Annotated in this window: 45 protein-coding genes, 2 rRNA genes and 2 riboswitches (1 of these 49 running past the window's edge); of the genes, 16 read left to right on the top strand and 31 right to left on the bottom strand. The window is 65.1% G+C overall.

What is annotated here, in order from left to right; translation table 11 throughout:
• Window positions 1-210, top strand: the 3' portion of a protein-coding gene (locus LV475_RS03720; RefSeq protein WP_250105781.1) for a hypothetical protein. Its footprint begins 159 nt before the window's first position; the window shows 210 of its 369 coding nt (coding positions 160-369); the start codon falls outside the window, past its left edge; the stop codon is at window positions 208-210.
• Window positions 211-473: 263 nt separating this feature from the next.
• Window positions 474-797, top strand: a complete 324-nt coding sequence (locus tag LV475_RS03715; protein ID WP_136867895.1) for a hypothetical protein — start codon at window positions 474-476, stop codon at window positions 795-797.
• Between the two features lie 80 nt (window positions 798-877).
• Here the strand turns inward: LV475_RS03715 and LV475_RS03710 are convergent, their stop codons facing one another.
• The 6 genes from LV475_RS03710 to LV475_RS03685 all read right to left on the bottom strand — a co-directional run bounded on the left by LV475_RS03710 (window position 878) and on the right by LV475_RS03685 (window position 10,637).
• A complete protein-coding gene (locus LV475_RS03710) occupies window positions 878-2,128 on the bottom strand; it encodes a multidrug effflux MFS transporter (protein WP_136867896.1) in 1,251 nt (416 codons plus the stop codon).
• Between the two features lie 10 nt (window positions 2,129-2,138).
• Window positions 2,139-2,747: an anthranilate synthase component II gene (locus LV475_RS03705; protein ID WP_136867897.1), complete on the bottom strand. Its 609-nt coding sequence runs from the start codon at window positions 2,745-2,747 to the stop codon at window positions 2,139-2,141.
• Window positions 2,748-3,150: 403 nt separating this feature from the next.
• Window positions 3,151-4,017, bottom strand: a complete 867-nt coding sequence (locus tag LV475_RS03700; protein WP_136867898.1) for a hypothetical protein — start codon at window positions 4,015-4,017, stop codon at window positions 3,151-3,153.
• Window positions 4,018-4,426: 409 nt separating this feature from the next.
• Window positions 4,427-8,254 (bottom strand): anti-phage defense-associated sirtuin Dsr1, encoded by a 3,828-nt coding sequence (gene dsr1, locus LV475_RS03695; RefSeq protein ID WP_250105780.1) that lies wholly within the window; start codon window positions 8,252-8,254, stop codon window positions 4,427-4,429.
• A 595-nt stretch (window positions 8,255-8,849) separates the two neighbouring features.
• Window positions 8,850-9,593 (bottom strand): ferredoxin--NADP reductase, encoded by a 744-nt coding sequence (locus LV475_RS03690; protein ID WP_136867731.1) that lies wholly within the window; start codon window positions 9,591-9,593, stop codon window positions 8,850-8,852.
• A 90-nt stretch (window positions 9,594-9,683) separates the two neighbouring features.
• Complete coding sequence (locus LV475_RS03685) at window positions 9,684-10,637, bottom strand: DMT family transporter (RefSeq protein WP_136867730.1); 954 nt, start codon at window positions 10,635-10,637, stop codon at window positions 9,684-9,686.
• A gap of 233 nt (window positions 10,638-10,870) precedes the next feature.
• Between LV475_RS03685 and LV475_RS03680 the strand changes: the two genes are divergently transcribed.
• A complete protein-coding gene (locus tag LV475_RS03680) occupies window positions 10,871-11,035 on the top strand; it encodes a DUF1328 domain-containing protein (protein ID WP_136867729.1) in 165 nt (54 codons plus the stop codon).
• Window positions 11,036-11,111: 76 nt separating this feature from the next.
• Here LV475_RS03680 and thiC read toward each other — a convergent pair whose 3' ends face one another.
• On the bottom strand, window positions 11,112-13,001 hold the full coding sequence (gene thiC, locus LV475_RS03675) for a phosphomethylpyrimidine synthase ThiC (protein ID WP_136867728.1): 1,890 nt from the start codon (window positions 12,999-13,001) through the stop codon (window positions 11,112-11,114).
• A 69-nt stretch (window positions 13,002-13,070) separates the two neighbouring features.
• Window positions 13,071-13,181: riboswitch (TPP riboswitch) on the bottom strand.
• A gap of 206 nt (window positions 13,182-13,387) precedes the next feature.
• Between thiC and LV475_RS03670 the strand changes: the two genes are divergently transcribed.
• Together LV475_RS03670 and LV475_RS03665 are read left to right on the top strand one after the other, a co-directional pair.
• The gene (locus tag LV475_RS03670; RefSeq protein ID WP_156575034.1) at window positions 13,388-14,047 is read left to right on the top strand and encodes a protein-L-isoaspartate O-methyltransferase family protein; all 660 of its coding nucleotides are present in this window, start codon (window positions 13,388-13,390) and stop codon (window positions 14,045-14,047) included.
• A 227-nt stretch (window positions 14,048-14,274) separates the two neighbouring features.
• Window positions 14,275-15,807 carry a TolC family outer membrane protein gene (locus LV475_RS03665; RefSeq protein ID WP_250105779.1) on the top strand — a complete coding sequence of 511 codons (1,533 nt, stop codon included), beginning with the start codon at window positions 14,275-14,277 and terminating at the stop codon, window positions 15,805-15,807.
• 37 nt (window positions 15,808-15,844) lie between these two features.
• Here the strand turns inward: LV475_RS03665 and LV475_RS03660 are convergent, their stop codons facing one another.
• Window positions 15,845-17,077: a 3-deoxy-D-manno-octulosonic acid transferase gene (locus LV475_RS03660; protein ID WP_250105778.1), complete on the bottom strand. Its 1,233-nt coding sequence runs from the start codon at window positions 17,075-17,077 to the stop codon at window positions 15,845-15,847.
• 115 nt (window positions 17,078-17,192) lie between these two features.
• On the opposite strand from LV475_RS03660, the gene LV475_RS03655 reads away from it, so the two are divergent.
• A complete protein-coding gene (locus LV475_RS03655) occupies window positions 17,193-18,083 on the top strand; it encodes a lysophospholipid acyltransferase family protein (RefSeq protein ID WP_169303661.1) in 891 nt (296 codons plus the stop codon).
• A gap of 10 nt (window positions 18,084-18,093) precedes the next feature.
• Here the strand turns inward: LV475_RS03655 and LV475_RS03650 are convergent, their stop codons facing one another.
• The 3 genes from LV475_RS03650 to LV475_RS03640 are packed head-to-tail and all read right to left on the bottom strand — an operon-like array spanning window position 18,094 to window position 20,799.
• On the bottom strand, window positions 18,094-18,798 hold the full coding sequence (locus LV475_RS03650) for a hypothetical protein (RefSeq protein WP_231505768.1): 705 nt from the start codon (window positions 18,796-18,798) through the stop codon (window positions 18,094-18,096).
• 44 nt (window positions 18,799-18,842) lie between these two features.
• The gene (locus LV475_RS03645) at window positions 18,843-19,679 is read right to left on the bottom strand and encodes a hypothetical protein (protein WP_136867722.1); all 837 of its coding nucleotides are present in this window, start codon (window positions 19,677-19,679) and stop codon (window positions 18,843-18,845) included.
• Window positions 19,680-19,683: 4 nt separating this feature from the next.
• The gene (locus LV475_RS03640) at window positions 19,684-20,799 is read right to left on the bottom strand and encodes a glycosyltransferase family 4 protein (protein ID WP_250105851.1); all 1,116 of its coding nucleotides are present in this window, start codon (window positions 20,797-20,799) and stop codon (window positions 19,684-19,686) included.
• Window positions 20,800-20,932: 133 nt separating this feature from the next.
• Between LV475_RS03640 and LV475_RS03635 the strand changes: the two genes are divergently transcribed.
• The gene (locus LV475_RS03635; RefSeq protein WP_250105777.1) at window positions 20,933-21,919 is read left to right on the top strand and encodes a mitochondrial fission ELM1 family protein; all 987 of its coding nucleotides are present in this window, start codon (window positions 20,933-20,935) and stop codon (window positions 21,917-21,919) included.
• A 21-nt stretch (window positions 21,920-21,940) separates the two neighbouring features.
• Here LV475_RS03635 and LV475_RS03630 read toward each other — a convergent pair whose 3' ends face one another.
• From LV475_RS03630 to argS, 5 genes are all read right to left on the bottom strand, one after another.
• Entirely contained in the window at window positions 21,941-22,153 is a 213-nt protein-coding gene (locus LV475_RS03630; RefSeq protein ID WP_136867720.1) for a zinc-finger domain-containing protein, read from the bottom strand.
• Complete coding sequence (locus tag LV475_RS03625; protein ID WP_250105776.1) at window positions 22,150-23,085, bottom strand: branched-chain amino acid transaminase; 936 nt, start codon at window positions 23,083-23,085, stop codon at window positions 22,150-22,152. The genes LV475_RS03630 and LV475_RS03625 overlap by 4 nt, the downstream gene beginning before the upstream one ends.
• Before the next feature lie 119 nt (window positions 23,086-23,204).
• A complete protein-coding gene (locus LV475_RS03620) occupies window positions 23,205-24,953 on the bottom strand; it encodes a GGDEF domain-containing protein (RefSeq protein ID WP_250105775.1) in 1,749 nt (582 codons plus the stop codon).
• A 192-nt stretch (window positions 24,954-25,145) separates the two neighbouring features.
• Window positions 25,146-25,724 carry an SPOR domain-containing protein gene (locus tag LV475_RS03615; RefSeq protein WP_136867717.1) on the bottom strand — a complete coding sequence of 193 codons (579 nt, stop codon included), beginning with the start codon at window positions 25,722-25,724 and terminating at the stop codon, window positions 25,146-25,148.
• A gap of 8 nt (window positions 25,725-25,732) precedes the next feature.
• Window positions 25,733-27,496: an arginine--tRNA ligase gene (argS, locus tag LV475_RS03610; protein WP_250105774.1), complete on the bottom strand. Its 1,764-nt coding sequence runs from the start codon at window positions 27,494-27,496 to the stop codon at window positions 25,733-25,735.
• A 180-nt stretch (window positions 27,497-27,676) separates the two neighbouring features.
• Here argS and folE point away from each other — a divergent pair, with 180 nt between their 5' ends.
• On the top strand, window positions 27,677-28,288 hold the full coding sequence (folE, locus tag LV475_RS03605) for a GTP cyclohydrolase I FolE (RefSeq protein WP_136867715.1): 612 nt from the start codon (window positions 27,677-27,679) through the stop codon (window positions 28,286-28,288).
• Window positions 28,289-28,292: 4 nt separating this feature from the next.
• The gene (locus LV475_RS03600) at window positions 28,293-29,027 is read left to right on the top strand and encodes an SDR family oxidoreductase (protein WP_136867714.1); all 735 of its coding nucleotides are present in this window, start codon (window positions 28,293-28,295) and stop codon (window positions 29,025-29,027) included.
• Between the two features lie 166 nt (window positions 29,028-29,193).
• Here LV475_RS03600 and LV475_RS03595 read toward each other — a convergent pair whose 3' ends face one another.
• The 9 genes from LV475_RS03595 to LV475_RS03555 form a co-directional block, all read right to left on the bottom strand.
• The gene (locus tag LV475_RS03595; protein WP_136867713.1) at window positions 29,194-29,982 is read right to left on the bottom strand and encodes an ABC transporter permease; all 789 of its coding nucleotides are present in this window, start codon (window positions 29,980-29,982) and stop codon (window positions 29,194-29,196) included.
• Between the two features lie 13 nt (window positions 29,983-29,995).
• Entirely contained in the window at window positions 29,996-30,949 is a 954-nt protein-coding gene (locus tag LV475_RS03590) for an ATP-binding cassette domain-containing protein (protein ID WP_247709534.1), read from the bottom strand.
• 146 nt (window positions 30,950-31,095) lie between these two features.
• On the bottom strand, window positions 31,096-33,342 hold the full coding sequence (locus LV475_RS03585; protein WP_169303660.1) for a PAS domain-containing protein: 2,247 nt from the start codon (window positions 33,340-33,342) through the stop codon (window positions 31,096-31,098).
• Window positions 33,343-33,483: 141 nt separating this feature from the next.
• The gene (fba, locus tag LV475_RS03580) at window positions 33,484-34,548 is read right to left on the bottom strand and encodes a class II fructose-bisphosphate aldolase (protein ID WP_136867816.1); all 1,065 of its coding nucleotides are present in this window, start codon (window positions 34,546-34,548) and stop codon (window positions 33,484-33,486) included.
• A 146-nt stretch (window positions 34,549-34,694) separates the two neighbouring features.
• Window positions 34,695-36,164 carry a pyruvate kinase gene (gene pyk / locus LV475_RS03575; RefSeq protein ID WP_136867831.1) on the bottom strand — a complete coding sequence of 490 codons (1,470 nt, stop codon included), beginning with the start codon at window positions 36,162-36,164 and terminating at the stop codon, window positions 34,695-34,697.
• 8 nt (window positions 36,165-36,172) lie between these two features.
• A complete protein-coding gene (locus LV475_RS03570) occupies window positions 36,173-37,357 on the bottom strand; it encodes a phosphoglycerate kinase (RefSeq protein ID WP_136867817.1) in 1,185 nt (394 codons plus the stop codon).
• 141 nt (window positions 37,358-37,498) lie between these two features.
• On the bottom strand, window positions 37,499-38,497 hold the full coding sequence (gene gap / locus LV475_RS03565; protein ID WP_125199671.1) for a type I glyceraldehyde-3-phosphate dehydrogenase: 999 nt from the start codon (window positions 38,495-38,497) through the stop codon (window positions 37,499-37,501).
• Window positions 38,498-38,590: 93 nt separating this feature from the next.
• A complete protein-coding gene (gene tkt, locus LV475_RS03560) occupies window positions 38,591-40,579 on the bottom strand; it encodes a transketolase (protein ID WP_250105773.1) in 1,989 nt (662 codons plus the stop codon).
• A 201-nt stretch (window positions 40,580-40,780) separates the two neighbouring features.
• A complete protein-coding gene (locus tag LV475_RS03555; RefSeq protein ID WP_250105772.1) occupies window positions 40,781-41,335 on the bottom strand; it encodes a thioredoxin family protein in 555 nt (184 codons plus the stop codon).
• A gap of 332 nt (window positions 41,336-41,667) precedes the next feature.
• On the opposite strand from LV475_RS03555, the gene LV475_RS03550 reads away from it, so the two are divergent.
• The 7 genes from LV475_RS03550 (at window position 41,668) to LV475_RS03520 (ending at window position 49,599) form a co-directional block, all read left to right on the top strand.
• Window positions 41,668-42,540 carry a phosphate/phosphite/phosphonate ABC transporter substrate-binding protein gene (locus LV475_RS03550; protein WP_250105771.1) on the top strand — a complete coding sequence of 291 codons (873 nt, stop codon included), beginning with the start codon at window positions 41,668-41,670 and terminating at the stop codon, window positions 42,538-42,540.
• Window positions 42,541-42,688: 148 nt separating this feature from the next.
• Complete coding sequence (metK, locus tag LV475_RS03545; protein WP_250105770.1) at window positions 42,689-43,861, top strand: methionine adenosyltransferase; 1,173 nt, start codon at window positions 42,689-42,691, stop codon at window positions 43,859-43,861.
• Between the two features lie 68 nt (window positions 43,862-43,929).
• Window positions 43,930-44,034: riboswitch (S-adenosyl-L-homocysteine riboswitch) on the top strand.
• Window positions 44,035-44,141: 107 nt separating this feature from the next.
• The gene (gene ahcY, locus LV475_RS03540) at window positions 44,142-45,566 is read left to right on the top strand and encodes an adenosylhomocysteinase (RefSeq protein WP_136867823.1); all 1,425 of its coding nucleotides are present in this window, start codon (window positions 44,142-44,144) and stop codon (window positions 45,564-45,566) included.
• A 65-nt stretch (window positions 45,567-45,631) separates the two neighbouring features.
• The gene (gene metF, locus LV475_RS03535) at window positions 45,632-46,474 is read left to right on the top strand and encodes a methylenetetrahydrofolate reductase [NAD(P)H] (RefSeq protein ID WP_136867824.1); all 843 of its coding nucleotides are present in this window, start codon (window positions 45,632-45,634) and stop codon (window positions 46,472-46,474) included.
• 37 nt (window positions 46,475-46,511) lie between these two features.
• Window positions 46,512-47,501, top strand: coding sequence for a 3-dehydroquinate synthase II domain-containing protein (locus LV475_RS03530; protein WP_136867825.1), 990 nt, complete (start codon window positions 46,512-46,514; stop codon window positions 47,499-47,501).
• Between the two features lie 18 nt (window positions 47,502-47,519).
• A complete protein-coding gene (locus tag LV475_RS03525; RefSeq protein ID WP_136867826.1) occupies window positions 47,520-48,860 on the top strand; it encodes an adenosylmethionine--8-amino-7-oxononanoate transaminase in 1,341 nt (446 codons plus the stop codon).
• A gap of 4 nt (window positions 48,861-48,864) precedes the next feature.
• Window positions 48,865-49,599, top strand: coding sequence for a 16S rRNA (uracil(1498)-N(3))-methyltransferase (locus LV475_RS03520; protein ID WP_136867827.1), 735 nt, complete (start codon window positions 48,865-48,867; stop codon window positions 49,597-49,599).
• A 19-nt stretch (window positions 49,600-49,618) separates the two neighbouring features.
• Here LV475_RS03520 and LV475_RS03515 read toward each other — a convergent pair whose 3' ends face one another.
• The 6 genes from LV475_RS03515 to LV475_RS03490 form a co-directional block, all read right to left on the bottom strand.
• A complete protein-coding gene (locus LV475_RS03515; RefSeq protein WP_247709538.1) occupies window positions 49,619-51,307 on the bottom strand; it encodes an NAD+ synthase in 1,689 nt (562 codons plus the stop codon).
• Window positions 51,304-52,206, bottom strand: coding sequence for a succinate--CoA ligase subunit alpha (sucD, locus tag LV475_RS03510; protein ID WP_136867828.1), 903 nt, complete (start codon window positions 52,204-52,206; stop codon window positions 51,304-51,306). The genes LV475_RS03515 and sucD overlap by 4 nt, the downstream gene beginning before the upstream one ends.
• Entirely contained in the window at window positions 52,203-53,390 is a 1,188-nt protein-coding gene (gene sucC / locus LV475_RS03505; protein ID WP_136867829.1) for an ADP-forming succinate--CoA ligase subunit beta, read from the bottom strand. The genes sucD and sucC overlap by 4 nt, the downstream gene beginning before the upstream one ends.
• 165 nt (window positions 53,391-53,555) lie before the next feature.
• Complete coding sequence (locus tag LV475_RS03500) at window positions 53,556-53,825, bottom strand: ComEA family DNA-binding protein (RefSeq protein WP_136867830.1); 270 nt, start codon at window positions 53,823-53,825, stop codon at window positions 53,556-53,558.
• Between the two features lie 525 nt (window positions 53,826-54,350).
• Window positions 54,351-54,466: ribosomal RNA gene (gene rrf, locus LV475_RS03495) — 5S ribosomal RNA — on the bottom strand.
• A 93-nt stretch (window positions 54,467-54,559) separates the two neighbouring features.
• Window positions 54,560-57,438: ribosomal RNA gene (locus LV475_RS03490) — 23S ribosomal RNA — on the bottom strand.
• Window positions 57,439-57,671 lie beyond the last annotated feature (233 nt).

Raw genomic sequence — 57,671 nt, 5'->3', positions numbered from 1 at the left:
GTCCAAGGCGGCGCGCAAGGTGGCGGCGCTGGTGTCGGTGCCGAGGGCGGCGTCCAAGGCGGCGCGCAAGCCGGCGACCAGGAAGGCACGCAAGGCAGTGTCGGGGGCGGTGCCCGGGGGGGCGCTGGGGGTGGCGCTGACGGCACAGCCCCGCCACCGACTGCCGGCGACGAGGACGACGAAGAGGAGAACGGCGGCATCGGCATGTAACCCACCGCCCGGAGGCGGCACGCTCGCCCCCAAAGCAAGGACAAAACGCCCGGCCGGTCGCCGGGCGTTTTTGTTTGCGGCGACGTAGAGGAAGCCGAGGAACATGGCGCCACCCGTCGAGCCCTCGGCCTGCCCCTCCCTCAACAGAACGACGTGTCAGGAACTCTCACTACGCTCGACGGCCAAATCACGACTGGGCGATGCATTCGCCCGTTGATCGGCAACACGTCGATCATCCCGTTAATGCAAAGGGAGGACGTCTTATGAAATTCGAAGCGAAAACGATTGCGACCCTTGTGAGTAGCACGGCACTGGCGATGGCCATCGGCATGGGATCCGCGCACGCCGAAGGCACCGACATGCAATCTCACGAATCAGGGGACGGCCCGACCATGCCCGAACACCCCGAAGGCAAGGGTGCAGCGCCCAGCACTGGCATGGGCGGGGCGCTTCGGGACGAAGACGTGCAAGGTCACGACACCTCAAAGCCTGCCGGGGTTGACGGGGAACAATCTGATCAGCCTGAGGACAAGGGCGATGGAAGCATGGGCCACGATGACGCGGGAACGAATGGCGGGGGCATGTAACCCGCACCGAGCTGAGTCAGGCCACCTCGCCTGACGGTCGCTTGAGAATGCCCGGCCTCCTCGCCGGGCGTTTTTTTACATCACGCCTTGGCATCGGCCGAACGCCACCAGAGCAGCCACAACCCCAGCGCGGTGGCATACAGGCAGGCCATTCCGACTGCCAGGGCGACCAGCGAATCCGCCAACCACGCCACCATCACCCCGGACACCAACCCGGCGAAGGCCATCTGCGTCGCCCCTTGCAACGCCGAGGCCAGGCCGCGCTGGGCGGGCCAGTAGTCCAGCGCGGTGATGTTGAGCGCCGGCATGGTGGTCGCCATGCCCATCACGTAGAGCGTGATCGGCGTGACCGTCAGCCAGACGCCGTGGGTCACGTCCGGCGGCTGCGCCCAGGCCTGGATCAGGTTGTAGATCACGGCCAACCCGGTCAACGCAAGACCGAGCGCCATGGTGGCGGTCATGCTCAATCGCCCGGCGAGCCAACGGGTCAGCCGGCTACCCAGGATCAGCCCGGCGACCAGCGGCACGAAGAATTTCCAGAAATCGGTCTCGGACTGGCCGAGATGATCGATCAGGATCACCGGGGCGGCGGCGACGTACAGGAACATGCCGCCGAACAGCAGCGCGAACACCACGATCAGCTGCATGTAGCGTGGATGGGACAGCGCCCGGGCATAGCTCTTGAAGACAAAGCGCGCGGCGAACGACTGGCGCGCCTCGGGGGCGACGGTTTCCGGCAGCAGCCGCCAGATCGCGATCACCAGCAATAGCGAGAACCCCAGCAGAAACCAGAACACCGAGCGCCAGCCGAACCATTCGTGCAACCAGCCGCCGATAATGGGCGCGGCGGCCGGGGCGGCGGCAAAAATCAGCATCACGTTGGCCATCACCCGCTGGGCGTCGGCACCGGCGAACAGGTCGCGCACCAGTGCCCGGCCGATCACCACGCCCGCCCCGGCCGCCAGTCCCTGCCCGATCCGGGCGGCGATCAACTGGCCGATGCTCTGCGAGAGCGCGGCGAAGATGGTCATCAGCGCATAGGCCAGCAGGGCGAGCAGGATCACACGCTTGCGGCCGAAGCTGTCGGACGCCGGCCCGTAGAACAGCATCATCGAACCGAAGCCGAGCAGGTAGAGCGATAGGGTCTGCTGGATGGCCGCCTGCCCCACGCCGAACTCGCCGGCAATGGCGTGGAAGGACGGCAGGTAGGCATCGACGGTGAACGGCGCGAGCATCAACAGCCCGGCGATCACCAGGATCAGGACGACGGCGCGACGCCCGCTCGGGGCGTCACCGGCATCACGGGATGGGTCTTCGCCCGACGCGTTCACGCCGGACCGATCACGCCGGCACCGCGTCGCGCATACCGGAGTGGTAGCGCAGGAAGCTCTTGAGTTGCTGGTGACCGTGCTGGGTGAGGATAGACTCGGGGTGGAACTGCACGCCCTCAATCGCGTACTCGCGGTGACGGAACCCCATCACCTCGTCGACCGAACCGTCCTCGTTCTGTGTCCAGGCGGTGACCTCGAGCACCTCGGGGATGCTGTCGCGGGCGACCACCAGCGAGTGGTAGCGCGTCGCCTCGAAGGGGTTGGGCAGGCCTTCGAAGACGCCCTCGCCCGTGTGGTAGACCGGCGAGACCTTCCCGTGCATCACCTCGCGGGCCCGCACCACCTTGCCGCCGAACACCTGGCCGATCGCCTGGTGCCCGAGGCAGACCCCCAGAATGGGCAGCTTGCCGGCGAAGTGACGGATCACCTCGAGCGAGATGCCGGCCTGGTCGGGATCGCAGGGCCCCGGGGAGACCACGATGTGGGTCGGTCCGCGCGCCTCGATCTCCTCGATGGTGACCTGGTCGTTGCGCGCCACCCAGACCTCTTCACCCAGCTCGCCCAGGTACTGGACCAGGTTGTAGGTAAACGAATCGTAGTTGTCGAGCATCAGGACCACTTTGGCGCATCCTATTGATTTATAAGGGTTTTTAAAGCAAGCAATTTTCGTGCCTTAGAAGTTTATGAGTCCCGTTGGTCAAAAAAATTGCTCGCAAGCCGTTCATACGGGCGTTTAGCGCGTGACTCACAGTCCAATAGTACATCGGAACACCAATGTCCCGCACACCTGCACGAACCACACGACTCCCGACTGTTCGCCGGGAGGGACGACGCATCATGACAATGTAAAAACAACGTCTTGATCGTCCCAAGCAACGGCTTCGAGGGGCATTGCGGACAACCGGAACGCTCACGTAAACTTTGGACTAAAGCCCCCGGCAGTAAGCCTCACTTCATGAATCCAAGTGAAGCCGAACCCTGGGGCTTTTTATCGTGAGGCGAAGCGCGCGGGCGCAGCGGCGTCACACCAACGATCGTATTCTCTGCTCGCCAAGCTCAATGAGCTCATCGATAGACAGCGGGGAGCCAGCTTGCCTGACGCGCCGACTTTCCTCCCCAGCCTCCTCAAGCAGCTCTATCAGCAACGCTGCAATATCCTTAGCTTTAGAAGCGCCCCACCAACCAACCAGAGCGGCACGCAGCTCCCTCTCAGGATCGCCTCTACTCGAAACAGAGAACAGGAGCCGGACCAAAATTCGCAACCTTTCATCGAAGCTGGCGAACAACAGCCGGTCTGGCGCATCCCCGGCACCATTCACCCTCTGAACCATGTCACTGAGGTGCGTCAGATCCCAGGCTGCGTTACGAACGCCATCGATCGCCTTGTCCCTGTTAGGCGAGTGAAGTTGCTTGAAAAGCCCTTTTCGGGGCGGGGAGCGTGGGGCGAAGTAAATCGAGGCGAGCAAAGCCGCTGGTCCAGCGATCATGAAATCATCGCGCATCCAAGTCAGCAAAGCGCGCATGCGCTCCAAATTTGAGGCATCTGACAGCTCAAGCTCAGCAATCTTCAGCGCTGCAATGTAGTTCCGTCGCCAGCGGCGCAGAGGAAAGGCTAGATCGTGAGAACTAGGGGAGCTACTCAGCTCCACCGCATCAAGCGCATCCCTGTCTCCAAAAACAAGATCCAGCCATTGGTAGGGATTTGCGTTATCCGCTTCTCGGAATCTAGCCAGCTCGGCGTTGGCAGCGGCGTTGCCTTGATTGTGTGCAAGCTCATGAAACGCGATCGATGGCTCGATCTGAATATCCAAGAAGTGACAAAAGGCCTTTATTCCCGCGACCTTCCTCAGCATAGGGCCCATTGGCTGACCTGCCGCGATCTGGGCCATCCGAGACACGATATTCCTATCGGGGAGGAGAATGGTCTGCACGCCCTCCATCACATGCTGATATATGAAGGCGTCAGGACAGCAAAGCCCAGAAGCAGGCGGAAAATAGCCCGGAACGAACACCCTTTCCGCCTCTAACATTGCCCCGAGAGCGCTCAGCTCCCTGTAGGGGAAGCCTGGTGGCAGCTCGATGGCTCGTTCTTCATGGCCCAGCTGAAACTCATCCGGGCCAAAAACGAGAACAACACGATTTGGGCTACTAGGTCGTGCAAACACACCGCACACTCAAAGCTCTAACGCCTGGCATAGCTTCCACTCAACCGCTGCCGCCAAAGCCTATTAAGGTCAAACCTAAGCGAGAGCCCCGCCGTTGACTGCACTGATTCACCTTGCATGCACCCTCTGCGCTCTAAAGACCATGCTGCCGTGCGTATTCATACAAACGCCTAAACCGATGATCCTCTCGCAAGCTTGGACTGGCCCCTTCGATGGCGATCAAACACGCCCCAAGCTTCCGGGCTCCCCAAGGCTGATCAACAATGATCCTGTCGAGAAATGACAGAGCGGCCTCTGGAAACCGAGAGGCCAAACCCGACTTCTCCAAGTCCCGCACCACGAACTCAGGATGCTCAACCCGACTGAGCCAGGAATCCACCTCGGCCCTTGCTGCCGGGAATTCTCCAGACGAAGCCACGCAAAGTCGCGAAAACGACTCGGCTATGTTGCTCGAGGCCAACTCTCGGGATTTCGGCCAAACCTTCTGAAGGAAAGGCAAAACTCTATTTCGCCAGTATTCTTCGCTCTGGTCACCTGCTCCAACGAGCGCTTGCGCCAACGCTTTCGCGACATCCTCCAACCCCTCTTGAGGCAAGCATCCAATGGCGTCCCGCAACTCCTTGTCGGAGTAGCCCTCCACCGAACCCAAAGCAACATAAGTAAGAAACGTTGCAAACTGCCTCTTATGCTCACCCAATTCCTCAAAGTGAGTGGCGGTCAGCAATAGCTGCTCCTTAAACTCGATGACAAGGGGGAGGTATAACCGCGGTGACCAAAGAAAACCTTCCCATGCCGCCCTTGCTTCAGCGACGTCATGGCCCCAATCGAAGAGGGGCAACAGGGAAGACCTAGTCCAATCACGATCTACTCGGTACAGAGCGATCAAACGTGAAGCTAAAAGAACCCGCCCATGACGATATCTATCCACACGATCATCACAGACCTGGCTAAACATCGCCCTTAGCTCATCAGGCAGCCCGTCGCCGTCTTTGGGGCTTCTCCTGAACCAGTAGGCCAGCAAAGCCTGAACCACATGGCCAATAGGATGGTTGATCGCATCCATGACAGGGGAGCTAGACATCTCACCATCAATGCGAATACCACTATCTGCGTCGAGGGGAAGGTCCAGTATTCGCTGACCCACGCCAATCAAGGTTTGCTCATGTCTCTCGGTTGACTCCGCAGCCACCTTGATCCAATTAGTGATGCTGCGAGCATTCTCCTGCAATACGAAGTCAGGCATTGTCAACACGAACGGGGCGGCATAACGCCACGATCTTTTTACCTGAACCGGACCGCTGCTCCACGCCTGGAAGGCCTCACGCCAGCGAACTAGTGGCCAAACATCTTCTTCGGCCAAATCGCACAGCGCCAAGAAGCTGCGGCAAAAATGCTTGCGGCATTTCCTCCACCAATCATCCTCATGAAGCGGATGATCGGTTTGCGGCTTTTCCTTCAGCCAAGCAGCAAGCTCGTCCCGATTTCGCGGGGCGATATCGACAACACGGTTTGCATCGAAATCTGGGTCACCGGTTCCGCTCATCCAATGAAGAAATTCTTCTCTTTGATGCGGTGACATCTGCAATTCAGGATATTCGTCCTGCAAACAGGACAAGCGGACAGCAGACTCCTCACCTAGCCTCGCGCCACCCTCCTGTAGCTTGGCCAGACGCAACCAGACCGCGCGATCCACTAAAGCCTGCCAGTCTCCAGAATTTAGGTCCGGCGAATACATCCGTCTTGGTGGGCCACCAAGTATCAAACGTTCAAGCCTAAGCTGAACGTCAGGGGCCAAATCCGCACCTTGGAGCACAAGGAGCCGCATGGTTTCCCTATGCGTGTGGGGGGACCAAAACCACCACGCACCATCGGACGCTAGCCAATCGACCCAGTTCTCTAGGGGAGCACCCTCTCCACCTTGACTCAGTGCGAACAAAGCCAAGCGCTTAAACACAGGGTAAGGCAAGTCGAACCAACCTTGAGCGACAGCTTTGGCCCGCCCAGGTGACGCCTTACAAGCAGACAACCACGCATCGCGAAGCAGCTCGATCAAAACCACCCAGTCGCGGAAACGGCGATTTTGCCAATGAGGGGCTATGGACGGCATGTCCAAAACCGAGCTATCTGAGTCCTCGTCAGCGCCACCTAACTCGCGCTGCAGGTCCAGGGCATCGCGTAGAAGTTGTTGAAAATCTTCCAGGAGCAAGGGCAGGACGGATCCCCAAGCTCCACTCTCTGGCTGAAGCAGATCAGACGCCACGTGATCTGCTGCCAAGCTCAACTCCCAGTTCACCAAATGCGTGAGCTCAACATCCTCGCCGCCATCTTCGTCACGCCCCCCTAACCGAAAAGGCTTCCGCAACTTCACTTTTGGTTCGAGAAGTCGACGAAGCTCCAACCTGAGTGAGGCTGCAAGCCCCTCGCGCTCCAATCGCTCGTTCCATGTAAAAAGATCAAAATTGTGTCGCGGAGATTTCACTCTCCCTCCAAGAAACAACCGCCACAATGCCTGCATTCCTGGCCTTGGGATGGCCTTCGGCGCTCCTGTTCGGATCGCCTCCAACTCGGAGGTTTTTTTATCCCTTTCCAAGCGAGCAAGCTGATTGAGCCTCTCTTCTATTAGCCACAAAAGTCGCTCGTGCACTTGTCCGCCTCGACGAGCCAACCAAAGAATCAGCTCCGGCTCATCAAGGTAACGAGTCAACCAGCGGGCCATATGAAACATGACCGCATCCCATTGGGCGCCATCGTCACCAGCTGAAACTAGAGCCATCCAAGTAGACTTTTGGTATGGCGTGGGGCGAGAAACCAAACTAAAACTGAGCCTTTCGTCCTTCTCGGGAGCGGGAGAGACACCAAAGTGGCGTAGATCGTCATGCCGGTAACAGTCAGAAGAAAACACTGTTAGCCAGTCAAATGGTGGGACCGGATCGAAGTCCGCGAAACGCTTTGCCGGCAGGCCTGACTTATCGGATATTGCCCACAACATCCGACCTACAAAATTGTCCTGATGCGAGCTTGACGAGGGGTGGGTCAGAGCCAGATCCGTCACGATGCGCTCTTTGCCAAAAGTGCCATCCCGGTATGTATCGGCCCACGCCCTCAGCGTGTCGTGCAATGCGGAGTGATCTGTACTCCCAGTTGGCAGTTCATAAAGTACGGGAACGACACCTTTTGCCACCCACTCGTTCGCCGCATCATCCGTACCCTCTGGCTCACTAGCTCCAAACGCGTAAGCCTGTGGGGTGGCCTCCCCTAACATACGGTCGGCAGCTAACGCGTCCATCATGTAGCGCAGCACCGGGTCATCAATGCTGTAACCAACGAAACAAACAACGTAGTTGCGGAACAACTCGCTTACGAAGCGAGCGGCCCACCTCTCTGTCAAATAGGCCAGCCCAAAATCACCGCTCGTGAGCACTAACTTGTGCAGCGCTGTCTCACTCTCTTCGTCCGGCAACCGGCCATGCAGATAAACCACACCATCCCAACGGCTATTTTTGGGAATGGGAAGCATCGGGGCCATATATTTATCGAACGCGCCCACCTCCTCGCCAGCGTGCTCGAAAAGGCGATCAAAATTTGTAGTGACAAGCCGAAGGGCCCCATCGCGAGAGCGCCCCAGACGCAACAGCGCCGCGTGAGTATCAAGCGCCCCATCGCGATCCAGATCGGGCTGAAGAATCTTTGCTAGCGCCTTACGCAGATCAAGACGCTGCCCCGGAAGGCGCCTTTCCAACTGATCGAGCACTACATCGTATTGATGATGCTCAAATGGTTTCTGTTCGGCCGGCTCTAGTGTGGTGCCCAAGCGTTCATAGAGACCATCAACCAACCCCTGAAAGCCTGGCAGGCCTGCGGGGTAAGAGACACCAGCTCCACAAAAGAACACCACACGACCTTCTTCGTGGGCTTCGAGAAGCAAGTCCGGTACATCTGGCCCATTTGGAACAAACTGCATTGGAGTGACGAGTGCTGGGGAGGGAAAGGGAATGCCTTGCAGAAGGCCGCATTACTAGGCCTGTTGGACCGAAGACACAGCGTCGCCCTACACAAGCCCCGAGTCAATGCACACGGAGTGAAGCGCCCCCAGCAATCACAGATCTGCGTGACCAAATTGAAGAACTCAAATTGGCCCTTTCACGGCAGCTATACGGAAAGTTTGATACCCGAACTTCTCAGCTCTCTGAAAGCACGCCGCAACGCGGCCTGCAGCGAAGGTGTGAGTCAGAAACGGCGCTCAGCCGCTTAACTCACAGCCTGACTCACAATCTGACTCACAATGGGATTGGATTGCCACGAACACGCATAGACATGCACGGACACTGTTATAAGCTAAACAACTGAATTGTTACGCTTTTTGAACACCAGTGAACACGCTTGGACGCAATGATTGATGATCGAGCATCAGCACCATGGCGGTTGCGACTCCGTGATCTGCGTGGCCGACGCATCGGGCGGCCGGGCAAGCCTGGCTTGCGTGTGCATCGATGGCTGGGACGGGCCAGTATAGCCGAGCGGGCCAGAGAAGCGCGCCCAGCGGCCGTCACCTTGACTCAGTGGTATTTCTCGACCGTGATGTGGCCCGGTTCACGACGGCGATGGCGACGCAGACCGCGTTCCTTGAGCACCTGCTGGACCGCCTCGATCATGTCCGAGTTCCCGCAGAGCATGACGTGGGCGTCCTCCGCGCGCAGCTCGAGTCCCACCCGTTTCTCGATCTCGCCGGACGCCAGGCCCGCCGGTATCCGCTCGTGCAGGGCGCCCGGGTGGTCCTCGCGGGTGACCACGGGCACGAACGCGAATCGATCCCCGTGGCGCGACTGCAACTGCCGGATGGTCTCGCCGTAAGCGAGATCCGAGGCGCGACGCACCGAATGGCACAGCACTACCCGCTCGGCACGCGCCCAGGGGGCGTCGGTCTTGAGGATCGACAGGAATGGACCCAGCGCGGTCCCGGTGGCGAACAGCCACAGATACCGGTGCTCGGGCGTGCGCTCCATGGTCATCGTGCCGGTGACCGTGGTGTTGACGAACAGGGTGTCGCCGGGGACCAGGCGGGCCAGCCTGGGTGACAGCGGCCCCTCGGGCACGACGTTGAAATAGATCTCGTGAGGCGTCTCGGTGGGCGCATTGACCAGCGAGTAGGGACGCGCGACGCGTTCGCCGTCGATATCGAGCCCCACCCGGACGAACTGTCCCGCCTTGAATGCCGGTAACGGCGCGTCAAAACGCAGGGAATAGAGTCCATCGTTCCAGCGGACGGTCTCGGCGACCGTCACCTCAAGCCATTCGCCCATCGGTTACCTCGTCTGGATTGGTGATGCCGGTTGCCTCCAGCATGACTTGGTGATGCCTGCTGTTTCCAGCATGACATGGTCGGCAAGCACTCAGCCCCCCGCGCGTCGACGGGCCCGTTGCCGCGCCCGCCGCTGATAGAGCGTGATGATCAACAGCGCCGACAGGATCAGGCCGATACCGAGCTGCTTGACCGGTCCCGGCGTCTCGCCCAGCACCAGCCAGGCACTCAATACGCCGATGCCGGGCACCAGCAGCGCCCCGAAACCGGCGATCCAGGTCGGCAGGTGGTGCAGGGAGTAGACCCAGAGCAACCAGCCGATCGCGCCGGCCAGCACGACGTTATAGAACAGGGCCCAGAGAAAATTCGGCGTCGGGTCGACGGCGAAGGGCTCGGCCCAGAGCGCGATCGCCAGCAGCAACAGCCCGCCGTAGAGCATCTGCCAGGCCGTCAGGCTCAGCAGGTCGGGCTGGTAGCGGTGGTAGTAGCGCTTTTGCCAGATCGCGCCCAGCGCCCAGCCAAACCCCGAGGCGAAGGCCAGCAGCACCGCCGCCGGCATCAGGCCCGCCTCCCAGGGCGAGATCAGCAGCACCAGTCCCGGCAGGGCCAGGCCGATCGCGAGCAACTGCACCCGCGTGATCCGTTCGTCGAGGGCGAAATGCGCCATCAGGGTCAGCCACAGCGGCATCATGAAGACGATCACCGCGGTCTCGCCCGCCCCGCCACCGGACTGGAGCGCCCACATCATGAAACCGACGAAGCCGGCGGTCTGGAACAGGCCGATCGGCAAGGCATAGAACAGCGGCGGCGGGCGCAGTCGCTTGCCGGCGAGCGGCAGGATCGCGATCAGCAGCAGGGCCGGCAGCACGGTGCGCAGCGCGGCGAACCACGCCGCCGAGACGTCCACCAGCACGGCCTTCATCACCACCCAGTTGTATCCCCAGAAAAAGCCCAGCAGGAGCAAGGCGAGCAGCGGCAGCAGCGCGATCGGCGCGTGCCGTGGGATGTCGCGGTCCTCGACGGGACCCGGGGTTGGTTCGCTCATTGACACACCGGCGGCGTTCGGAAAGGCCGCGATCTTAGCAGGCCCACGGCCGGCGCTCGCCGCCGATTCATACCCGAGTTCGGAACTCAGGCAAGCAACGAGCGTCTTCACTAAGGTGAAAGCGGGTCATCGAAACCGATGGCCGTCATGAATCGGTCGGCTCGAGGTGCGCCGACCCCGCCCAAACCCACGGCAATCGCGCCGAACGGGCGGACAACCAAGGAGGTCGCATCATGCTTTCCTGGGCACTGATCTTTCTTATCGTGGGGATCGTCGCCGGCGTACTCGGCCTGAGCGGCATTGCGGGTGCGGCGACCCAGATCGCCTGGATCCTGTTCGTCGTCGGCCTGATCCTGGCCATCGTGTTCTTCCTGATGGGTCGACGGCCGCCGGTCTGACCATCCCAACCCGTACGGCACAAAAAAAACCCCGGCAACGCCGGGGTTTCGTCGTTTCGGTGGGGCACGGCAGCCGTCAGATCCGCCCGTACACCTCGCCGCCCTGCTCGACGAACTCGATCGACTTCTCCTTCATGCCCTGACGGAGCGCCTCCTCCTCGTCGACGCCCAGCTTGTCGGCGTACTCGCGCACCTCCTGGGTGATCTTCATCGAGCAGAAGTGCGGGCCGCACATGGAACAGAAGTGCGCCACCTGGTGCGCGTCCTTCGGCAAGGTCGCGTCGTGGTATTCACGCGCCCGCTCCGGATCGAGCGACAGGTGGTACTGGTCAAGCCAGCGGAACTCGAAGCGCGCCTTGGACAGGGCGTTGTCGCGCACCTGCGCGCCCGGGAAGCCCTTGGCGAGATCCGAGGCGTGGGCAGCGATCTTGTAGGTGATCACGCCCTCGCGCACGTCGTCCTTGTTGGGCAGGCCGAGGTGCTCCTTCGGCGTGACGTAGCAGAGCATCGCCGTGCCGTACCAGCCGATGTTCGCCGCGCCGATGCCGCTGGTGATGTGGTCGTAGGCCGGCGCGATGTCGGTGACCAGCGGCCCGAGGGTGTAGAACGGCGCCTCGAAGCAGTCCTCGAGCTCCTTGTCCATGTTCTCCTTGACCATGTGCAGCGGCACGTGGCCCGGGCCCTCGATCATCACCTGCACATCGTGCTTCCAGGCGATCTGGGTCAGCTCGCCCAGGGTCTTCAACTCGGCGAACTGGGCCTCGTCGTTGGCATCCGCCAGGCAGCCCGGGCGCAGGCCGTCGCCCAGCGAGAAGGACACGTCGTAGGCCTTCATGATCTCGCAGATCTCGTTGAAGTGCGTGTAGAGGAACGACTCCTCGTGGTGGGCGAGGCACCACTTGGCCATGATCGAGCCGCCACGCGAGACGATCCCCGTGACGCGCTCGGCGGTCATCGGCACGTAGGCCAGACGCACGCCGGCGTGGATGGTGAAGTAATCGACGCCCTGCTCGGCCTGCTCGATCAGGGTGTCGCGGTAGATTTCCCAGGTCAGGTCCTCGGCCTTGCCGTCGACCTTCTCCAGCGCCTGGTAGAGCGGCACGGTGCCGATCGGCACCGGCGAGTTGCGCAGGATCCACTCGCGGGTCTCGTGGATGTGCTTGCCGGTGGACAGGTCCATGATGGTGTCGCCACCCCAGCGGATGCCCCAGACCATCTTCTCGACTTCCTCGGCGATGCCGGAGGTGACCGCCGAATTGCCGAGATTGCCGTTGATCTTGGTGCGGAAGTTCCGGCCGATGATCATCGGCTCGATTTCCGGGTGGTTAATGTTCGCCGGGATGATGGCGCGACCGCGGGCGATCTCGTCGCGGACGAACTCGGGCGTGACCTCGTCGGGGATCGACGCGCCGAAGGATTCGCCCTTGTGCTGGCGCAGCAGCGCCTTGTAGCGCGGATCGGCACGCATCTCCTGGAGACGGTTGTTCTCGCGGATCGCGACGTATTCCATCTCGGGGGTGATGATCCCCTGACGGGCGTAGTGCATCTGGGTGACATTGGCACCCGCCTTGGCGCGGCGCGGCGGGCGGATGTGCGAAAAGCGCAGGTTCTCGGTCTTCTCGTCGGTCAGACGCTCCTGGCCGAAACGCGAGGTCGGGCCGTCGAGCTGCTCGGTGTCACCGCGTTCCTCGATCCACACCTGGCGCAGCGGCGAAAGCCCCTTGAGCAGGTCGATCTCGACGTCCGGGTCGGTGTACGGACCGGAGGTGTCGTAGACCGGGATCGGCGGGTTGGAGACGATGCCGGAGTCGTTCTGCGTCGCCGTCTGCGAGATCTCGCGGTAGGGGACGCGAAGGTCCGGTCGCGAGCCGACCGAGTAGCGCTTGTGGCTGGCCGGGAACGGGGCGATGACCGTCTCGGAGAGTTTGGCCGTCTTCTGCAGGAAATCGCTGGGGATTGCGCTCATGGGTATGCCACCTGTGTTGCACGTTGGGGCATGCACGACGAGCGCCGACTGGACACGGAGGGTTTCTCGGTTGTGCCAGACAGACTTCCCTACGCCGATGCAAGCCGGATCAGGTTCCAAGGGTGTGTCTCAGCCGCCTGACCGACCATTCTCGGTCGGGCGGCACCCCTAGTCTGTGGATGGGCAGCCACCGAACTCTCGCCCGGGCAGCCACCGCTATGGTCGGGACGCTACCCCAGCGGCCAGCAAATAACAAGTTCCCGGCCGGCTTTCAGTCACTTAGCAGAATGCCTCGGCGGCCCCATCAACCGCGGGAAGTTGCCGGGGCAGTGGAAAACCCGTAAATTACCGCGCACTCAATTTCCCCGAAAACCAGAGCCGAATTCATGCCCACCGACATCGAACTGGCCCGCTTCAACATGGTCGAGCAACAGATCCGCCCCTGGGACGTGCTCGACAAGCGCGTTCTGGAGGTGTTCTTCAACGTCCCGCGCGAGCGCTTCGTCCCGGATGCCGAGCGGGTGCACGCCTTTGCCGACGTGGCCGTGCCGATCGGCCACGGGCAGACCATGCTGGCGCCGGTGGTCGAGGGCCGCATCCTGCAGTACCTGCAGGTCCAGCCCGGTGAGCGTGTGCTCGAGATAGGCACCGGCACCGGCTTCTTCACCGCGTGCCTGGCCTCGCTGGGCAACAGCGTGCGCTCGGTGGACATCTTCCCGGACTTCACCGAGCGCGCCGGCGGCCTGCTCTCCGAGCTGGGCTTCGAGCGCGTCGTGCTCGAGACCGGTGATGCCCACGATGGCTGGGCCGCCGACGAGCGCTTCGACGTGATCGTCTTTACCGGCGCGCGCACCGAGATGCCGGAGGCAAGCTTCCGGCAGCTGAACATCGGCGGCCGCCTGCTCGCGATCACCGGCACCGGTCCGATCCAGACGGTGTCCATGGTCACCCGGGAGTCGGAGACCCAGTTCCGCACCGATTCCCTGTTCGAGACCCGCACCGGTTACCTGATCGGCGCCGAGCCCAAGCCGACCTTCTCGCTTTGACGCGCCCCTGACGGCCATCGGGCCAACGCATCCACAGGTAACGGCCCCGGTCTCTCAACCGGGGCCGTTCTGCGCTAAGCTCCCAGCCAAGAACCGCGAGCGTCGACCGCCCCCGGGTGGAGTCGGCCGCCACGGTATCGCTTGCCGGCGTATCCGCCGCTGGGGTATCGTGCCAATAGTTAGCAGGCTAACAAGTTACGCACCCAATCGTTCGAGGTATCACCGCCATGCCAGTCCGTCGCCTCAACTCCGCCCCCGGCCGGGGCGGCCCTCGCGGCCTTGCCCGACCGTTCCGTCGCGCCGCCCTGTCGGCCGCCATCGGCATGGGCCTGTCGCTGGCGAGCGGGCCGGCACTCGCCGAAGATCTCCTCGATATCTACGCCCTGGCCGAGCAGAACGACCAACAGCTGCGCGCCGCGGAACAGCAGCGCCTCTCGGTCGAGCAGAACATCCCGATCGAGCGCGCGGATCTGCTGCCACAGGTCGGGGCAACGGCAGGGGTCAATTACGGCCGCACGGACACCACCATCGGCGAGCCCGCCCAGGGTCCGGACAGCAGTGACGGCGTAAGCGGCGACCTGTTCCTGCGCCTCGACCAGACGATCTTCAACCGCACTGACCAGCTCGAAGTGGGGCGCGCGGAGCTGGAGGCCCGCCAGGCCGCCGTCGACTACGAACAGGCACGCCAGGACCTGATCCTGCGCACCGGACAGGCCTATTTCCGGGTCCTCAATGCCGACGCGCAACTGCAGCTGGCCCAGGCCAATCGCACCGCCCTCAAGCGCCAACTCGAACGCGCCCAGCGCCAGTACGAGGTGGGCCTGGTCGCCGTGACCGACGTGGCCGACGCCCAGTCGGAATACGACCAGGCCAACGCGCAGATCATCGCCGCCCGCAATGAGCTCAACAACGCCGAGGCGGCGCTGGCCACCATTATCGGCCGCACGGTCACCGACCTCGACGACATCCGCACCAACCTCGACGTGGCCGCCCCGCAACCGGCCGATCCCGAGCAGTGGATCGAGCTGGCGCTGGCCCAGAACCTCGGTCTGCAGAGCGCGACCATCGGTACGCGCATCGCGCAGCAGGCGGTCGACATCAACCGGTCGGCCCGCGCGCCCACGGTCGGCCTGAACGCCCAGTACGGCTACGACAACAGCTACCAGGGTGGCGGCTTGGCCGGGCAGGACCGCCGGGGCTCGCTCAACGGGAGCGTCGGCGTTCAGGTGGAACTGCCGATCTACACCGGCGGGCGGATCAATTCGCGTTCGCGCAAGGCGGCCTTCGACTACCAGCGCAGCCAGTTCGATCTGGACGGCCAGCGACGCCAGGTCCGCCAGCAGACCTCCGACAGCTTCCGCGGCGTGCAGACCTCGATCAGCGAGATCACCGCCTTCCGCCAGGCCGTCGAGTCCGCGCGCACCAGCCTGGTCGCCACCGAGGCGGGCTACGGCGTGGGCACGCGCACCATCGTCGACGTGCTCAACGCCGAGTTGCGCGTCTTCCAGGCCATGGCCGACTACCTGGACGCCCGCTACAACTACCTCACCAACCTGCTGCAGCTGAAGGCCGACACCGGCCAGTTGACCGTCGCCGACCTGGAAGCCATCAACCGCCAGCTCACCGACCAGGAAACCAACGCCCTGATCGCCCCGCTGATGGGACAGGGCGATGACGAGGCCGGCGCAAGCACCGCGGACACCGAGATGATGCAGCGCGTGCTCGAGCGCGCCCGCCAGACGGTGAACGGCGAGAACTGATCTCGTCCGACCGGCTGCCAGCGGCGAGGCCGGCAGATCAATCCAGCCAGCGCGCGAGCCGATCGACCAGGCGTTGAGCCGCGCCGCGGTGCTCGGCGATCACGTCACGCGCCCGCGCACCAACCGCCGCCCAGGATTCGGGGCGATCGAAACACTCGATCACGGCACGGCCCAGCGCCTCGCTGTCGGCCACCTGCCGGCTGGCGTCCCGTTCGTCGAGCGCGGCGAAGACCTGGCGGAAGTTTTCCACCGCCGGCCCATGCAACACCGCGCGGCCCACGGCCGCCGGCTCGATCGGGTTGTGTCCGCCGATCGGCACCAACGACCCGCCCATGAAGACCACCGGCACCTCGGCAAACAACCCCGCCAGCAGACCCGCGCGATCGACGATCTCCACCGTGCATTCCTCCCGCGGCGGCCGGCCGGGCGACCAGGTTTCCACCGAAAAGCCCTGTCCCTCGACCAACCGCGTTACCTCGCCCGCCCGCTCGGGATGGCGCGGCACCAGGATCAAGCGGGCATCGGGATACCGCTGCCGCACCGCCTGGTGGGCCGCAAGCACCTGCGCTTCCTCGTTCGGATGGGTGCTCGCCGCCAGCCAGGTGTGCTCGCGTCCCGAGGGAACGGCAGGAATGGCAGCGGCCACCGGCAGGTCGAACTTGAGATTGCCGCAATCCTCGACCCGCCCGGCGCCCAGGGCCAGGAAGCGCTCCCGATCGGCAGGAGATTGCGCGCAGATCAACTCGACGCCGCCCAGCACGTCGCGCAGCAGCGCTCCCCCCCAGCGGGCGTAGCGTCGATAGGAGCGATCGGACAGGCGGGCATTGGCGATGACCAACGGCACGTGGGCGTGTCCCGCCTCGCGCACCAGATTCGGCCAGAGCTCGGTTTCCATCACGACCAGCAGGCGGGGGCGCAGGCGCGCCAACACGCGTCGCTGAGCGAATGCGAAATCGAAGGGCGCGTAGAAATGGGGCAGGTCGAGGGCGCGTGCGGCCTCGGCGCCGGTCTCGGTGGTGGTGCTGATCACGACCGGGAGATCCGGCCAACGCGCGCGCACCGCCCGGATCAGCATGGCCGCGGCGCGCACCTCGCCCAGTGACACCGCGTGCAGCCACAGGGCATCCCGGGGCAGACCGTCCCGCAGGCGCCCGAACTGCTCGAACAAGCGGCCGTGACCGGGACGAGCCCGGCGATGACGCCGCCAGGCGTCCCACACCAGCCACGGACTGAGTAGCCCGAGCAGCAACGGGTAGTGCCAGCGCCTCATGCCCCCTCACCCCGCCCACGGGGACGATCATGCAAGGGGACGCAAAGCGGTGAGACGATCGGGCAGGCGACGCGCTTCAAGTGCATGGGGCCATTATCGCTTAGAATGCGGCCCCATGAGTGCCCCTCTCCCACCACGGATTCGCGCGACGCGCTTGCTGTTGTCCCTGATTCCCCGGCTGATCGCCGCCTTGCCGCAGCGTGCCCGGCTTGCCCTCGGCCGCGGGCTGGGCTGGCTGATGGCACGCGCGCTGAAAAAGCGCCGGCGGATCATGCAGGCGAATCTCACGGTCGCCTTCCCCGACTGGACCGCGGGCGCACGGGACGATCTGATCGATGAACACTTCGCTCGGCTCGGGGCGGGGATCTGCGAGGGATTCTGGGGCTGGTTCGGCAACCTCGACCGCGTGCCCGACTACCGGGTTATCGGCCTCGAACACCTCGAGGCGGCTCGCGCGGCCGGGCAGGGCGTGATCCTCAACGCCGCGCACGTGACCGACATGGAGCTGGGCGTGTACTTCGTCTCGCGACACGCCCCCGTCCACGCCGTCTACCGGCCCAACAACAACCGCGCGATCGACAGCCTGATCAACCTGGGGCGGGAAAAGCACCTGGCCGGACTGATCCACCGCGAGGACACCCGCGCCATGGTCCGGGCCCTGCGCGCCGGGGAGGTGCTGTGGACCGCGCCGGACCAGAACTACCACGGCAAGACCAGCGCCTTCATCCCCTTCTTCGGCCTGCCGGCGGCCACCAACACCGCCATGCCGATACTCGCCCGCATGGGCCGGGCCGTGATCCTGCCCTACCACGTCCGCCGTTTCGGCAACCGCTACGAACTGGCGATCGAGTCGCCGATCTCGGGACTACCCAGCGGTGACGACGTCGCCGACACACAACGCCTAGTCGAACGCCTGGAGGCGGAAATCCGTCGTCACCCCGCCATGTATCTCTGGGGGCACCGCCGGTTCAAGACGTTGCCCGAGGGCTATCCGCCGCTCTACTGACCCGCGTGAATCAGTGCCAGTGACGGGCCACCCACGGGGTGGGCCGCATCCACTTCCACTTGCCTTTCCATTCGCCCCGAATCGCCTCGTCCGGCTTGGGATGGCCGTGGAAGACCACGATCTTGGCATCCTTGGGCTCTCTCGGTGCGATGAATGGCGCGAGCAGACGATGAGGCATGCAGTGCTTCTTGAAGCTCACGCACCATTCCGCCGGCCAGTACACCATGTCGTAGCCCGACTCGTGCAGCGTCTCGGTCAAGTAGATCTGCTCGTTGCGACGCTCGGCCATGACCTTCTCGGGATCGGCGTTGTAGCGGTCCAGCACCCAGGAAAGGTCGCCGATCTTGAACCGGTAAACCGAGGAATTCCCCACCACCCGGTCCGGGTGCGTCCAGTTATGGATGATGCAGAAATCACCGGGGTAGTCGAAAAACGGATCGAGCGAGTCCCGGATGACGATATCGAGATCCAGGAACAGCGCATCGCCTTCCATGCCGCCCAGGTCCGGCGTGAAGGTGCCGAGTTTCCGCCAGGCCTCATGCAGTCGATGGGGCGGCACGTTCACCTCGGGCAGCGGGTGGGTTTCCACCTCGTCGCGAATGCCCGAGGCATCATCGGTGAAGCAGGCAAACCGGAATGGCGGAGTGATGTTGCGGGCCACCATGCTGTAGAGGGTGTTCACGTCCTGGGCGCTGTAGGCATCACCCCATTTCATGCAGATCACGTTTTTCATCGGTTTCACTCTTGTTTTGTTGGCGGCTAGCGGTCCACCCGTTCATGAGTAAACAGGCCGGGGGCCAGGCCGATCGGGAAGCGCTGCTTCCGCCACCAAGGCCGGTTCAACTCTTTTTCGATGTCACTGAACCCGTTCACCAGCCGCGAGGATGGATGTGCCGCCACATAGGGCAGGATCACGTTCAACATCCAATCTCGCCTTACCAGAATCGATTGATTGGTCCAGTTGAGATACGGGGACGCGGTGACGAGATTGCCGCGCTCGGTGCGGCAAAAGACGTTCGGAAACGCCCGCTCCGGATCAGGCATGGCGTAGGCCGCGATACCCTGCAACCGCTGGGCCTTGCGTGGCCGCACCCAGCGACGAATCCTTGCAAGCCACGCCGCACGCGCCGAAACGGAAGGGAGCCTATCATCGAAGTAACGGCGAAATTTTCCCAGCGTGGCGAAGTCCTGACCCGGCGCAGCCAGACTACGAAAACGGAACACCGGGATGCCGAACCCCTCGGCATCGTGCAATGCCGCTGAGAGTTGCCGAACGGCCTCGGCATGGGATTCGATCAACGGGCAGTCGTTTTCCAGAAGCAGGACGTAATCGCAATCGATTTCCTCGAGGAGCGCCTTGACGCCCCCGAAAATGCCGATGTTGTTCGTCGTGCCACTCGCGGACAACCCGAACACCTCGGCCACGTCACGATCCTGGTCGCTTATTTCCTGGAACAGGATGCGAGCGTCATCAAATAGCGAAAACAGATCGCCGTCGGCATATGTCGCCAGGGTCTGAGACAGTGTGCGAGGCGCCTTCCAACTCAGCACGCCCAATCCAATCGTAATGCCCTGCGGCCCGTTCAACGCACCCATCACCTTACCGCCTCGTCGCCACACCCGCCCCTGGGGCGGCCAACCGTTCGTAGAGGGCAATGGTCTCACGTTGCATGGCGTCAAGTGTGAACGGCACTCGATCCGGTGCGCTCGGCGCACCCTGCCGATACCACCGATCCAGTGTCTCGACGGCTCGCCGGTGGTCACGGCAAGGAATACGCCCCTCGGGGTAGACGCGAGCCAGCTGCTCGCCGACGCCACCGTGGTCATAGCCGAGCACCGGTCGCCCCAGGGCCAGCGCCTCGGTGACGGTGCGACCGAACGATTCGGGCTTGGTGGTCAGGGAGAGCACCACATCGCTGATCGCCATGACCTCGCGCAGATCGCGGCGCGGGCCGAGCCAGGTGATGTCGCCCCCCAGCCCCTGCTCCTCGATGGCGCCCTGGACACGGCGCCAGTAGTCCTGCCGACGCGGATGCACGCCGCCGACCAGCAGGGCATGAACGGGGACGCCGCGCGCCTTGAGGCCGGCGACGATCTCGACCAGATCCAGCTGCCCCTTGATCTGGGTGATGCGCCCCGGCAGCGTGAGGATCCATCGATCCGCCAGCTGCGGGTGTTCTTCGAAGAAGCGCTCGCGCCAGGCGGCATCCGGTCGAAAGGCGGGATGGTAGTCGGCCGGGTCGACGCCTCGGTAGATGCGCACGATGCGCTCGGGGTCGACCTTCGGGTAATTGGTGCGGATGTAGTCGACGATGCTGTCGGAGACGGCGATCACGCGCTCGCCCTTGGTCATCACCGCGCTGTACCACCCGGGCGAATAGGCGCCGTGGACGGTGGTGACCAGATGCGGGCGGGACGTTCGCGGCATTCCCTTCCAGGCAAGCCAGCCGATCCAGGCGGGCAGACGCGAACGCAGGTGCAGGATGTCGACCTGCTCGTCGCGCAGCAGGCGACGCACCGTGGGGATATAGCGCAGGGTGGACAGGGACTTGCGCCCCACCGGCATGGCGACATGCTCGCCGCCCAGTGCCTCGAGTTCCTCGACCAGCCGCCCGCCCTCGGAGATCACGATCGCCCGGTGACCGGCGCGCACTAGGGCCGCGGCAATCTCGAGCGTGCCGCGCTCCACCCCGCCGCCCTCGAGGGCGGGCAGCATCTGCACCACGGTCAGTCGTCGCGGGCTGGTGGGCGGGTTGGCTGTTGTCACCGGCTGATCTCCTCGATCGGCTTGCCGACACGAAGCCGGCGCAAAGGGTGGTCTGGGAATCTTGCGAGGCTATCATGCCCCCATGCCGACATATCCCGACACCGTCAACGAGATCTGGGCCGTGACCACCGGCGAGGCGGGCATGGCCAACCAGGCCCGCGGCCTGGCCGAGGCCGTCGCCGAGCGCACCGGCTGGCCGGTGGTGCAGAAGACCATCGGCATGCCGCGACCCTGGCGCTGGCTGCCGATGCACTGGGTGCCCGATCCGCTGGGCAAGCTCTCGCCCGACTCGGATCGACTCGCCCCGCCCTGGCCGCGCGTGCTGATCACCTGCGGGCGGCGAAGTGCGGCCGTCTCGATCGCCATTCGCCACGCCAGTGGCGGTCGCTGCTTTACCGTGCACGTTCAGGACCCGCTGATCCCGCCACGCTACTTCGATCTGGTGGTGCCGCCGCGCCACGACGGACTGACCGGGCCGAACGTCCTGCCGACGCGCGGGGCGATCCACCATGTCACTCAAGCCAAGCTCGATCAGGCCGCCGAGCGGTTCCGCGCCGGGTTCGAGGCGCTGCCGCGTCCGTGGATCGGCGTACTGCTCGGCGGCTCGAACCGCACCATGACCCTGACGCCGGAGAAGACCCGACGCATCGGCGAGCAGCTGGCACAGGCCGCCCGCGACAGTGGCGGATCGATTATCGTCACGCCGTCGCGACGCACCGGGGAGGAGAACACGCAGGTATTGGCAGAGACCATCGCGGGCGTGCCGCATCAGCTGTGGCGTGGCGAGGGACCCAACCCGTATTTCGGCATTCTCGCCCTGGCCGACTATCTGGTGGTCAGCGGCGATTCCGCCTCGATGGTGTCCGAGGCCGCCTCGACCGGCAAACCGCTGTACGTGATCGACTTCGGCCGTTACTCGAAGCGCCTGGCGCGCTTCCACCGCGAGCTGCGCGAGGAGGGGGTGACGCGCCCCTTCGACGGCCGACTCGCTCGCTGGGATTACGACCCGGTGGACGATACCCGGCAGGTCGCCGACATCATCGGCGACCGGGTGACGGGCGCGGCATAGCTCGCACCACGCCGGAAGGGATCAGTCGATCAGCTTGTAAACCGCGCTGCAGTAGATGCAGCGGGCCTCGTCGCCCTGGTGCTCGAGATGGATGTAGACCCGCGGGTGCGAGTTCCAGACGGCCTCTTCCTCGCGCGGGCAGTAGACCGGCAGGTCGGCCTGGGTCACCTCGATCACCCGGTCGGCGTTCGGAGTCTTGAAGTCCTGCGGATGGGATGCGGTATCCGGGTTCATGCGCGTGCCTCCACGTAGTCGATCCAGTTGTCCGCCAGCGGGGGATAGCGTCCCTCGACCAGGTCGAAATAGGTGCTCTGCAGGCGCTCGGTGATCGGACCGCGTACGCCGCTGCCGATCGGCCGGTCGTCGACCTCGCGGATCGGCGTGACCTCGGCGGCGGTGCCGGTGAAGAAGGCCTCGTCGGCGATGTAGACCTCGTCGCGGGTGATGCGCTTTTCCACCACCGGGATGCCGAACTGGTCGGCCAGTGCGATGATGGTCCGGCGGGTGATGCCGTCGAGCGCCGCGGTCAGGTCCGGGGTGTAGAGCACGCCGTCACGAACGATGAAGATGTTCTCGCCCGAGCCCTCGGCGACGAAGCCCTGGGTGTCGAGCAGCATCGCCTCGTCGTAACCGGCGGCCGTGGCCTCGCGCAACGCAAGCATGGAGTTCATGTAGGCGCCGTTGGCCTTGGCCTTGCACATGGTGACGTTGACGTGGTGGCGAGAATAGCTAGAGGTGCGGATGCGGATGCCCTTCTCGATGTTCTCCGCGCCGAGGTAGGCGCCCCAGTGCCAGGCGGCGACCATGACGTGCACCTTGAGGTTGTCGGCGCGCAGGCCCATGCCCTCGGAGCCGTAGAAGGCCATCGGGCGGATGTAGGCGCTCTCGAGACCGTTCTCCCGCACGACCTGACGCTGCACCTCGTTGAGGTGGCTCTCGGTGTAGGGCAGCTTCATGCCGAGGATCTTGGCCGAGTTGTGCAGCCGACGGGTGTGGTCCTCGAGGCGGAAGATCGCGGTGCCCTGGTCGGTCTTGTAGGCCCGCACGCCCTCGAACACGCCCATGCCGTAGTGCAGGGTGTGGGTGAGCACGTGGGTCTTGGCCTCGCGCCATTCGACCATCTCGCCGTCCAGCCAGATCAGGCCATCGCGATCTTCCATCGACATTGCTTTATGCCTCGCAGAGCAGTGAACCGGTGTCGCGCGGCGCCGACCGACAGGTCAGCGAGCACGACCGCGCGCAAACCCGCGAGTTTACCACCCCGGGCGGGATTCCGGCAGGGGCGTCAGTGGGCCAGCTCGACGCGGTCGCGCCCGCCCTCCTTGGCGTGGTAGAGCGCGGCATCCGCGCGAGCGAGCAGCGTGTTGGCGGTATCGCCCTCGCGCATCTGGGCCACCCCGAGGCTCACGGTGCCGCCCGGCCCCAGCTCGGAGGCCGAATTGCCGCGGTAGGCCTCACGGATGCGCTCGGCGATCACGGTCGCCTGGGCCAGCGCCTGCCCCGGCAGCAGGATGACGAACTCCTCGCCGCCGTAACGGAAACACAGATCGCCCTCGCGCACGTTCGCCTGCATCACCCGCGCAAGGCACCGTAACGCATCGTCGCCGGCCAGATGGCCGTAGCGGTCGTTGTAGTCCTTGAAACGGTCGGTATCGAGCACGATCAGGCTCAGCGGTGCGCCGGTGCGCAGGCTCGCCGCGATCGCAAGATCCAGGCGCCGATCGAGCGCCCGCCGGTTGTAGAGCCCGGTCAACCCGTCCTGCTCGCTCAGGAACCGGTAGCGATCACGCTCGCGCGCCAGCGTGGTCTCCTCGCGCTGCTTGTGACGGATGCGGTTGCCCAGCGCAAAGGCCAACAATAGCGCCTCGGCCAGCGAGCCGACCGGCAGGGCGACCATCAGCCAGCCGGCGTAGGGCAACCAGCCCAACAGCATGGCCAGGTACAGCAAGACCGCCAACGCGAATACCGACCAGCCCAGCAGCAGGTAACCGGCCGGGCCGAAACCGCGGCGCATCGCGCGCAGCGCCGCCCAGACGATCACCACCACGGTGGCGACCGCGTAGGTCGCCACGATGGCGAACGAGAGCACGCCCGCCAGCCAGATCGAGGCCGGCATCGACAGCAGCGCCACCCCCATGACGCCGACCAGGGCGCGGTCGACGCGTCGATCGTCTCGCTGGGTGCGCAGGAAACGACGCACGAACCAGATGCCCGACAACGCCATCAGGGCGACGGCCAACTGGGCACGCGCGGCTGGCGGCACCGCCAGGGCCGCCTCGGGCAACCAGGGGGTCAGGATGTTGTAGCGCAGGGCAATATAGAGCACGGTCGCCGACAGAAACGCGGCGTAGCCGAGGTAGGTGCGCTCGCGCACCGCCAGCATGAGAAACAGGCTGTAGGCGGCCATGCCCAGCATGGCACCGAGATAGACACCGAACAGGGTGTAGCGCACCAGCGTGTTGGCCCGTTCCTCCTCCAGCGACCCGAGGGTCAGGCGCAGCGCGGCCGGGCCGTCGGCCCGCAGGCGGATCAGGAACTCGCGCTCACCACTGAATCGCGGCAGCAGCCGCCCGGGGTGGCCCGGCATGTCGAGCAGCCCACCGATCTCGGCCGCCTCGCGCACTTCCCGCCATTCGCTCGCCGCCGTCCCGGGCAGGGCCGTGGGATCACGCAGGAACACGCGCACATCGCGGAAGTAGGGCCAGCGCACCGAAAGCCACCGCATCTCGCCCTCGGCCGAGTCGTCCAGGGCCGGTCCGTCGAGCCGCAGGCGCAGCCAGAGCCAGCCTTGGCGGGGCCCCAGATTGAGTGCGGGCGATTCGACGACGCGGTAGTCGAGCGCCAGGGCCTCGGCAGGCGAGAGGCGTTCGTGGCTGGTGGCCCACTGGGCCCCGGAGAGGAGATCGACCTCGGCCTGCGCGAGCGGGGCGCACAGCCACAGGAGGGCGGCAAGCGCCACACGCGGCAAGACGCCGCCGCGCCCCTGCTCGCGGCCATCCGCCCCAATCCGCTCCGCGGTATCGCAGCCCACCATGCGCCATCCCCGCAACAGGCCAATCGCTGGCCGAGCCTTGGCTGCCGACACGCCCAAGTGTTACGGCAGGCCCGTCAAGGACCCCGTGCCGTGCCCACGACGCGTTGAGCGGCATGGCATCCGTGCAGAGGATCCTTTATATGGCTCACTGTATTCCGAGTCTAGCGCTTGGGCAATGTCCAAATCGCGCAGTTATCCGTCGCTACGACGCGGCGCGGTGGTCTCGATCCCCGCCTCTTCGAGCTGGCGGCGCAGGGCGTTGATTTCCTTGCCCGGCAGGGGGCCGAGGACCACGCGGTGGTAGCGCGCCCCGGACACGTCGACGGGCACGATGCGGCTCTCCACCCCGAGCAGGGCGAGTTCGGCCTTGCGCGCCTCGGCGTCACGCGCCTTGCTGAACGAGCCGGCCTGCACCAGGTAACGTGCATCCGGTGCCAGCTCGGCCTTCTCGTCGTCGGCCGGGGCGTCGTCCGACGGGGAGTCGGTCGGCTCGCTGGGCCGCGGCGGTTGATTGCCCTCTTCGGGCAGGAGGGTATAGAACTGGAACTCGGGCGAAACCGGCTGTTTCTCCGGCGGCTTTTCCACGCTGCGGGTGTCGGTCTGCCCGCCAGGTTGCGCGGTGGGCTGGCTGTTCTTCTCGGCCGTGAGCCGGGCGAGCAACACCACCAGACCCACCAGCAGCACCAGCGCGATCAGCAGTGCCCACTTCGCGCCGCGGTTGCCACCCGATGAGCGGGGTCGATTGACCTTCTTGCGTGCCTTGCTGGCCATGGCGGCGATTACATCTCGTCCGGTGCGTTAACGCCCAGCAAACCCAGGCCGTTGGCCAGCACCTGGCGGGTAGCCAGCACGAGGTTCAGGCGGGCGTTGCGCAACGGCGCGTCGTCACCCAGCAAGAAGGCGTGCGCGTTGTAGTAGCTGTGGAAATCCTGGGCCAGGTCGCGCAGGTAGTGGACCAGCTGGTGCGGCTCGTGCGACTTGGCCGCCCGCTCGACCAGCGCCGGGTACTGCGACAGGCGCTTGAACAGGGCCTGCTCGTGCGACTCGGTCAGTCGCACATAGGCCTCGCGGCCGGCCGACGGCTCGTGGGCAAAGCCGCGCAGCGGCAGCTGGCGCAGCACCGAGGCCACCCGCGCGTGGGCGTACTGGATGTAGTAGAGCGGGTTCTCGTTGCTCTGGCTCTTGGCGAGATCCAGGTCGAAATCGAGGTGCTGGTTGGCCGCGCGCATCACGTAGAAGAAGCGCGCCGCGTCGTTGCCCACCTCCTCGCGCAGCTCGCGCAGGGTGACGAAACTGCCCGAGCGCGTCGACATCGGCACCCGCTCGCCGCCGCGATAGAGGATCGCGAACTGCACCAACGAGACCACCAGCCGATCGGCCGGCTTGCCCAGCGCGGTCAGCGCGGCGCGTACCCGCGGGACGTAACCGTGGTGATCGGCCCCCCAGATGTCGATCACCTGGTCGAAGCCGCGATCGAACTTGTCGAGGTGGTAGGCGATGTCCGAGGCGAAATAGGTGGTCTGGCCGTTGTCGCGCCGGACCACGCGGTCCTTGTCGTCGCCGAAATCGGTCGAACGGAACCACAGCGCACCGTCACGCTCGTAGAGATGCCCCTCGGCCTCGAGCCGCTCGATCGCGCGCTCGACCAGCCCGCGATCGGCGAGGCTCTGCTCGGAGTACCAGTTGTCGTAGGTGACGCCGAACTCGGCCAGGTCCGCCCGGATGTCGGAGAGGATGGCATCAAGCGCCGCGCGGAAGACGATCTGGTAGTCGGTCTCGCCCAGCAGCTCGCGCATGCGCCGGATCAGCGCATCGATGTGGCGCTCCTTGTCGCCGACCGGGGCATCCTCCGGCAGATCGGCGAACACCTTGGCCGACTCCACCACCAGACGGTTACCGTGCTCGTCGGCCAGCGCCCGGGCGATGTCGAGGATGTAACCCTCCGAGCGGTAGCCGTTCGAGGGGAACTGGATGGCCTCGCCCTGGGCCTCGAGGTAGCGCAGCCAGACGCTGACCGCCAGGATGTGCATCTGCCGACCGGCGTCGTTGACGTAGTACTCGCGCTCGACGTCCGCGCCGACCGCCTCGAGCAGGTTGGCCACTACCGAGCCATAGGCCGCCCCCCGGCCGTGACCGACGTGCAGCGGCCCGGTCGGATTGGCCGATACGAATTCCACCTGCACCCGCTGCCCGGCCGCGGCATCCGAGCGACCGAAGCGCTCGCCTTCCTCGAGGATGCGATCGATCAGGGCGAACGCGGCACCGGCCTCGACGAAGAAGTTCATGAAGCCCGGGCCGGCGATCTCGACACGCTCGACGCCCGGCTCGTCGGCGAAGCCCGCGACGATGCGCTCGGCGATTGCCCGCGGCGACTGCTTCATCGGTTTGGCCAGCTGCATGGCGAGGTTGCTGGCAAAATCCCCGTGGGCCGGGTCCTTCGGCACGGTCAACACCGGGTTGACCGACACCTCGGCGGGCAGGTCACCCTCGGCGACCAGTTGCTGGCAGATGGCCTGGAGACGTTGTTCGATTACGGCCTTCACGGACGGGATAACCCCTTAGCGCTGAAAACAAGACACGGGCACCGCGGACGGTGCCGGGAAAGAACGCGACAGTTTAGCGGCAAGCGCGGCCCCAACCAACCGCGGCAGTCAGACATGCCCGCGGGCACCTGCTAAAGTTCCTGCCGACGTTTTGAGCCTTTACTGAGAGAAACCATCGACATGGCAGCCTTGCACGAGGACGACTTTCCCGAACCGGTCGGCGCGGACGAAAAGCGCGTCGAAACCATCGCCGGCGCGGTCAAGACCATCCTGGCCGAGTTGGGCGAGGACACCGCGCGCGAGGGGCTGGCCGACACGCCCACGCGCGTCGCCAAGGCCCTCCTCTACCTGACGCAGGGGCTCGATCAACGCGTCGAGTCCGCCATCGGCAACGCCCTGTTCGCGTCGGACAACGACGAGATGGTGGTGGTGCGCAACATCGAGTTCCACAGCCTCTGCGAGCACCACATGCTGCCCATCATCGGCCACGTCGACATCGGCTACATCCCGCAGGGCCGCGTGCTGGGGCTGTCGAAACTCGCCCGTATCGTCGATCTGTTTGCCCGCCGCCTGCAGATCCAGGAAAACATGACCCAGCAGATCGCCGAGGCCGTCGAGCAGGCCACCGGGGCCGCCGGCGTCGCCGTCCAGATGCGGGCCGCGCACATGTGCATGGCGATGCGCGGGGTCGAGAAGGTCGAGTCCGAGACGATCACCTCACGCATGACCGGCCAGTTCCGCGAGAGCGCGGCCACCCGCAACGAATTCCTGCAACTCGTCTCCCGAGGCTGATGCCGTGACCTCCCGCCCCCAGACCGTCCTGATCACCGGGGTGACCCGCCGGGTAGGCGCCCACCTCGCCGAGCACCTGCTCGCCGCCGGCCACCGGGTCATCGGCAGCTACCGCCACGAGACCGACGCCTTGCGCGCGCTCATCGACCAGGGCCTGATCGCCCTGGAGCTCGATCTCCTCGAGCGCGACCGGCTGGCCGCGTTCGCCGGGCAGGTGGCAGAGAAAACGGACCGGCTCGACCTGATCGTGCACAACGCCTCGATCTGGCACCGCGACGAGGACGTGGCCGCCCAACCGGAACTGGCCACGGCGATGTACACCGTGCACGTGACCAGCCCGATCGAACTCACCGAGCACCTGCAGCGCGCCCTGCCCGCCCGGAAGCGCGACGACGGCCACGCCGACCGGCAGGTGGTGTTCATGACCGACGCGCACATCGACGAGGGCGAGCCCGACCACATCCACTACATCGCCTCCAAGGCGGCCATCCAGAGCTCGGTCCGCTCGCTCGCACTGCGCTACGCCCCGCACACGCGAGTCAATGCCATCGCCCCGGGCCTGTTGATGTTCCATCCGGAAGACGACACCGACTACCGCCGCCAGCGTCTCGCCCGGCGCCTGCTCCCCTTCGAACCGGGCCCGGGGGTGGTGGCCGAGACCATCGACTACCTGATGGCCTGCCCGCTGATCAACCAGGCGGTAATCCGGCTGGACACGGGGCGGCGTTGGGAGAACTGAGGGCTGGGGCTGGGGCTGGGGCTGGGGCTGGACGAAACCGTCGATTCCGCCTTTGAGCGCGTCAAGACTCGGCTGCGAGTCTGATCGTTGCCCCTTTGAGCCATCGCGGCTAAAGCCGCTCCTACGCGCCCTCTTCCGGCTTCGAGCTGTCAGCTTCCAGCTTTTATCAAGCCCACAACCGCCGACGCACCAGGGCCACGGCCAGGTAGTAGGCGGCGACGGCGAAGCCGGCGAGCACGGCCAGGTGGGCGAGCAGGTGCTCGACCGGCTCGCCGACGATCAGCGGACGGATCACCTCGATCGCGTGGGTCAGCGGCAGCACCAGCACGGCGGTCTGCATCCACTCGGGCAGGGTCTCGATGGGGAAGAACACCCCCGAGAGCATGAACATCGGGGTGACTACCAGCACGAAGTAGTAATTGAAGAAATCGTAGTTGTCGGCGATAGCGGTCATGATGATCGCCGGTCCGGCGAACGCCAGCCCCAGCAGGAACACCACCGGCAGCGCCCACAGCGCCATCCAGCCGCCGGGCACCGCCCCCAGCAGGGTGGCGACGATCAGGATCGCCACGGCGCTCAACAGGCCCTTGAAGGCCGCCCAGATCGTCTCGCCCAGGATGATGTCGTCGATATCGAGCGGCGTGGCCATGATCGCGTCGAAGGTCTTCTGCGGCACCATCCGCGTGTACACGGAATACATGCCCTCGAAGCTGACCGAGATCATCGCCGAGGAGGCCACGATCCCCGAGGCGAGGAAGACCAGATACGGCAACCCGCCGATATCGCCCACCAGCGCGCCCAGCCCGATGCCCAACCCCAGCAGGTAGATCACCGGCTCGCCGAAGTTGAGCACGATCGCCGGCCCAAGCAGCTTGCGCCAGACGAGGAAGTTGCGCGCGAACACGGAAAACGCGGCCAGGCGCGCGCGGGGGATTTGCCAGATCGAACGCTTCATAAAGATCGGCACCTCATTCGCGCAGCTCCCGGCCGGTCAGATGCAGAAACACGTCCTCCAGGCCGGCTCGACGGTGGATCACGGTCAGGCCGTCTGGCTGGCCGAGGAAGTCGAGTATCGGTGCCGGCGCGCTGGTGTAGACATAGACCGCCGTTCCATGGCGCTCGACGCGCAACGCCATGGAGGTGAGGGTCGCGAACACGCCGTCGCTGACCGTCCCGCGCAGTTCGATCACGTCCGGCTCGACGTGCCGCCGGATCAACTCGCCCGGCGTGCCTTGATCGAGTATCCGACCGTGATCCATCACCACCAGCTCGTCGCAGAGCCGCTCGGCCTCTTCCATGTAGTGGGTCGTCAGCACCAGGGTCACGCCCCGGGCGCGCAGTTCGGCCAGGCGGCCCCAGATGACGTGGCGTACCTGCGGGTCGAGCCCCGAGGTGGGCTCGTCGAGGATGACCACCTCCGGGTCATTGACCAGGGCCCGGGCGATGGTCAGGCGGCGCTGCATGCCCCCACTCAACTGATCGACGCGGGCATCGGCCTTGTGGGTCAGGTTGGCGAACTCGAGCAGTGCGTCGACCCGATCGGCCACCTGTGACCGCGACAGGCCGAAAAAGCGCGCGTACATGAACAGGTTCTCGCGCACCGTGAAGTCCGGGTCGAGGTTGTCGCCCTGGGGCACCAGCCCCACCCGACCACGAATGGCACGCGCCTCGGCCGGCAACTGGTGCCCGAGCACCGAGAGCTCGCCGGCATCGAAATCGGCAAGCCCCATCAGCATCTTGAGGGTGGTGGTCTTGCCGGCCCCGTTGGGTCCCAGAAAGCCGAAACAGCGTCCGGCCGGGATGTCGAAATCGACCGCATCGACGGCGCGCAGCTTGCCGAAGCACTTGACCAGTCCGCGCGCGCGCACCACCGGCTGGCTCGTCGATTGGCGATGGACGGATGGCGACTCGGGGACGCTCACGGGTGACACCTCGATCGGGAAGGGCCCGGATAATGGTCGACGGGGGCGGGGTTTGCAAGGGAACCTCTGCACGAATGCCATGCCACTCTGGCTTGGCAAGTCGTTCGTGACCAAGGCGCGTCGTCGCCGGCGTGCCGGTGGCCAGTTCAGTCCTCGCCGTCGCCGACCTCCTCGTCCTCGATCGGCATGGCCACCCCGGCGATTAGGACGAACCGGCCTTCGTCGTCCCGGATGGGGGTCAGCGTGGTGTGCCAGGTTCCCCGACCGGCCGGGAGATCGAGCGTTTCGTGGTAGCGGATCGCCCGCCCTGCCTCCAGGCAAGCTCGATACTGCCGGGTAACGTGGGCCGCGGCCTCGGGGCTGAGGATGTCTCCCGGAAACGCCCCGGCCAGCTGGTCGCGCAACAGGCCGGTCGCCCGCTCGTGGGCGGGGTTGTTGGTCAGGTAACGGAACGAGCCGTCGGGTTCGACGGCCACCAGGAAGATCGCTTCCTCGACCCCCTCGACGATCGAACGGTACAGCCGTTCGCTTTCCGCCAGCCGCTCCTCGAGCGCGACGGTCTCGCGCGAGTCGATCAACGCGCCGACGACACGCTCCGGACGCCCTTCGGCATCACGCAACAGGCGTGCGTGATCGGTCACCCACAACGCCGAGCCATTTGGCCGCAGCAAGCGATAGCGACTGCGCTTGCGGTCGTTCTCCCAGCGGGTGAAGTCCCCTTCCTCGAGCGCCCGCGCCCGATCCTCGGGGTGCAGGGTCTGCTCCCACCAGTCCGGCCCGTCGATCAGGGCATCCGGGGTGTAACCGAGGATCTCGCGAATATTGGCGCTGACGTACTCGAGCCGATCGGGACGGTCGGTGCGGAAGGTGTAGATAACCGCTGGACTCGCGGCGAGAAAGGCATCGAGGCGATCGCGCTCCGCTTGAGCCACCGCGGCGGCGCGGCGCTCGCGATCCACGTCGTGGAAGAACCACCACAGCCGGGCCGGGCGGCCCGATTCGTCGGCGATCGGGACGACCTGTACACGGAACCAGCCCGGACCACCCTGCAACGCCGGCAACCGAAGGGCGCCGTTCCAGCGCTCGCCGCGCGCAATCGCCCGTTCGAATGCCTCGAGTTGCAGGCCCTCGAGCCCCCGGGCACTCCAACCCCTCCCCTCGGACGAGGCGCCCGGGCCGAAGGTCCGGCGAAAAGCGTCGTTGGCCAGCAACGACCGCCCCTGCATGTCGGTGAGTTCCAGCGGCTGGGGGCTGAGCTCGAACAGCGCGTCGCGCTCGGCCTCGGCCCGATCGATCACCACCATCCAGCGGGTGCGCTGCCAGCGCGACAGCAGCCAGAGGCCCAGTGACGTCAGCAGAAACGCGACGGCGACGGCGGCAAGCAACGAGGCCAGGCGCGCCTGCATCGCCGCGTAAAGGTCGGTGACCGGCTCGACGGCCACGAGTTGGGCCGGCGAACGGCTTTCCTGGGTCAGGATCGGTACGGGACGCGAGACGGCCAGCCACTGCTCCTCGCCGGCGGCAAACCGCCAACGAGACGGTGGCTCGCCGTCGAGCCGACGAAGGGCGGCGGCCAATCCGGCGTTGTCGACCTTGGGCCCATCGACGTAGAACTCGCCGCTGCCGACCGGGGCAATGTGCCGGCGCTCGCGCATCTCCGCCCAGATGTTCGCCTCGGCGATCTCGGCCGGCAACAACAGGGTGGCGCGCGCGCCGAGGCTTTCCTCGAGGTAATTGTCGACCGGCTTGATGCCGGTGCCCACTTCCACCGTGCCGATCACGCGATCCGACCCGCCGGGCGACCCGCCCGGGTTGGGCGCCCACACCGGCTCGACCGCCCGGAAACCGGAGAACACGCGACCGACCTCGAAGCCCATCGCTCCGCGGCCGCTACGGTAGACCTCGGCCAGCAAGGGGCGGAGCGAGGCCAGCTCGTCACCGAAACGCTCGGGGGCATGCACCCGCAGGAAGCTGACCGCCTCGGGACCGAGATGGAACTGCATGACGCGGTCCTGGCCGTGGATCAGCTCGGAGGCGATGGGCGTGACCGCTCGGGCCAGCTTGCGGCGCAGGCGGGCCGCCCCCTCGCCGCCACCGGCCCCGCCTTCGAGCTCGACCATGGCGCGTGCCTGTGAGAGCAGTTCGCGCACGCGTTCGTCCAGGGCGAGAATCCGGGCGATGCGGGCCAGTTCGGCCTGGCGACTCGACAGGGCGTAGTCCGCCGTGTCGAGCAACCGGTCGGCGCGCGCCTCCACCTCGGCCTCGAATTCGCGCTGCACGAGTAGCGTGCCGAGCACGCCCAGCAGCAACCACCCCAACAACACCAGCAGCCAGACGACACGAAGCCCCGGTCGCCGGGTGTCGTCCGGCGGCCGGGGCACGTTGTCGTCCATGTGCGCGTGGCGTCCCATTGCGACGATTATCACGCATTTAGCGACTCTCGCCTACGCCTGTGGCGAGTTGACGGACACAAAAAACCCCGCCGGGTGGCGGGGTTGTCGTTTCGGCAGTGCCGGGCGGCTGCCCGGCGAAGATCAGCGGATCTTCTGCTTGAGGCTGCCGGACTCGTAACGCTTGTACATTTCTTCCAGAGAGATCGGACGGATCTTGGAAGCCATGCCGGCCGAACCGAAGGCCTCGAAGCGCGCCTTGCAGATGGCCTGCATGCCGGCGGTCGCTTCCTTGAGGAACTTGCGCGGGTCGAAGTTGGACCGGTTCTCGGCCAGGTGCTTGCGAACGGCACCGGTGGACGCCATGCGCAGGTCGGTGTCGATGTTGACCTTGCGGACACCGTGCTTGATGCCTTCGACGATCTCTTCAACCGGCACGCCGTAGGTCTGACCCATGTCGCCGCCGTAGTTGTTGATGATCTCCAGCCAGTCTTCCGGCACCGAGGAGGAACCGTGCATGACGAGGTGGGTGTCCGGGATCCGCTCGTGGATCTCCTTGACGCGGTCGATACGCAGGATTTGGCCGGTCGGCTTCTGCGTGAACTTGTAGGCGCCGTGGCTGGTGCCGATGGCGATCGCCAGGGCGTCGACGTCGGTCTGCTTGACGAACTGGGCCGCTTCTTCCGGATCAGTCAGCAGCATGTCCATGTCCAGCTTGCCTTCCGCGCCGTGGCCGTCTTCCTCGCCCATCTCGCCGGTTTCCAGCGAGCCGAGGCAGCCGAGCTCACCTTCGACGGACACACCGCCGGAGTGAGCCATCTCGACGACCTTGGCGGTAACGCCGGCGTTGTACTCGTAGTCGGACGGGGTCTTCATGTCCGGCAGCAGGGAGCCGTCCATCATGACCGAGGAGAAGCCCGACTGGATCGCACGCAGGCAGACGCCCGGATCCGAACCGTGGTCCTGGTGCATGACGATCGGGATGTGCGGGTACATCTCGGTGGCCGCCTCGACGAGGTGGCGCAGGAACGGCTCGCCCGCGTACTTGCGAGCACCGGCAGAGCCCTGCAGGATCACCGGGCTGTCGACTTCGTCGGCAGCCTGCATGATCGCGTGGATCTGCTCCATGTTGTTGACGTTGAACGCCGGCATGCCATAGCTGTTCTCAGCGGCATGGTCCAGCAGCTGGCGAAGCGAAATGAGCGCCATAGTGCCTCTCCTCAAGTTGAAACGTAGTTGCGAAACTGCACGGGCTTCCGGGCGATTCGACCCGAAAACCGAAAATTCGATCAGCGCGACAGCATACCCAGCGCACCGGGATATGCAAAATCGCGCCGGGACACGGCCTCCGCGCGTCAGTCGACGGAGATCACGTCCCCGACCCGAACGATCTTCATCGCGTTCGTGCCGCCCATCTGACCCATCAGGTCACCCTTGGTGATGATCACGAGGTCCCCCTCGTCGAGCTTCTCCATCTGTTGGAGGCTCTCGATCACCATCCGGTTGACCTCGGCGTGATCCGTCGAGGGCACCGGGAAGTGCACCGCCTGCACGCCACGGTAGAGACCGACGCGACGCGCGGTTTCCTCCGAGCGGGTGAAGGTGTAGATCGGGATGTCGGTGTCGACCCGGGACATCCACAGCGGGGTGGCCCCCGACTCGGACAGGGCGACGATCGCCGCGACCGAGAGGTGGTTGGCCGTGTAGATGGCGGAATACGCGATCGCCTGGTCGATGCGTTCGAAGGGCACGTCCAGCGGCGGCGCGCTCTTCTTGGCCTCGATCTGGTACTCGGCACGGTGGCAGACCCGCGACATGGTCTCGACCACGCGCACCGGGTATTTGCCCGCGGCGGTCTCGGCCGAGAGCATCACCGCATCGGTACCGTCGAGCACCGCGTTGGCCACGTCGAACACCTCGGCCCGGGTCGGGATCGGGTTGTCGATCATGGTCTCCATCATCTGGGTCGCAGTGATGACGGGGCGGTTGAGCTCCTTGGCCATCTTGATGAAGGCCTTCTGCACCGCGGGCAGCTCGGCATCGCCGATCTCCACACCCAGATCGCCGCGCGCGATCATGATCGCGTCACTGGCCTGGATGATCTCCCGGATGCAGTCGACCGCCTCGGCACGTTCGATCTTGGACACGATGTGCGCGCGGCAGCCGGCCTCCTGCAACAGGCGACGGGCCTCATGGATGTCCTCCGCCGATCGCGGGAAGGACACGGCGATGTAGTCCACCCCGATCTGGGCGGCCGTCTTGATGTCAGCGCGATCCTTGTCGGTGATCGCCGGCGCGGACAGACCACCGCCCTGACGGTTGATCCCCTTGTTGTTCGACAGCGTGCCGCCGACGGCCACCGTCGTACGCACCTGGTTGCCCTGGACCTCGTCGACCTTCAGAACGATGCGGCCGTCATCGAGCAGCAGGATGTCGCCCGGGCGCGAGTCGGAGACCAGCGCCTTGTAGGTGATGCCGACCTTGGTCTCGTCACCGCTGTCCGGGTCGAGGTCGGCATCCAGCGTGAACGGGCTGCCCTGCTCGAGCTCGACCTTGCCGCTCTTGAAACGGTCGATGCGGATCTTCGGGCCCTGCAGGTCGCCGAGGATCGCGACGTAGCGCCCTTCGGCCGCCGCGGCCTCGCGCACCATGTCCGCCCGCCGCTGGTGGTCGGCCGCCTTGCCGTGCGAGAAGTTCATCCGCACGACATCGATGCCCGCCCGCACCAGGTTGGTGATGGTGGCCAGGTCGTCACTGGCCGGACCCAGCGTCGCGACGATCTTGGTCCGTCGCTGCGCCGGCAGATGATCGGTAGAGCCGTGCATGTTCGCCATCAGCCTTTCGCCCGCTCTTCGAGTATGGCGACCGCCGGCAGGGTCTTGCCCTCGAGGAATTCGAGGAATGCGCCGCCGGCCGTGGAGATGTAGCTCACCTTGTCGTAGATGTCGTACTTCTGGATCGCCGCGATGGTGTCACCGCCACCGGCCAGGGTGAACGCCTTGGTGTCGGCGATCGCCTGGGAGATGCGCTTGGTGCCGTCGCCGAACTGGTCGAACTCGAACACGCCCACCGGGCCGTTCCAGACGACGGTGCCGGCGTTCTCGATCACCTTGGCCAGGGCCTCGGCGCTCTCCGGACCGATGTCGAAGATCATGTCGTCGTCCGCCACGTCCTCGACGCGCTTCAAGACCGCCGGCTCGTTCTCGTCGAACCGCTTGCCGACGACCACGTCGGTCGGCAGCGGGATGTTGGCACCGTTGCTCTTGAGCTTGTCCATCAGGGCCTTGGCGGTCGGGACCAGGTCGTCCTCGCAGAGCGACTTGCCCACCCCGTGACCGGCGGCCTTGACGAAGGTGTTGGCGATGCCGCCGCCGACGATCAGCTGGTCGACCTTGGCGGCCAGTGCCTCGAGGACGGTCAGCTTGGTGGAGACCTTGGAGCCGCCGACGATCGCGACCATCGGGCGAGCCGGGTTGGCCAGCGCCTTGGTCAGCGCCTCGAGCTCTTCGGTCAGCAGGGTGCCGGCACAGGCGACCGGGGCGAACTTGGCCACACCGTGAGTGGAGGCCTGCGCGCGGTGCGCGGTGCCGAAGGCGTCCATGACGAAGACGTCGCACAGCGCGGCGTACTGCTTGGCCAGCGCCTCGTCGTCCTTCTTCTCGCCCTTGTTGAAGCGGACGTTCTCGAGCATGACGACTTCGCCGGCGCCCACCTCGACGTTCGCGCCAAGGTAGTCGCGTACCAGGCGCACCTCGCGGCCGAGCTTCTCGCCCAGGTCCTTGGCGACCGGCGCGAGCGAATCACCCTCGGAGAACTCGCCTTCGGTCGGACGACCCAGGTGCGAGGTGACCATCACGTGGGCGCCCTGGTCGAGCGCGGCCTTGATGGTCCCCAGCGAGGCGCTGATGCGCGCATCGGAGGTGACCTTGCCGTCCTTGACCGGCACGTTCAGGTCGGCGCGGATCAACACGCGCTTGCCGGCAAGATCGAGATCAGTCATGCGGATGACGTTCGCCATGGAAAACTCCTCAATGAGACAGATAAAAAGCGGTAAGGGTTGGGTGACTTCCGCGCAGTTCCCAGTCCTTACGGCTCCCGCTTGATGCGGAATGCAGGTGGAAAAACGGGTGGGAAAACCCACCCGTTCCGATCACTCGGTTTACTTGCCGACGTGCTGGACGACGCGCAGCATGTTGCAGGTGTAACCGAACTCGTTGTCGTACCAGGCGACAACCTTGACGAAGGTGTCGTCCAGGGCGATGCCGGCCTTGGCATCGAACACGGACGGCTCCGGGTGACCACGGAAGTCGGTGGAAACGACCGCTTCCTCGGTGTAGCCCAGTACGCCCTTGAGCTCGCCCTGAGAGGCTTCCTTCATGGCCGCCTTGATGTCGTCCATGGAGGCGCCCTTCTCCAGCTCGGCGGTCAGGTCGACCACGGAGACGTCGGAGGTCGGGACGCGGAACGCCATGCCGGTCAGCTTGCCGTTCAAGGCCGGCAGGACCTTGCCCACGGCCTTGGCGGCACCGGTGGAGGACGGGATGATGTTCTCCAGGATGCCGCGGCCGCCGCGCCAATCCTTCTGGGACGGACCGTCAACGGTCTTCTGGGTGGCGGTGGCGGCGTGAACGGTGCTCATCAGGCCACGCTTGATGCCGAACTTGTCGTTCAGGACCTTGGCCACCGGCGCCAGGCAGTTGGTGGTGCAGGAGGCCGCGGAAACGATCTGCTGACCGGCGTAGTCGTTGTGGTTGACGCCGTAGACGAACATCGGGGTCGCGTCCTTGGACGGGGCCGACTGAACGACCTTCTTGGCGCCGGCGTCGATGTGCTTCTGGCAGGTTTCCTCGGTGAGGAACAGGCCGGTGGACTCGACCACGACGTCGACGTCCAGGTCGCCCCACTTGAGCTGGGACGGGTCCTTCTCGGCGGTCAGACGGATCTTCTTGCCGTTGACGACAAGGTTGTTGCCTTCGACCGACACGTCACCGTCGAAACGGCCGTGCACGGAGTCGTACTTGAGCATGTACGCCAGGTACTCCGGCTCGAGCAGGTCGTTGATGCCAACGATTTCCAGCTCCGGGAATTCCTGGGTCGCCGCACGGAACACCATGCGACCGATACGACCGAAGCCGTTGATACCGACACGAATAGCCATGGGTTTTCTCCTAATCGATACGTGGATACAAATCAGTCAGGGCGCATGCGATTGACGACACATGCGCCCAAAAATGGTTGATGCGACCGCGGATCACCCCAGCTTGCGGGCTTCCTCGGCGACGCGATCGGCGGTGAAGCCGAAGTACTCGAACAGGTCACCGGCCGGGGCGGACTCGCCGAAGGTATCCAGGCCGAAGACCTTGCCCTGGCTGCCGACGTACTTGTACCAGCCCTGGGTGACGCCGGCCTCGACGGCCATGCGCGCGGTCACGCCGCTCGGCAGTACGGATTCGCGGTAGGCCTCGTCCTGGGCGTCGAAGGCCTCGACGCACGGCATGGAGACGACGCGCACCTTCTTGTCCGTCAGCTTCTCGGCCGCGTCCATCGCCAGACCCACCTCGGAGCCGGTGGCGATCAGGATCAGGTCCGGCGTGCCGTCGCAGTCCTTCAGGACGTAACCGCCCTTCTCGATGTTGGCGATCTGCTCAGGCGTACGGCTCTGGTGCGGCAGGCCCTGGCGCGAGAAGACCAGCGAGGTCGGCGCGTCGCGGCGGACGACCGCCTGCTTCCAAGCCACCGCGGTCTCGACCGCGTCGCAGGGACGCCAGGTCTGCATGCGCGGGATCAGGCGCATGGTGGCAATCTGCTCGACCGGCTGGTGGGTCGGGCCGTCTTCACCCAGACCGATGGAGTCGTGGGTGTACACGAAGATCGAACCGATCTTCATCAGGCCGGCCATGCGCAGCGCGTTGCGGGCGTACTCGGAGAACATCAGGAAGGTGCCGGCGAACGGCAGCAGGCCGCCGTGCAGGACCATGCCGTTCATGATGGCGCTCATGCCGAACTCGCGCACGCCGTAGTGGATGTAGTTGGCATCCGACTCGGTGGCGGTCAGCGCGGTGCAGCCCTTCCAGGTGGTCAGGTTGGACGGCGCGAGGTCGGCCGAACCACCCACCAGTTCCGGCAGCATGTCGGCCAGACCGGTGATCACGGCCTGGGAAGCCTTGCGCGAGGCGACGCTCTCGCCCTTCGCATCGATCTCCTTGATCAGCGCGTCCATCTTGTCGTTGAAGTCGGCCGGCAGCTCGCCGTTCAGGCGACGCTTGAGCTCGGCGGCTTCGGCGGGATAAGCCTTCTCGTAGGCGGCAAAGGTCTCGTTCCACTCGGCCTCGGCCTTCGCACCCTTTTCGGTGGCGTCCCAGCCGGCGTAGACCTCGTCCGGGATGACGAACGGCTCGTGGTTCCAGCCGATGTTCTCGCGGGTGGCCTTGACCTCGGCATCGCCCAGGGCAGCGCCGTGGCAGTCGTGGGTGCCGCAGAGGTTCGGCGCGCCAAAGCCGATGACGGTCTTGGTGCAGATCATGGTCGGCTTGTCGTTGACCGAACGAGCCTCGCGGATGGCCGCGTCGATGGCGTCGGCGTCGTGACCGTCGACGTCACGAACGACGTGCCAGCCGTAGGACTCGAAGCGCTTGGGCGTGTCGTCGGTAAACCAGCCCTCGACGTGACCGTCGATGGAGATGCCGTTGTCGTCGTAGAAGGCGACCAGCTTGCCCAGACCCAGGGTGCCCGCCAGCGAGCAGGCCTCATGGGAAATGCCCTCCATCAGGCAGCCATCACCCAGGAAGCAATAGGTGTAGTGATCGACGACCTTGTGGCCCGGCTTGTTGAACTGACCGGCGAGCATCTTCTCGGCGATCGCCATGCCCACGGCGTTGGTGAGACCCTGGCCCAGCGGGCCGGTAGTGGTCTCGACGCCCGGGGTGTAGCCGTATTCCGGGTGACCCGGGGTCTTGGAGTGCAGCTGACGGAAGTTCTTCAGCTCTTCCATCGGCAGCTCGTAGCCGGTCAGGTGGAGCAGAGAGTAAATCAGCATCGAGCCGTGACCGTTGGAGAGCACGAAACGGTCGCGGTTCGGCCATTCCGGGTTCTTCGGGTTGTGGTGCATGTAGTCGTTCCACAGCACCTCGGCGATGTCCGCCATGCCCATGGGGGCACCCGGGTGACCCGAATTCGCCTTCTGAACGGCGTCCATGCTCAACGCGCGAATCGCGTTGGCAAGCTCTCTACGTGTCGACATAAAACACTCCAAAGGGTTGAAAAAGAAGCGGTTCGGGGCGCCGTGTGCAATACGCACGCAGACGACGGCGCCTGGCCTTGAGGCAGGCGCGGAAGTTGCGCGACATTGTCCCCAAAACCCTCACGCAAGGCAACCACCCTGTTTTTCAAACACTTAGGGCAGCCAGCCTTTCGCCACAGGCGGGCGCGCAGCGCCGGCCGATCAGGCCTCGCGCCACTTGATCGAGCAGCCCATCGACGGCACTTGCTCCTCCGGACCGCGACCGGTTTCGGCGACCTGCGTCATCGCCTCGAACAGCTCGCGCGGGGCATCCGGCTCGGCCTCCTTGCGCGAGGCATCCAGCCGGCCGCGGTACTGCAGTTCGAGGTCCGCGTTGTAGCCGAAGAAGTCCGGCGTGCAGACGGCACCATAGGCCTTGGCGGCCGACTGGGACTCATCGATCAGGTAGGGGAAGGGGAACTTGTGGGCCTCGGCGACGCGCTTCATGTTCTCGGGCGAGTCTTCCGGGTAGTCGCTCGGGTCGTTGGACATGATCGCGACGGTATTCACGCCCAGTCCCTTGAGCTCGCGGGCATCACGCACGATGCGGTCGAGGACCGCCTTGACGTAAGGGCAGTGATTGCAGATGAACATCACCAGCGTGCCCTTCTCACCCTGCACGTCACTCAGGCGCCAGATGCGCCCCTCGACGTCCGGCAGGGCGAAATCCACGGCGGGCCGACCAAAATCGCAGACTGGGGTTTCCGTGCGAGCCATGAGCAAACCTCCTTAATAGGGTCACGGGGAGAGAAGCAACAAGCGATAGCGGGTGTCGCGAGCCCGCCAGTCTCGCACGACAGGCCCACCGGCCGACAAGCCGCCGTCGGTGTTCCGCGGTTACCCCGAGGGTCTGCTCGCCGCCCCGAGGGCAACTGTGATATTTTTCCTTCCGATTTGAATGACCGCCACGTCGCCGGTGGCGAGGCTGCAGAACAGCTCTGCAGCACAGGACAAAACGACTTCAGGCACCGCAGGCAAACCGGCAAAAGACCGGTCGCGCCCAGATAAAGACAACCGAGCCATCGCCAAGGATCAGGAGAGCCCCGCCCATGCACGCGTCGACGCGCCCCGCCAACGCCACCAGCCCCGCCACCCAACGACACGGCCAGCGTCACGACCAGGCCCCGCGCCTGCTCGCGCTGCTCGCCGGGGCGGCCGCGCTGCTGGCCTCGGCACTCCCCGCCACCGCCGAGGACAGCCTGAAGATGGCGATCGCCCCGTTCCTGCCGGAGACGGAGCTGAACGACGCCTACGCCCCGGTGGCCGACTACCTGAGTCGCCGCTTGGGCGAGACCGTGGAACTCCAGCTGTTCCCCAACTACCTCTCGTTCTGGGAAGCGACCCGCGGCGGATCCGACTTCGACATCGCGCTCGACGCCGCCCCGGTGACCGATTTCCGCGTCCAGCGCCAGAACTGGCAGGTGATCGCGAGGTTTGACGGCGAGGTGACCCAATCGCTGGTCACCCGCGAGGACGACCTGATCCTCTCGCCCAAGGAGCTGGTGAACAAGCGCGTCGCGGTCCAACCGTCCCCGTCCGTCGGCGCACTGGTGCTCTACCAGCTCTTCCCCAACCCGGTTCAGCAGCCGGTGCTCGTCTTCGAGCGCACCAACCGCGACGTCGCCACCGCGGTGATCGAAGGCAAGGCCAAGGCGGGCGTCATCCCCACGCCGCTGGTGGGCGGCTACCCGGGCCTGTACCCGGTGATCACCACCGAACCGCTGCCGTTCCTGGGCTTCTCGGTCTCGCCGGAACTCAACAAGCGTACCCGCGACGCCCTGCAACAGGCGCTGCTGTCATTCGCCGAAACCGAGGAGGGCCAGCGCATCCTCGAGGAACAGCAGCTGACCGACATCGTGCCGGCAAACAACCGCTACTACGCGGGCAACGCGGAGCTGCTGGTCGGCACCTACGGCTACTGAGACGTCCGCGGCTGAACCCGGGTCACGAAACCCGGGCTGCTGAACGTCGGGGCAAGCTGTGCCATGATTGCGCCCGCCGGGCGGCATGACCCTGCCCGGCCACCACGATTCGACCGCCCCAACTGCACGCAAAAGAGGCCTGCACGCCATGAGCGCAAATGCCGCCAAGCGCCACCTGTTTACCTCCGAGTCCGTCTCCAAGGGCCATCCGGACAAGATCGCCGACCAGATCAGCGACGCGATCCTCGACGCGATCCTGGAACAGGACCCGTCGGCCCGCGTCGCCTGCGAGGCGCTGGTGAAGACCGGCTTCGTCGTGCTCGCCGGCGAGGTGACCACCTCGGCGTGGGTGGACGTCGACGAGCTGGTGCGCGAGGTGATCGTCGACATCGGCTACACCAGCTCGGAGCTGGGCTTTGACGGCCACACCTGCGGTGTGCTCAACGCGATCGGAAAGCAGTCCTCCGACATCGCCCAGGGCGTCGACCGCGAGGATGCCGCCAACCAGGGTGCCGGTGATCAGGGCCTGATGTTCGGTTACGCGACCAACGAGACCGACGTGCTCATGCCCGCGCCGATCACCTACGCCCACCGACTGGTCCAGCGCCAGTCCGAGGTGCGCGAGGCCGGCACCCTGCCGTGGCTGCGCCCCGACGCGAAATCCCAGGTGACCTTCCGCTACGAGGACGGCGTGCCTGTGGGCATCGACGCGGTGGTGCTCTCCACGCAGCACAACCCGGACATCGCCCAGACCGACCTGCACGAGGCGGTGATGGAAGAGATCATCAAGCCGACGCTGCCGGCCGAGTGGCTCGATCGGCACACCAAGTACCACATCAACCCCACCGGCCAGTTCATCATCGGCGGCCCGGTGGGCGACTGCGGCCTGACCGGACGCAAGATCATCGTCGACACCTACGGCGGCATGGCCCGCCATGGGGGCGGCGCCTTCTCGGGCAAGGATCCCTCCAAGGTCGATCGTTCGGCCGCCTACGCCGGGCGCTACGTGGCCAAGAACATCGTCGCCGCGGGTCTCGCCGACCGTTGCGAGATCCAGATCTCCTATGCCATCGGCGTGGCCGAGCCGACCTCGATCTCGGTCGATACCTTCGGTACCGGCCACATCCCCGACGAACGCATCACCGATCTCGTGCGCAAGCATTTCGATCTGCGCCCCTACGGCATCCTGCAGATGCTCGACCTGATCCGGCCGATCTACCGCAAGACCGCCGTCGGCGGCCACTTCGGCCGCGAGGAACCGGAGTTCAGCTGGGAGCGCACCGACCGGGCCGACGCACTGCGGGCCGACGCCGGCCTGTAAGGCATCGGCGCGACTCCCCGTGCAGACCGTCCCGCGGGCGGTTATAATCCGCGACTGATTTTCCCGCCCCGACCGAGGAGCGCTGCAATCCACCGCCATGTGGGTCAGGCTCGGCCGGGGCGCGGCGGTCGGGGCATTCGCCCCGGCCACCCGATCAACGGCGCTCTTGAGAACCCGGCCCACCGGGTTCGCTTTCAAGCCTCGACTTGAACAAGAGCCGCACGACACGCCCTCTCGTTCAGGTCGATACCCATCGAAAGAATCGACGAGGACGCTGACCGTGAATGCCGTAACCAAGCCGCAAGCCTTCAACGACTACAAGGTCGCCGACATCACGCTGGCCGACTGGGGTCGCCGCGAGATCCGCATCGCCGAGCGCGAGATGCCGGCCCTGATCAAGATCCGCGAGAAGTACCGCGCCGAGCAGCCGCTCGCCGGGGCGCGCATCGCCGGCTGTATCCACATGACCATCCAGACCGCGGTGCTGATCGAGACGCTCACCGCGCTCGGCGCCGAGGTGCGCTGGTCGTCGTGCAACATCTTCTCCACCCAGGACCACGCCGCGGCCGCCATCGCCGCCGCCGGCATCCCGGTATTCGCCTGGAAGGGCGAGACCGAGGAGGAGTACTGGTGGTGCGTCGAGCAGACCATCCAGGGACCGGGCGATGCCAACGAGGCCTGGACGCCCAACCTGCTCCTGGACGACGGCGGCGACCTCACCGGCCTGATGCACGAGAAGTACCCCAACCTGCTCGAGGGCATCCACGGCGTTTCCGAGGAGACCACTACCGGCGTCCACCGCCTGCTCGAGATGCTGGCCGAGGGTTCGCTCAAGATCCCGGCGATCAACGTCAACGACGCGGTCACCAAGTCGAAGAACGACAACAAGTACGGCTGCCGCCATTCGCTCTCGGACGCGATCAAGCGCGCTACCGACCACCTGCTGTCGGGCAAGCAGGCGCTGGTGGTCGGCTATGGCGACGTGGGCAAGGGCTCGGCCGCCTCGCTGCGCCAGGAAGGCATGATCGTCAAGGTCACCGAGATCGACCCGATCTGCGCCATGCAGGCGGCGATGGACGGCTTCGAGGTGGTCTCGCCCTATCGCGACGGCGTCAACACCGGCGATGACGCCGGCATCAATGCCGAGCTGCTGGGCAAGATCGACTTGATCGTGACCACCACCGGCAACGTCAACGTCTGCGACGCGCCCATGCTGCGCGCCCTGAAAAACGGCGCGGTGGTCTGCAACATCGGCCACTTCGACAACGAGATCGACACCGCCTACATGCGCAAGAACTGGGCCTGGGAGGAGATCAAGCCGCAGGTGCACAAGGTCTACCGCGAAGCAACCGCCGGCGGCGACTTCGACCCGGACAGCGAGAACTACCTGATCCTGCTCTCCGAGGGCCGCCTGGTGAACCTGGGCAACGCCACCGGCCACCCCAGCCGGATCATGGACGGCTCGTTCGCCAACCAGGTGCTCGCCCAGATCCACCTCTACCAGGACCGCTTCGCCGAGCTGCCGGCCGAGAAAAAGCAGGAGGCGCTGCGGGTCGAGGTGCTGCCCAAGCAGCTCGACGAGGAGGTCGCCCGCTACATGGTCGAAGGCTTCGGCGGCGTGCTCACCCGCATGACCGACGAGCAGGCGAAATACCTGGGCGTGCCCGCCGAGGGCCCGTTCAAGCCGGACGCCTATCGTTACTGATCCGGCCCGCCATGCCGGCCCGGGCGCTGCGCTCCCGGGCCCACCGTTCATTTCCCGGAGGAATCATGTCCATCCCGGTTTCCTGCGAATTCTTTCCGCCGAAGTCCGACGAGGGCGAGGCGAAACTGCGCGAGGTCTACCAGACCCTCGCCCGCGATATCCGCCCCGAGTACTTCTCGGTGACCTTCGGCGCCGGCGGCTCGACCCAGACGCGCACCTTCGAGACCGTCCGCGAGATCCAGCGCGACTCGGGCGTGCCGGCCGCCCCGCACCTGTCCTGCATCGGCTCCTCGCGCGAGGGGATCGCCGCGATCCTCGACGACTACCGCGAACAGGACATCCGTCGCATCGTCGCCCTGCGCGGCGATCTGCCCAGCGGGATGCAGGACCCGGGCGATTTTCGCTACGCCAACGAACTGGTCGCCTTCATCCGCGAGCACAGCGGCGACTGGTTCCACGTCGAGGTGGCCGCCTACCCGGAGATCCACCCGCAGGCGCCCAACGCCGAGGCGGATCTCGCCAACTTCAAGCGCAAGGTCGACGCCGGCGCGGATGCGGCGATCACGCAGTACTTCTACTCGATCGAGGCCTACCGGCGCTTTCTCGACGACTGCGAGCGGCTGAACATCGACGTGCCGATCGTCCCGGGCGTGATGCCGATCACCAACTACCAGCAGCTCGCGCGGTTCTCCGACATGTGCGGCGCCGATATCCCGCGCTGGCTGAGAAAGCGGCTGGAGGGGTTCGGTGACGACCTCGAGGGCTTGCGTGCCTTCGGCCATGACGTGGTCACCGACCTGTGCCGCGAACTGGTCGACGCGGGCGCGCCGGGCATCCACTTCTATGCCATGAATCGCTCGGGGCCGGTGATCCGCCTGTGCGAGGACGCCGGCCTGATCGGCGACTGACCCGCGGCCCGCCGGCGAGACGTTATACTCCCGCCCCATGAGCGACCCGACCCCGCGCAAGCACATCTGGATCGAACCGGCCGACGAGGCGGCGGCGCGCGCGGCCCGAGCGGCCGGCGCCACCGCCCTGGTCACGCCCGAGGGCACCGATACGGCGGGATTGCCGCGCGTCGGCGCGAACGGCGATCGGCAGGAAGGCCGCGACTTCGAGCGCTACCGCATCGAGCGGGAGGCCGACGAGGAAGCGGTTCGCCGCGATCGGCTCGCCGTGATCGAGCCGGCCGAATGGACCATCATCCCGGCCGAGAACCTGATCGCCCGTGGCGTCGACGTGATCCAGGTGGTCGACACCGCCGAGCAGGCCAAACTCGCCCTGACCATCATGGAACAGGGCGTGGCCGGCATCTGGCTGCGCCATGCCGACGTCGCCACCGTCGAGGCGCTCGGGCGCGTGCTCGACGAACTCCAGCCGCCCCCGGTCGCCCTGACCGAGGCGCGCATCACCGCGATCACCCCGGTGGGCATGGGCGACCGCAGCTGCCTCGACCTGATCGGCGAGCTCGCCCCCGGCGAGGGCCTGCTGGTGGGCAGCTTCAACCACGCCCGCTTTCTCGTGCACAGCGAGAACGTCGACAACCCGCACTGCGCCGCCCGCCCGTTCCGCGTGAATGCCGGCGCGATCCACGGCTACGTCGTTACCCCGGGCGATCGCATCCGCTACCTGGCCGAGATGGCCAGCGGCGATCCGGCCCTGGTGGTGGGCGCCGACGGGCAGACCCGCACGCTGGCCGTCGGCCGCAACAAGATCGAGCGCCGACCGATGGTGCAGGTCGAGGCGGTCGACGACGAGGGCACGACGATCTCCGCCATCCTGCAGCACGCCGAGACCATCCGCCTGGTGACCGCGCAAGGCACCGCGGTGAGCGTGCTCGATCTCACGCCCGGCGATCGGGTGCGCGTCTCGCTGGCCGAGCGCGGCGGACGGCACTTCGGTCGCCGGGTCGACGAAACCATTCTCGAACGGTAATCCCCAGGAGACCCCGGCATGACCCGCAACCAGGACTGGCAACGCCGCGACCTGAACGTCCTCTGGCACCCCTGCACCCAGATGAAGGACCACGAGTCCATCCCGCTGGTCCCCGTCGACCGCGGCGAGGGGCCGTGGCTGGTCGACTTCGACGGCCGGCGCTACCTCGACATCATCAGCTCGTGGTGGGTCAATATCTTCGGCCACGCCAACCCGTTCATCAACGAGCGCATCAAGGCGCAGGTCGACAAGCTCGAACACGTCATCCTCGCCGGCTTCTCGCACGCCCCGGTGGTTGAGCTGTCCGAGCGGTTGGTGGAGATTACGCCCTCCGGTCTCGACCGGGCCTTCTACGCCGACAACGGTTCGTCCGGGGTCGAGGTGGCGCTGAAGATGAGCTACCACTACTGGCGCAACAGCGGCCGACCCGAGAAGAGCGAGTTCGTCACCGTGGCCAACAGCTACCACGGCGAAACGCTCGGCACGCTCTCGGTCGGTGACGTCGGCCTGTACAAGGACACCTACGGCCCGCTGCTGCGCGCCACCGCCACGGCGCCCTCGCCGGCCTGCCGCCAGGACCGGGGCGACTGCCGCGAGCGCGCCGCGGAGGCACTCGACGGCATGCGACGGATCCTCGAGGCGCAGGCCGATCGCACCGCCGCGGTGATCGTCGAGCCGCTGGTCCAGTGCGCCGCGGGCATGCTGATGCACCACCCGGATTACATCCGCGGGCTGCGCATGCTCTGCGACGAGTTCGACGTGCACCTGATCGCCGACGAGATCGCGGTGGGCTTCGGCCGTACCGGCACGCTGTTCGCCTGCGAGCAGGCCGACATCACGCCCGACTTCATGTGCCTGTCCAAGGGGCTGACCGCCGGCTATCTGCCGCTGGCCGCCGTGCTCACCAGCGACACGGTCTACCAGGCGTTCTACGACGACTACAACAGCATGCGGGCCTTCCTGCACAGCCACAGCTTCACCGGCAACCCGCTCGCCTGCGCGGCTGCACTCGCCACCCTCGACCTGTTCGAGCGCGACGACGTCATCAACGCCAACCACAAGGCCCAGACAATCATGGACGGCCACCTGGCGGAGCTGGCCAAGCTGCCGCACATCACCAACGTGCGCCGCACCGGCATGATCGCGGCGATGGACCTGGTCGACCCGGCGACCGGCGAGCCGTTCCCCTCCGAGGAACGCCGCGGCGTGCGCGCCTACCAGCACGCCCTGGAACACGAACTGCTGCTGCGCCCGCTGGGCAACACGCTCTACTGGATGCCGCCCTACGTGCTGGACGAGGACGACTACCGGCACGTGTTCGAGGTCACGCGCGACGCCAGCCACGCGGCGGTACGCTGACGACATGCGCGTCCGCCGGGTCTTCGTCGACGACGCGCTTCAGGACGGGCGGGACATCGATCTGCCGGCCGAGACCGTCAATTACCTGCGCAACGTGCTGCGCCTGAAAGATGGCCAGCCGCTGGAGCTGTTCAACGGTCGGGGTCGGCGGGCCAGCGGGCTACTGTCACTGGCCCGCCGCGAGGCGCGCGTGCGGATCGAGGCAAGCGAACCGAGCCCGACCGAATCGGTGGTGCCGATCACGCTGCTGGCCGCCCTGGCCAAGGGCGAGAAGATGGAGCTGGTGATCCAGAAGGCCGTCGAGCTCGGGGTAACCACCATCGCGCCGGTGGAGACCGAACGTAGCGTGCTCGAGCTCAAGGGCGCGCGCGCCGAGAAGCGCATCGCCCGCTGGCGCCAGATCATGATCAATGCCTGCGAGCAATGCGGCCGCGACACCCTGCCCGAGATCGAGCCGATCCGATCGCTGCCCGACGCGCTGGCGACCACCGACTCCCCGCTACGGCTGGTGCTCGACCCGCGCGCCGCAAGACCGTTGACCGAACTGCGCGATCAGCCTCGACCCGAGGGCGTCGCGCTGCTGGTGGGCCCCGAGGGCGGATTGACGGAAGACGAGGTGGCGACGGCGGTCGGCCACGGCTTTCGCGCCCTGACCCTGGGGCCGCGGGTGCTGCGCGCGGAGACCGCGGCGATCACCGGTGTCGCGATACTGCAGTATCAGTGGGGAGACCTCGGCTGACGAGGTCAGAGGTTAGGGGTCAGGAATCGGCCTTGTCGGGCCGGAAGCCCGAGCTGATCGGGTAGCGACGGTCGCGGCCGAAGGCCCGACGGCTGATGCGCACGCCCGGAGGCGCCTGGCGACGCTTGTACTCGTTGACCAGGATCAGACCCACCACCCGACGCACCACCGCCTCGTCGAGCCCCATCGCCACGATTTCCTCGATGCTGCAATCGCGCTCGACGAAGGCCTCGATGATGCGGTCAAGGTCCTCGTAGGGTGGCAGCGAATCGGAATCCTTCTGGTCGGCGCGCAGCTCGGCGGACGGTTCGCGGGTAATGACCCGTTCCGGCACCGCGTCCAGTTCCGGACGCACGGTGCCACCCAGCGTGTTGCGGTAGCGCGCGAGTTCGTAGACCACCGTCTTGGGCACGTCCTTGATCGGCGCGAAGCCGCCGGCCATGTCGCCGTAGAGCGTGGCGTAACCGACGGCCAGTTCGGACTTGTTGCCGGTGGTCAGCAGCAGCCGGCCGAACTTGTTCGACAGCGCCATCAGGATCACGCCGCGGCCACGGGCCTGCAGGTTTTCCTCGGTGACGTCCTCGGCCAACCCCGCGAACAGCGGCGAGAGCGTATCGCGGAAGGATTCGAAGATCGGCTCGATCGAAATGGTCTCGCAGCGCACGCCCAGTGCCTCGCACTGTAGCTCGGCATCCTCGAGACTCATCGGCGAGGTGTAGCGCGAGGGCATGCGCACCGCGAGCACGTTGTCCGCGCCCAGGGCGTCGACCGCGAGCGCCAGCACGAGCGACGAGTCGATCCCGCCCGACAGCCCCAGCACCACGCCGGAAAACCCGTTCTTGCGCACGTAATCACGGATACCCGTGGTTAGTGCCCGGTAGATCTCCGCCTCGCCCTGCTGCCATTCGTGGCTGGGTCCGTGCGCCAGCACTTCGCCGTCCGGTGACACCTCGGTCCAGCCGATGCTCTCGGCAAAGCCGGGCAGGTGCATGTGATTGCCGGTCGGGCAGGAGACGAACGAGCGGCCATCGAAGACCAGCTCGTCTTGGCCGCCGACCAGGTTGACGTAGATGATCGCGCAGCCGCTCGAGTGGACACGCTCGGCGATCTGCGCCTCGCGCTCCCGGGTCTTCTGTCGATGAAACGGCGAGGCGTTGAGCACGCAGATCACGCGAGCGCCGGCTCCCGCCGTCTCTTCGATCGGCCCCTCGCGCCAGGCATCCTCGCAGATCACCACCCCGACCGGGACGCCATCGACGTCAGCGACCAGCGGGGACGTGCCCTTGCGGAAATAGCGCTTCTCGTCGAACACCCCGTAGTTGGGCAGCGCACGCTTGGCGTAACGGGCGACGATCTGCCCGTTATCGATCAACACCGCCTGGTTCTGGAGAAAACCCTCGGCGTCGCGTCCTGGCGTACCGATCAGCACCGCCGTGTCCCCGACCTGATCGGCGATGCGCACCAGCTGTGCCTCGCAGGAGTCGACGAAATCCCGGCGCAGCAAGAGGTCTTCGGGCGGATAGCCGGAAATGGTGAGCTCGGGGAAGACGACCAGCCGGGCGTCGACCTCCTTGCGGGCGCGCGCGACCAGTTCGATCACGCGCGAGGCGTTGGCGTGACAATCGCCGACCCGGGTGTTGATCTGGGCCAGCGCGATACGCAGGCCGTCGACCTCGCGTTCCTCGATGCGATTGAGTTGGTCAGTCACGATGCGCTCATGCCCTCGGACCGATTCTCAAGCACCCGCGCGGCCGTCACACCCAGTTCGGCCGGGCTTCCCACGACGTGGACGCCCGCGGCACGCAAGGCCTCGCATTTCGCCGCGGCCGTGCCCTTGCCCCCGGCGATCACGGCCCCGGCGTGCCCCATGCGTTTGCCGGCCGGGGCGGTCGCGCCAGCGATATAGGCCACCACCGGCTTGGGGTAGCCCTGGCGGATGAACTCGGCGGCCGCCTCCTCGGCGCCACCGCCGATCTCGCCCACCATCAGCACCAGTTCGGTCTGCGGATCATCGGCAAAGCGCGACAGGCAATCGATGAAATCCAGCCCGCCGACGGGGTCACCGCCGATGCCCACGCAGGTGCTCTGACCCAGTCCGGCCGCCGTGGTCTGCGCCACGGCCTCGTAGGTCAGCGTGCCGGAGCGCGAGACGATACCGACACGTCCCTTCTGGTGAATCGCACCCGGCATGATGCCGATCTTGCATCCATCCGGCGTGATCAGCCCCGGGCAGTTGGGTCCGATCAGGCAGGCATCCGGGTAATCCTGCGCCAGTACCGCCTTGACCTTGAGCATGTCGATTACGGGGATGCCCTCGGTAATGCAGGCGATCACCTCGATCCCCGCAGCGGCCGCCTCCAGGATCGAATCGGCAGCAAATGGGGCGGGCACGTAGATCATGCTCGCCGTGGCACCGGTCTCGCGTACCGCGTCGGCAACCGTGTCGAACACCGGCAGGCCCAGGTGCGTCTGACCGCCCTTGCCGGGGGTCACGCCCCCGACCAGCCGGGTGCCGTAGGCAAGCGCCTGTTCGGAGTGGAAGGTGCCCTGCTTGCCGGTGAAGCCCTGGCAAATCACGCGGGTGGATTCGTCGACCAGAATGCTCATCGGGCAGCCTCCCGGCTCTTGTTGGCGAGTTCCACGGCGCGACCGGCGGCCGCGGCGAGGTCATCCTCGGCGGTCAGGGCCAGGCCGGACTCGGCCAGCATGCGCCGCCCCTGCTCGGCGTTGGTACCGGCCAGGCGCACGACGGTGGGCACGTCCAGCGCGACCTCGCGCGCGGCCTCGAGGATGCCCTCGGCGATCAGGTCGCAGCGCACGATGCCCCCGAAGATATTGACCAGGATGGCCTCGACGCGCGGGTTTTCCAGGATCAGCTTGAACGCCTCGGTCACCTTGGCCGCGGATGTGCCGCCGCCGACATCCAGGAAGTTGGCCGGCATGCCACCGGCGTGCTGGATCAGGTCCATGGTTGCCATGGCAAGGCCGGCGCCGTTGACCATGCAGGCGATGTTGCCGTCGAGCGAAACGTAGTTCAGACCATGATCGATCGCCTTGCGCTCGGCCGGGTCTTCCTGGGCCACGTCGCGCTGCTGCCACCAGTCGGCCTGACGATAGCCGGCGTTGTCGTCCAGCGAGACCTTGGCATCGACCACGGCCAGATCGCCTCCCTCGACACGCGCCAGGGGGTTGATCTCGATCAGCGCCGCGTCGCGTTCGACGAACGCGCGATAGAGCTTGAGCGCCAGCCCGACGAACGCCTTTACCTGCGGTCCTTCCAGACCGAGGGCGAAGGCCAGGTCACGCGCTTGGTAGGCAGCCAGGCCGACCGTCGGGTTGACCACGGCGCGGAAGATCGCCTCGGGGTGGGATGCCGCGACGGCCTCGATGTCCATGCCGCCTTGCGGGGAGCCGATCATCACGACGCGCTGCAACGCGCGGTCGACCGTCACCGCCAGATAGTACTCGTGTTCGATCTTGGCGGCCGGTTCGACCAGCACGGCATCCACCGGCAGCCCCGCCGGGCCGGTCTGCCCGGTGACCAGCCGCGTGCCGATCAACGCATCAGCGGCCTCGACCACCTCATCGCCGGACGCCACCAACCGCACGCCACCGGCCTTGCCACGCGCGCCGCTGTGCACCTGCGCCTTGACGACCCAGCGGCCCGTCTCGCTGCTCGGCAATGCCGTCGCAACCTGCTTGGCACTCGCCTGCTTGAGCAGCAGGTTGGGAGGCACGTCGATGCCGACTTCCGATAGTAGCGACTTGGCCTGGTATTCATGCAGGTTCATGGTGTGGCCATTCCGAGGATCAAGGGTGTAAAAGGCGTCATTGTCGCGCACCAACGCGCCATTGTCATGCCCATCCCCGCATCCATTCCGTGCCCAGCCAGCAAGAAAAAGCCCCGGCAAAACCGGGGCAACGAGTCACTCAGGGGAGAAACCGAAACGAGAGGATCAGTCGGGTCGCACCAGGACGTGGGGTCGCAGGCGTTGAACCGTCCTCGGCCCGAGCCCCCAGACGGAGTCAAGCTCGTCGATGGATTCAAAGCCGCCCACCGTCTGGCGATGGAGGACGATTCGTTCGGCCTGGACCGGGCCAACGCCTTGCACGTCGGCAAGCTCTCCCACCGACGCCTCGTTCAGATCGAGTACGGCCGCCTGAACCGGCACGACCCCGACCACTAGCAAGGCACAAACGACACCGGCCATTACCGACTGCTGCAACACCGACCACCTCTTTATGGAGAACCAGCCGGAAGCGTATGCCTGACGCGCGAGCGAGACTATGGGCAAAGTCAGCAATCAACGTAGGAATCGACCTTTTCTCTTGTACGCCGATTCCTACAAATCCAACCATGCCACGGCCATGCCTCGCCAAGTGGCGGGAGACACAATGGACGCGTTGGACCTGGCCGCACCGCAACGGTTGCCTAGACTTTCAGGGGCCCAAACATCGGCCCAGTCCAAGTCGGCCGATCCGCGCCACACCGCCGAGGAGAGTAGCCGACGCCGGAAACACGCCACAAACGAAAAACCCCGTCGAGCATGGGCTGGGACGGGGTTATTCGGAATGCGGAGCCTGGCGTTGACCGACTTCCCATGGGGGCGAACGAGGACCGGGTGTCCAGTGGACCGCCGCAGTCGACGTGAACGCCGCTGCCGACGGGCTGCGGCAGAGAGCCCGAAAGGGCTTCCCCAGAACGGAGAAGCCCCCGCAACCTGACGGTTACGGGGGCCTCTAAATGGGGAGCCTGGCGTTGACCTACTTTCACATGGGGAAGCCCCACACTATCATCGGCGATGCGGCGTTTCACTGCTGTGTTCGGGATGGGAACAGGTGGTTCCACCGCTCTATGGACGCCAGGCGAAGGGGTAGCCGACCGGCCCAGGGTTAGCTGAGGCCGATCGGCGGTAAAGTGAATGCGTGTTGTATCTAGTGCGTGTTGCTTTGGCGTTATATGGTCAAGCCGCACGGGTAATTAGTACGGGTTAGCTGCATGCATTACTGCACTTCCACATCCCGCCTATCAACGTGGTGGTCTTCCACGGCCCTTCAGGGGGCTCGAAGCCCCGGGGAGATCTCATCTTGGGGTTGGCTTCCCGCTTAGATGCTTTCAGCGGTTATCCAATCCGAACTTAGCTACCCGGCAGTGCCACTGGCGTGACAACCGGAACACCAGAGGTTCGTCCATCCCGGTCCTCTCGTACTAAGGACAGATTCCCTCAAATCTCCAACGCCCACGGCAGATAGGGACCGAACTGTCTCACGACGTTCTGAACCCAGCTCGCGTACCACTTTAAATGGCGAACAGCCATACCCTTGGGACCTGCTTCAGCCCCAGGATGTGATGAGCCGACATCGAGGTGCCAAACACTGCCGTCGATATGGACTCTTGGGCAGTATCAGCCTGTTATCCCCGGAGTACCTTTTATCCGTTGAGCGATGGCCCTTCCATACAGAACCACCGGATCACTAGAACCGTCTTTCGACCCTGTTCGACGTGTCTGTCTCACAGTCAAGCTGGCTTATGCTCTTGCACTAACCGCACGATTTCCGACCGTGCTTAGCCAACCTTCGTGCTCCTCTGTTACGCTTTCGGAGGAGACCGCCCCAGTCAAACTACCCACCATGCACGGTCCCCGACCCGGATAACGGGCCTGGGTTAGAACACCAAACATACCAGGGTGGTATTTCAAGGTTGGCTCCACCAGAACTGGCGTCCTGGTTTCAAAGCCTCCCACCTATCCTACACAAGTAGGTTCAGTATTCAGTGCAAAGCTGTAGTAAAGGTTCACGGGGTCTTTCCGTCTTGCCGCGGGTACACTGCATCTTCACAGCGATTTCAATTTCACTGAGTCTCGGGTGGAGACAGCGCCGCCATCGTTACGCCATTCGTGCAGGTCGGAACTTACCCGACAAGGAATTTCGCTACCTTAGGACCGTTATAGTTACGGCCGCCGTTTACCGGGGCTTCGATCAAGGGCTTCTCCGAAGATAACCCCATCAATTAACCTTCCGGCACCGGGCAGGCGTCACACCCTATACGTCCTCTTTCGAGTTTGCAGAGTGCTGTGTTTTTGATAAACAGTCGCAGCGGCCTGGTCACTGCAACCCCCTTCAGCTTACGGAGCAAGTCCGATCACCTAACGGGGGCGCACCTTCTCCCGAAGTTACGGTGCTATTTTGCCTAGTTCCTTCACCCGAGTTCTCTCAACGCCTTGGAATTCTCATCCAGTCCACCTGTGTCGGTTTCGGGTACGGTCAACCGTTATCTGAAGCTTAGAGGCTTTTCCTGGAAGCATGGCATCAACCACTTCGTTCCCGTGGGAACTCGTCGTCACCTCTCGGTGTTGATCTCCCGGATTTGCCTAAGAGATCCACCTACGGGCTTAAACCGGACACCAACTGCCGGCTGGCCTAGCCTTCTCCGTCCCCCCATCGCAATAACGGTCGGTGCAGGAATATTAACCTGCTTCCCATCGACTACGCTTCTCAGCCTCGCCTTAGGGGCCGACTCACCCTGCGCCGATTGACGTTGCGCAGGAAACCTTGGACTTTCGGCGTACGAGGTTTTCACTCGTATTATCGTTACTCATGTCAGCATTCGCACTTCCGATACCTCCAGCAAACCTCACAGTTCACCTTCGCAGGCCTACGGAACGCTCCTCTACCATGCCTTACGGCATCCGCAGCTTCGGCGGTGTGCTTGAGCCCCGGTAAATCTTCCGCGCAGGCCGACTTGACCAGTGAGCTATTACGCTTTCTTTAAAGGATGGCTGCTTCTAAGCCAACCTCCTGGCTGTCTCTGCCTTCCCACATCGTTTCCCACTTAGCACACACTTGGGGGCCTTAGCTGGCGGTCTGGGTTGTTTCCCTCTCCACGACGGACGTTAGCACCCGCCGTGTGTCTCCCGTGATTGCACTTCTCGGTATTCGGAGTTTGCCATGGTTTGGTAAGTCGGGATGACCCCCTAGCCATAACAGTGCTCTACCCCCGAGAGTGAGACACGAGGCGCTACCTAAATAGCTTTCGAGGAGAACCAGCTATCTCCGGGCTTGATTAGCCTTTCACTCCGACCCACAGCTCATCCCCTAATTTTTCAACATTAGTGGGTTCGGGCCTCCAGTCAGTATTACCTGACCTTCACCCTGGCCATGGGTAGATCGCGCCGGTTTCGGGTCTACTGACCGCGACTGAACGCCCTGTTCAGACTCGCTTTCGCTACGCCTCCCCTACTCGGTTAAGCTTGCCACGATCAGTAAGTCGCTGACCCATTATACAAAAGGTACGCAGTCACAGAACAAGTCTGCTCCTACTGCTTGTACGCACACGGTTTCAGGTTCTATTTCACTCCCCTCGCCGGGGTTCTTTTCGCCTTTCCCTCACGGTACTGGTTCACTATCGGTCGGTAAGGAGTATTTAGCCTTGGAGGATGGTCCCCCCATGTTCAGACAGGATTCCACGTGTCCCGCCCTACTCGACATCACGCTAAAAGAGCTTTCGTGTACGGGGCTATCACCCGCTATGGCCAGACTTTCCAGACTGTTCCACTAACTCTAAAAGCGCTTGATGGGCTGCTCCCCGTTCGCTCGCCGCTACTAGGGGAATCTCGGTTGATTTCTTTTCCTCGAGCTACTTAGATGTTTCAGTTCGCTCGGTTCGCCTCCATGACCTATGTATTCAGTCATGGATACCTCCTAAGAGGTGGGTTTCCCCATTCGGACATCTCCGGATCAACGCGTATTGCCAACTCCCCGGAGCTTTTCGCAGGCTGTCACGTCCTTCATCGCCTCTTACCGCCTAGGCATCCACCGTGTGCGCTTGGTCACTTGACCATATAACCCAAAGCAACACACCAACTTGGTGTGTCACGAGTTATGTCTCGCTGACACAAGATACAACGTACAAACATGAATCTTTCGATTCATGCCGCATTCACTTTACCTTGTTAAAGATCGGTTGCTTCTGACCGTGTCAGAACCCAAAACACCACCGTTCGGTGATGCTCTCGGTTATGACTCGATTTCGACGAGCCGTGACCAATCGGCCAGGGCGTTCCCCAGGGCCG

Origin of the sequence: Guyparkeria hydrothermalis, from assembly GCF_023555375.1 — a bacterium.
Classification (GTDB): Bacteria; Pseudomonadota; Gammaproteobacteria; order Halothiobacillales; family Halothiobacillaceae; genus Guyparkeria; species Guyparkeria hydrothermalis.
This window is presented reverse-complemented; position numbering and strand designations above follow the sequence as displayed.

Excerpts from the sequence above, each read along its gene's own strand:
- LV475_RS03715 (WP_136867895.1), top strand. The coding sequence starts at position 474 with ATGAAATTCGAAGCGAAAACGATTGCGACCCTTGTGAGTAGCACGGCA.
- LV475_RS03700 (WP_136867898.1), bottom strand. The coding sequence starts at position 4,017 with ATGGCCCAGATCGCGGCAGGTCAGCCAATGGGCCCTATGCTGAGGAAG.
- dsr1 (WP_250105780.1), bottom strand. The coding sequence starts at position 8,254 with ATGCAGTTTGTTCCAAATGGGCCAGATGTACCGGACTTGCTTCTCGAA.
- LV475_RS03690 (WP_136867731.1), bottom strand. The coding sequence starts at position 9,593 with ATGGGCGAATGGCTTGAGGTGACGGTCGCCGAGACCGTCCGCTGGAAC.
- LV475_RS03685 (WP_136867730.1), bottom strand. The coding sequence starts at position 10,637 with ATGAGCGAACCAACCCCGGGTCCCGTCGAGGACCGCGACATCCCACGG.
- LV475_RS03680 (WP_136867729.1), top strand. The coding sequence starts at position 10,871 with ATGCTTTCCTGGGCACTGATCTTTCTTATCGTGGGGATCGTCGCCGGC.
- thiC (WP_136867728.1), bottom strand. The coding sequence starts at position 13,001 with ATGAGCGCAATCCCCAGCGATTTCCTGCAGAAGACGGCCAAACTCTCC.
- LV475_RS03670 (WP_156575034.1), top strand. The coding sequence starts at position 13,388 with ATGCCCACCGACATCGAACTGGCCCGCTTCAACATGGTCGAGCAACAG.
- LV475_RS03665 (WP_250105779.1), top strand. The coding sequence starts at position 14,275 with ATGCCAGTCCGTCGCCTCAACTCCGCCCCCGGCCGGGGCGGCCCTCGC.
- LV475_RS03660 (WP_250105778.1), bottom strand. The coding sequence starts at position 17,077 with ATGAGGCGCTGGCACTACCCGTTGCTGCTCGGGCTACTCAGTCCGTGG.
- LV475_RS03655 (WP_169303661.1), top strand. The coding sequence starts at position 17,193 with ATGAGTGCCCCTCTCCCACCACGGATTCGCGCGACGCGCTTGCTGTTG.
- LV475_RS03650 (WP_231505768.1), bottom strand. The coding sequence starts at position 18,798 with ATGAAATGGGGTGATGCCTACAGCGCCCAGGACGTGAACACCCTCTAC.
- LV475_RS03645 (WP_136867722.1), bottom strand. The coding sequence starts at position 19,679 with ATGGGTGCGTTGAACGGGCCGCAGGGCATTACGATTGGATTGGGCGTG.
- LV475_RS03640 (WP_250105851.1), bottom strand. The coding sequence starts at position 20,799 with ATGCTGCCCGCCCTCGAGGGCGGCGGGGTGGAGCGCGGCACGCTCGAG.
- LV475_RS03635 (WP_250105777.1), top strand. The coding sequence starts at position 20,933 with ATGCCGACATATCCCGACACCGTCAACGAGATCTGGGCCGTGACCACC.
- LV475_RS03630 (WP_136867720.1), bottom strand. The coding sequence starts at position 22,153 with ATGAACCCGGATACCGCATCCCATCCGCAGGACTTCAAGACTCCGAAC.
- LV475_RS03625 (WP_250105776.1), bottom strand. The coding sequence starts at position 23,085 with ATGTCGATGGAAGATCGCGATGGCCTGATCTGGCTGGACGGCGAGATG.
- LV475_RS03620 (WP_250105775.1), bottom strand. The coding sequence starts at position 24,953 with ATGGTGGGCTGCGATACCGCGGAGCGGATTGGGGCGGATGGCCGCGAG.
- LV475_RS03615 (WP_136867717.1), bottom strand. The coding sequence starts at position 25,724 with ATGGCCAGCAAGGCACGCAAGAAGGTCAATCGACCCCGCTCATCGGGT.
- folE (WP_136867715.1), top strand. The coding sequence starts at position 27,677 with ATGGCAGCCTTGCACGAGGACGACTTTCCCGAACCGGTCGGCGCGGAC.
- LV475_RS03595 (WP_136867713.1), bottom strand. The coding sequence starts at position 29,982 with ATGAAGCGTTCGATCTGGCAAATCCCCCGCGCGCGCCTGGCCGCGTTT.
- LV475_RS03585 (WP_169303660.1), bottom strand. The coding sequence starts at position 33,342 with ATGGACGACAACGTGCCCCGGCCGCCGGACGACACCCGGCGACCGGGG.
- fba (WP_136867816.1), bottom strand. The coding sequence starts at position 34,548 with ATGGCGCTCATTTCGCTTCGCCAGCTGCTGGACCATGCCGCTGAGAAC.
- pyk (WP_136867831.1), bottom strand. The coding sequence starts at position 36,164 with ATGCACGGCTCTACCGATCATCTGCCGGCGCAGCGACGGACCAAGATC.
- LV475_RS03570 (WP_136867817.1), bottom strand. The coding sequence starts at position 37,357 with ATGGCGAACGTCATCCGCATGACTGATCTCGATCTTGCCGGCAAGCGC.
- gap (WP_125199671.1), bottom strand. The coding sequence starts at position 38,497 with ATGGCTATTCGTGTCGGTATCAACGGCTTCGGTCGTATCGGTCGCATG.
- tkt (WP_250105773.1), bottom strand. The coding sequence starts at position 40,579 with ATGTCGACACGTAGAGAGCTTGCCAACGCGATTCGCGCGTTGAGCATG.
- LV475_RS03555 (WP_250105772.1), bottom strand. The coding sequence starts at position 41,335 with ATGGCTCGCACGGAAACCCCAGTCTGCGATTTTGGTCGGCCCGCCGTG.
- LV475_RS03550 (WP_250105771.1), top strand. The coding sequence starts at position 41,668 with ATGCACGCGTCGACGCGCCCCGCCAACGCCACCAGCCCCGCCACCCAA.
- metK (WP_250105770.1), top strand. The coding sequence starts at position 42,689 with ATGAGCGCAAATGCCGCCAAGCGCCACCTGTTTACCTCCGAGTCCGTC.
- metF (WP_136867824.1), top strand. The coding sequence starts at position 45,632 with ATGTCCATCCCGGTTTCCTGCGAATTCTTTCCGCCGAAGTCCGACGAG.
- LV475_RS03530 (WP_136867825.1), top strand. The coding sequence starts at position 46,512 with ATGAGCGACCCGACCCCGCGCAAGCACATCTGGATCGAACCGGCCGAC.
- LV475_RS03525 (WP_136867826.1), top strand. The coding sequence starts at position 47,520 with ATGACCCGCAACCAGGACTGGCAACGCCGCGACCTGAACGTCCTCTGG.
- LV475_RS03520 (WP_136867827.1), top strand. The coding sequence starts at position 48,865 with ATGCGCGTCCGCCGGGTCTTCGTCGACGACGCGCTTCAGGACGGGCGG.
- sucD (WP_136867828.1), bottom strand. The coding sequence starts at position 52,206 with ATGAGCATTCTGGTCGACGAATCCACCCGCGTGATTTGCCAGGGCTTC.
- sucC (WP_136867829.1), bottom strand. The coding sequence starts at position 53,390 with ATGAACCTGCATGAATACCAGGCCAAGTCGCTACTATCGGAAGTCGGC.